At 43.7% G+C, this 44179-nt stretch carries 39 protein-coding genes, 3 pseudogenes and 2 riboswitches; of the genes and pseudogenes, 6 read left to right on the top strand and 36 right to left on the bottom strand.

Translation table 11 applies throughout. The annotated features are described in order from the left end of the window. From RDW05_RS07790 to RDW05_RS07755, 8 genes are all read right to left on the bottom strand, one after another. The coding region (locus tag RDW05_RS07790) for a TonB-dependent receptor plug domain-containing protein (RefSeq protein ID WP_307978552.1) at positions 1–999 on the bottom strand (999 nt) is incomplete at its 3' end. After that, the gene (locus tag RDW05_RS07785; RefSeq protein WP_307978551.1) at positions 980–1153 is read right to left on the bottom strand and encodes a hypothetical protein; all 174 of its coding nucleotides are present in this window, start codon (positions 1151–1153) and stop codon (positions 980–982) included. The genes RDW05_RS07790 and RDW05_RS07785, both read right to left, overlap by 20 nt. A 190-nt stretch (positions 1154–1343) precedes the next feature. Further along, positions 1344–1516: riboswitch (cobalamin riboswitch) on the bottom strand. Positions 1517–1729: 213 nt separating this feature from the next. Further along, a complete protein-coding gene (locus tag RDW05_RS07780; RefSeq protein WP_307978550.1) occupies positions 1730–2503 on the bottom strand; it encodes an ABC transporter ATP-binding protein in 774 nt (257 codons plus the stop codon). Between the two features lie 7 nt (positions 2504–2510). Further along, positions 2511–3569 (bottom strand): iron ABC transporter permease, encoded by a 1059-nt coding sequence (locus tag RDW05_RS07775; RefSeq protein ID WP_293722980.1) that lies wholly within the window; start codon positions 3567–3569, stop codon positions 2511–2513. Between the two features lies 1 nt (position 3570). Then, on the bottom strand, positions 3571–4656 hold the full coding sequence (locus RDW05_RS07770; protein ID WP_307978549.1) for an ABC transporter substrate-binding protein: 1086 nt from the start codon (positions 4654–4656) through the stop codon (positions 3571–3573). A 62-nt stretch (positions 4657–4718) separates the two neighbouring features. Beyond that, on the bottom strand, positions 4719–6698 hold the full coding sequence (locus tag RDW05_RS07765; protein WP_307978548.1) for a TonB-dependent receptor domain-containing protein: 1980 nt from the start codon (positions 6696–6698) through the stop codon (positions 4719–4721). Next, positions 6688–6852, bottom strand: a complete 165-nt coding sequence (locus tag RDW05_RS07760; protein ID WP_307978547.1) for a hypothetical protein — start codon at positions 6850–6852, stop codon at positions 6688–6690. Before RDW05_RS07760 ends, RDW05_RS07765 begins: the two co-directional genes overlap by 11 nt. 189 nt (positions 6853–7041) lie before the next feature. Beyond that, positions 7042–7206: riboswitch (cobalamin riboswitch) on the bottom strand. A 280-nt stretch (positions 7207–7486) separates the two neighbouring features. Further along, complete coding sequence (locus RDW05_RS07755; protein ID WP_307978546.1) at positions 7487–7768, bottom strand: DUF234 domain-containing protein; 282 nt, start codon at positions 7766–7768, stop codon at positions 7487–7489. Between the two features lie 395 nt (positions 7769–8163). On the opposite strand from RDW05_RS07755, the gene RDW05_RS07750 reads away from it, so the two are divergent. The 3 genes from RDW05_RS07750 to RDW05_RS07740 are packed head-to-tail and all read left to right on the top strand — an operon-like array spanning position 8164 to position 9931. Next, positions 8164–8781: a MotA/TolQ/ExbB proton channel family protein gene (locus RDW05_RS07750; protein ID WP_040564600.1), complete on the top strand. Its 618-nt coding sequence runs from the start codon at positions 8164–8166 to the stop codon at positions 8779–8781. Then, positions 8781–9191 carry a biopolymer transporter ExbD gene (locus RDW05_RS07745; protein WP_307978545.1) on the top strand — a complete coding sequence of 137 codons (411 nt, stop codon included), beginning with the start codon at positions 8781–8783 and terminating at the stop codon, positions 9189–9191. The genes RDW05_RS07750 and RDW05_RS07745 overlap by 1 nt, the downstream gene beginning before the upstream one ends. Next, positions 9191–9931 carry a TonB family protein gene (locus RDW05_RS07740; protein WP_307978543.1) on the top strand — a complete coding sequence of 247 codons (741 nt, stop codon included), beginning with the start codon at positions 9191–9193 and terminating at the stop codon, positions 9929–9931. Before RDW05_RS07745 ends, RDW05_RS07740 begins: the two co-directional genes overlap by 1 nt. A 60-nt stretch (positions 9932–9991) precedes the next feature. On the opposite strand, the gene RDW05_RS07735 is transcribed toward RDW05_RS07740, so the two are convergent. The 20 genes and pseudogenes from RDW05_RS07735 to RDW05_RS07650 form a co-directional block, all read right to left on the bottom strand. Continuing rightward, on the bottom strand, positions 9992–10918 hold the full coding sequence (locus RDW05_RS07735; RefSeq protein WP_307978542.1) for a S1-like domain-containing RNA-binding protein: 927 nt from the start codon (positions 10916–10918) through the stop codon (positions 9992–9994). Then, positions 10911–11267 carry a ribosome silencing factor gene (gene rsfS, locus RDW05_RS07730; RefSeq protein ID WP_293722965.1) on the bottom strand — a complete coding sequence of 119 codons (357 nt, stop codon included), beginning with the start codon at positions 11265–11267 and terminating at the stop codon, positions 10911–10913. Before rsfS ends, RDW05_RS07735 begins: the two co-directional genes overlap by 8 nt. 12 nt (positions 11268–11279) lie before the next feature. Further along, positions 11280–12368 carry an LCP family protein gene (locus tag RDW05_RS07725; RefSeq protein WP_307978540.1) on the bottom strand — a complete coding sequence of 363 codons (1089 nt, stop codon included), beginning with the start codon at positions 12366–12368 and terminating at the stop codon, positions 11280–11282. A gap of 11 nt (positions 12369–12379) precedes the next feature. Beyond that, complete coding sequence (gene yqeK, locus RDW05_RS07720; RefSeq protein ID WP_307978538.1) at positions 12380–13000, bottom strand: bis(5'-nucleosyl)-tetraphosphatase (symmetrical) YqeK; 621 nt, start codon at positions 12998–13000, stop codon at positions 12380–12382. After that, positions 12969–13589, bottom strand: a complete 621-nt coding sequence (nadD, locus tag RDW05_RS07715) for a nicotinate-nucleotide adenylyltransferase (RefSeq protein ID WP_374111023.1) — start codon at positions 13587–13589, stop codon at positions 12969–12971. Before nadD ends, yqeK begins: the two co-directional genes overlap by 32 nt. Positions 13590–13625: 36 nt before the next feature. Continuing rightward, on the bottom strand, positions 13626–13799 hold the full coding sequence (locus RDW05_RS07710) for a hypothetical protein (protein ID WP_293829384.1): 174 nt from the start codon (positions 13797–13799) through the stop codon (positions 13626–13628). A 59-nt stretch (positions 13800–13858) separates the two neighbouring features. Beyond that, positions 13859–15073 carry an ABC transporter permease gene (locus RDW05_RS07705; protein ID WP_307978536.1) on the bottom strand — a complete coding sequence of 405 codons (1215 nt, stop codon included), beginning with the start codon at positions 15071–15073 and terminating at the stop codon, positions 13859–13861. Between the two features lie 19 nt (positions 15074–15092). After that, positions 15093–15833 carry an ABC transporter ATP-binding protein gene (locus RDW05_RS07700; protein ID WP_374111025.1) on the bottom strand — a complete coding sequence of 247 codons (741 nt, stop codon included), beginning with the start codon at positions 15831–15833 and terminating at the stop codon, positions 15093–15095. Between the two features lie 174 nt (positions 15834–16007). Then, positions 16008–17207 (bottom strand): transposase, encoded by a 1200-nt coding sequence (locus RDW05_RS07695; RefSeq protein ID WP_307978533.1) that lies wholly within the window; start codon positions 17205–17207, stop codon positions 16008–16010. Next, a pseudogene (locus RDW05_RS07690) lies at positions 17170–17768 on the bottom strand (IS607 family transposase). The gene RDW05_RS07695 and the pseudogene RDW05_RS07690 overlap by 38 nt, the downstream one beginning before the upstream one ends. 123 nt (positions 17769–17891) lie before the next feature. After that, positions 17892–18965 (bottom strand): efflux RND transporter periplasmic adaptor subunit, encoded by a 1074-nt coding sequence (locus RDW05_RS07685; protein ID WP_307978532.1) that lies wholly within the window; start codon positions 18963–18965, stop codon positions 17892–17894. 427 nt (positions 18966–19392) lie between these two features. Then, on the bottom strand, positions 19393–20667 hold the full coding sequence (locus tag RDW05_RS07680; RefSeq protein ID WP_304276038.1) for an SLC13 family permease: 1275 nt from the start codon (positions 20665–20667) through the stop codon (positions 19393–19395). Between the two features lie 508 nt (positions 20668–21175). Further along, complete coding sequence (locus tag RDW05_RS07675) at positions 21176–22450, bottom strand: SLC13 family permease (RefSeq protein ID WP_293810275.1); 1275 nt, start codon at positions 22448–22450, stop codon at positions 21176–21178. A 651-nt stretch (positions 22451–23101) separates the two neighbouring features. Continuing rightward, positions 23102–24235 carry a sodium ion-translocating decarboxylase subunit beta gene (locus tag RDW05_RS07670; protein WP_307978530.1) on the bottom strand — a complete coding sequence of 378 codons (1134 nt, stop codon included), beginning with the start codon at positions 24233–24235 and terminating at the stop codon, positions 23102–23104. Positions 24236–24460: 225 nt separating this feature from the next. Continuing rightward, positions 24461–24586: pseudogene (locus RDW05_RS11690) on the bottom strand (sodium pump decarboxylase); the annotation flags it as partial. Positions 24587–25080: 494 nt separating this feature from the next. Beyond that, entirely contained in the window at positions 25081–26214 is a 1134-nt protein-coding gene (locus tag RDW05_RS07665) for a sodium ion-translocating decarboxylase subunit beta (RefSeq protein WP_307978529.1), read from the bottom strand. Positions 26215–26303: 89 nt separating this feature from the next. Continuing rightward, positions 26304–26429, bottom strand: a pseudogene (locus tag RDW05_RS11685) (sodium pump decarboxylase); the annotation flags it as partial. A gap of 417 nt (positions 26430–26846) precedes the next feature. Further along, the gene (locus RDW05_RS07660) at positions 26847–29978 is read right to left on the bottom strand and encodes an efflux RND transporter permease subunit (RefSeq protein WP_304242253.1); all 3132 of its coding nucleotides are present in this window, start codon (positions 29976–29978) and stop codon (positions 26847–26849) included. 13 nt (positions 29979–29991) lie between these two features. Then, positions 29992–31179 (bottom strand): efflux RND transporter periplasmic adaptor subunit, encoded by a 1188-nt coding sequence (locus RDW05_RS07655; protein ID WP_293810282.1) that lies wholly within the window; start codon positions 31177–31179, stop codon positions 29992–29994. A gap of 232 nt (positions 31180–31411) precedes the next feature. Then, positions 31412–32695 carry a hypothetical protein gene (locus tag RDW05_RS07650; protein ID WP_307978528.1) on the bottom strand — a complete coding sequence of 428 codons (1284 nt, stop codon included), beginning with the start codon at positions 32693–32695 and terminating at the stop codon, positions 31412–31414. Between the two features lie 228 nt (positions 32696–32923). On the opposite strand from RDW05_RS07650, the gene RDW05_RS07645 reads away from it, so the two are divergent. The 3 genes from RDW05_RS07645 to RDW05_RS07635 all read left to right on the top strand — a co-directional run bounded on the left by RDW05_RS07645 (position 32924) and on the right by RDW05_RS07635 (position 35664). Beyond that, entirely contained in the window at positions 32924–33943 is a 1020-nt protein-coding gene (locus tag RDW05_RS07645; RefSeq protein WP_293390604.1) for an ABC transporter substrate-binding protein, read from the top strand. A 121-nt stretch (positions 33944–34064) separates the two neighbouring features. Further along, positions 34065–34853 (top strand): ABC transporter ATP-binding protein, encoded by a 789-nt coding sequence (locus RDW05_RS07640; protein WP_293810288.1) that lies wholly within the window; start codon positions 34065–34067, stop codon positions 34851–34853. Continuing rightward, a complete protein-coding gene (locus RDW05_RS07635; RefSeq protein WP_307978526.1) occupies positions 34846–35664 on the top strand; it encodes an ABC transporter permease in 819 nt (272 codons plus the stop codon). Before RDW05_RS07640 ends, RDW05_RS07635 begins: the two co-directional genes overlap by 8 nt. 144 nt (positions 35665–35808) lie before the next feature. Here RDW05_RS07635 and RDW05_RS07630 read toward each other — a convergent pair whose 3' ends face one another. The 8 genes from RDW05_RS07630 to RDW05_RS07595 form a co-directional block, all read right to left on the bottom strand. Beyond that, positions 35809–36420, bottom strand: a complete 612-nt coding sequence (locus RDW05_RS07630) for an N-acetyltransferase family protein (RefSeq protein ID WP_307978524.1) — start codon at positions 36418–36420, stop codon at positions 35809–35811. A 1-nt stretch (position 36421) separates the two neighbouring features. Continuing rightward, the gene (locus tag RDW05_RS07625; RefSeq protein ID WP_307978522.1) at positions 36422–37933 is read right to left on the bottom strand and encodes a DUF4127 family protein; all 1512 of its coding nucleotides are present in this window, start codon (positions 37931–37933) and stop codon (positions 36422–36424) included. Positions 37934–38177: 244 nt separating this feature from the next. Next, positions 38178–38921, bottom strand: a complete 744-nt coding sequence (locus RDW05_RS07620) for an amino acid ABC transporter ATP-binding protein (RefSeq protein ID WP_374111024.1) — start codon at positions 38919–38921, stop codon at positions 38178–38180. A 9-nt stretch (positions 38922–38930) separates the two neighbouring features. After that, the gene (locus RDW05_RS07615; protein ID WP_307978520.1) at positions 38931–39725 is read right to left on the bottom strand and encodes an amino acid ABC transporter permease; all 795 of its coding nucleotides are present in this window, start codon (positions 39723–39725) and stop codon (positions 38931–38933) included. Between the two features lie 103 nt (positions 39726–39828). Further along, a complete protein-coding gene (locus RDW05_RS07610; RefSeq protein ID WP_246869313.1) occupies positions 39829–40677 on the bottom strand; it encodes a transporter substrate-binding domain-containing protein in 849 nt (282 codons plus the stop codon). A gap of 169 nt (positions 40678–40846) precedes the next feature. Beyond that, the gene (locus tag RDW05_RS07605) at positions 40847–42049 is read right to left on the bottom strand and encodes an LL-diaminopimelate aminotransferase (RefSeq protein WP_307978519.1); all 1203 of its coding nucleotides are present in this window, start codon (positions 42047–42049) and stop codon (positions 40847–40849) included. Positions 42050–42155: 106 nt separating this feature from the next. Next, complete coding sequence (gene dapF, locus RDW05_RS07600) at positions 42156–43043, bottom strand: diaminopimelate epimerase (RefSeq protein ID WP_044484008.1); 888 nt, start codon at positions 43041–43043, stop codon at positions 42156–42158. 213 nt (positions 43044–43256) lie between these two features. Beyond that, on the bottom strand, positions 43257–44179 hold a 923-nt coding region (locus RDW05_RS07595; protein ID WP_307978518.1), incomplete at its 5' end, for an MATE family efflux transporter.

Here is a 44179-nt window from a genome sequence, read left to right as displayed (position 1 = left end):
TACTTCACCAGTTTCAAATTTACCCTTTATACCAATTTGAGTATAAACATTCTTCGCAATCTCATTCATCTGAGAATAAACATTTTTTACAAATTCTCCACCATTTTTAAATTTAATGGACGCACTTTGATTATCTTTATTACCAAAACGATTAGATTGACCATAATTAGCAAACCAAGACCAATTATCATCCATTTTTTGGTCATGATTCAAAGCCATAATCCAACCATACATTCTCTTAGTTGTACCATCAAAGTCATAATTATTTTTAGAATCAGGAGCATCAGGCAATACACTATTATTATAAGTCTTATCTAAAGAAAACCATCTTTGTGCACCATTAATACGTCTATCATAATGCCCTGCAAATAAATTGGTTTCACTCTTTTCGCCACGATGATCAAAGTTAATGAAAATATTCTTTTCATTATTCTCTGCACCAGGCAGTGAAAGTTTGCCATCCATGTATTCTGCATTCACGCGCAATCCCCACTCATTATCCTTACCAAAACGACGTCCAACTTCAATAGTTTCACTAGTGTTGCCTCTTCCGCTATAAGTCTGTGTATAACGGGTAACAGGAGTATCAGTTGCTCGTTTCGTAACAATATTAATAGTGCCGGGCGCAGGAGTTGCACCACTATTTGTACCATTGTTAGACATACTTACACCATTCACACCAGCATTAGGGCCAGATGTAATATCAATTCTATCAATTACATGGGAAGGCGGTGTAGTGAACTGAGAGTATAAGCTAGGCACACCATTTAACATCATATGGTTACCGTTCATGTTAATACCGCGCATACTAAAATCACTATACATCGGAGAACTAGTGCTACTACGAATAGAAGGATTAGCAGTTAAAATATTTGCCAATGGTTGACTAGGATCATCAAAAAGAGCTACAGCTTTTTCCGTCATACTCATTTCAGAATAAGGAATATCCAAAACACTTTTATCGCCCAAGATACCCAATTTAGCAGTTTTTCTTACCATCCCCCCCCGGGAGAACATCTGCTCTTCCTTCAACAACAACCTCATCCAGATTGCCATGCATAGCTTGCTCTGCAGCACTTGCAGACATTACAAAGCCTACGCTGGCAACAGCGCACAGCACTGACATAACCAGCGCTTTTTTGTTTTTCAACATACTCATACACCTCATAAAAAATTTATTTTTTAACCATCGCCGCCGAGCTGTCCGAGTTTCGCGTGCGGCTCTGGTTAAAAGCATATTTTATCAAGGGCGTTCCATATTCCGGCAAGAAAAAACGCCCTTCTGCACCATGACAGAAGGACGAACTTGTCCTTTACCATTCTCCTGTCACTCGCAGCATGCTTTGGTCTTTACTTTCTCAGGCAATTCTTCTGGCTCAGTTTCCTCGCAAGCCTTGCCTTCCCGCTTACCCAGTGACTTTGTTAAGGCTTGCTCCACTTTACAGCTGCGTGACAGCGCAGGCTTCGCACCTGCTTACTTATTAAGTCTTTCGACACCTGATATGTTTAATCTATTCAAATATATGTACTCATGATATATATTTCTATTTTTACACGCAAATTATAACATAAGCTTATCGTGACGTCAAGTATGACAATTCACTCACTGTTTCATATAGTATTTCTTGTGCAAACAAATACGTAGACAACTAAGAATTCTCATAATTTACACTTTCAGTTATAAACCATAGTAAATTTTATAAATACCATATAAGCGGTACATCCATACTTAAAATTTTTCACGAACTAATCTTATATGCTTACAACCATCCGCTATACTGATGGCTGTTTGCACATTATAGACAGCCTTAATATTATCTTCAGTTAAAACATCTTCTGATTTACCATAAGCAAAAACCCTGCCACATTTTAGCATAAGCAGTTTATCACAAAACATGCTAGCCAAATTTAAATCATGCATTGTCATAAGAACAGCTAAGTTTTGTTTTTTCCCCATTTCCTTTATTATCTCAAGAATAAATAGTTGATTATATAAATCAAGACTACTTGTAGGTTCATCCAAAATAATTATTTGGGGATTCTGCGCCATCGCCCTAGCTATCAAAACCCTCTGCCTTTCGCCTCCGCTTAACTCATTTACTTTTCTAAACGCATAATTCTCTAAATCAAATTGTTGCAAGACATCAAGCACAATCTGTTTATCATGCTGTGAAAAAGAAAAGCCTGCATGTGGTATGCGTCCTTGCATTACAAAATCTATAACAGTTACAGGTGAAAGATTGTTGGCGTATTGAGGAACATAAGCAATTATTTTAGCAATTTCATTTTGTTTACGTTTCGCTATATCTTCTTTGCCAAAACAAATCCCTCCAGCAAGCGGTCTTAAAATATTATTTATGCATTTGAGCAATGTTGTCTTACCTGTGCCGTTAGTTCCTAAAACACCTAAAATTTCACCTTGCTCTACAGCAAAGGAAATATTCTTTAAAATAGTCTTTTCTTGGCTATAGGAAAAGCTCAAATTATCAATCTTCAACTCCATAATGCACCTACTCTAAACTACGTCGTTTCATTAATATCAAATGGATAAATAACGGTACACCTAAAAAGGATATTACTATACCAACAGGTATATTCACCGGATACAAAATAAATTTTCCTATCATATCAGAGAAAAGTAATAAAACTCCACCAAGAACCGAAGCAAATGGCAGATAATAGAAATGGTTATCGCCAATCAAAACTCTTGCTATATGCGGTGCAATCAATCCAACAAAACCAATTACACCAGTAAAGCTGATTATTGTAGCTGTGAGTAATATGGACGTCATTCCACAAATGACTCTTGCTTTATTAATGTTTATACCTAAGCTTTTGGCCATTTCATCATTATTCGTTGCCATAACATTCAACTTAAGACTATATAACATTAATACAACAAATCCTAAACAAATAACACCTGCTGTAATCAAAACGCTATCCCATGTTGCTCTATTAAAAGAACCAAACGTCCATTGCACTACAGCCTCTAACTTATGCTCCTTTGCAAAGAATTCTATGGTTGCTGTCATTGCACTAAAAAGATAATTAAGTGATATACCAACAAGAACGATGGAACTAGGATTTAAACCAATGTAACGTGATATTCCATAAACTATACAACCACAAATGCACGAAGCCATAAACGCACAACTAATCATTCCCACTTCACTTTGGAAGAATAAACCAACACCAAATACTATGCTCATCGACGCACCAAAAGCAGCTGCTGAGGAGATTCCTAATGTAAACGGACTTACAAGATAATTTCTCGTTAACGATTGCATTACTGCGCCAGATACAGCCAAGCCAATACCTGCTAACATCGCTAAAGCAATACGTGGCAATCTCAAAAGCATAATCATCTTGTTGCTTGCTGCATCAGCGCCATTATCCAGTGTTCCGCAAAAAGCTTTACTTATAGCAACAAACGTCTGCATTGCACTAATATTTTTCATTCCTAATGTTGTAAAAACATAGGCAGATACAAGCATAATAATTATTGCTGATGCAATCATCAATAATTTTTTCTTGTTTGTATTCTCATATTCCTTTTCTAAATCTTTCATATCACTCATCCAATTTAAACGCAGGATAAGTATGTCCCGCAACATAATCTAAATGCTGATATTTTGTCAGCCAATCCTTAAAAACATTTTCTGGATGCAAATCTGGTAAATGTTCCGGATACAAAAACTTAGCAATATACATAGTACCAACTAACTTAGAAGCACCACCATGCACATAATGCGATAATAATAAGATTTTTTTATTCTTTACCGCATCAATTTGATCCCAACCAGGTCGAGAGGCAATTTCCTCATAAATCTGTTTATGCTCAGTTTCTTTAGGAGGTACATAAGAAGAATAAACATTAGTATCTGATACCTTAACTATATACTGCGGATTCTTCTCAACAACAGCTTCTATATCTACAGTATTAGTTTTAGCTCCACTAAACACATTATCAGCATGCGCAAGTTTTACCATCTCATAAAAATAATCCCCAGGTACAGTAGTTCTCCCTGCTGTTCTGTATTCATAATAAACGCTTCGTTTAGGTACATTTTGTAGTTGTTTATTTATATAAGCCAGCTTAGACAAAAAGTAATCAGCAAACTCCTTAGCATTTTTTTCTTTACCAAAAATCTGTCCCAAAAGCTTGACATTTTCTGCAAATTTATCTGTATAGTAAGCGTCAACGTTAATAACCTCTATACCAAACGGTTTGAGCTTTTTTTCAGCATCCTGCCAGTTGTAATTACTCGTCATAATAACTGCTTCTGGTTTTAACTCGATAATTTTCTCATAGTTAAGGTCGCTTCCCTTACTTTGACCAATTAGCATCTCCTTAGTAAAACGATGTTTAAACCCTTCCTGATCCTGGTAAATATAGTAATCTACACCAACCACTTGATCCATAGCACCAATTGCATTAATAAGCTCTGCATTATAAGCATTCATGATAACTGCTCTGCTTATAGGTTTTTTGAAGCTAATTTTTCTGCCAACACTATCAGTAACTGTAAGATTTCCTTTTGTAGAGTCTGTTGTTGAAGCCTTATCATTTTTACCACAACCAATTATGATGCAGGCTAAAATTATTACTAAACTTAATAATAACAAGGGAAATTTTCTAAGCATATATTCCTCCATCTATGGAAATATGGCTGCCACTAAACAGCAGCAGCCATATTTAAAAAGTTTAAATTGTTGACTTAAATATCAAATTGTGCAGACAAGAACAAAGTTCTCGGATTACCAAGGATACCATAATTATAGGTAGGACGAGCCAGCCAATAATCTTTGTTGAAAGCATTAAACAAAGTTGCACTAAAGGTAACCGGAGTGCTATTTACTTTTGTCTTATAGGTTGCACCAAAGTCAAATGTAGTAAAGCTCGGAACAGTAAGTTCTTTGTTAGCGTTAGTATACAACGGCGCAGAACCAGTGTAAATCATACGAGCCCAAATCGACATATCATCCTGCGGAGCATAAGCGATATTAGCAACACCACTAAATTTAGCAGTACCTTTAATTTGTTTGCCATTAAGGTAATTATCATTAGTTTTGCTATATTCACTATCCAAATACATCAAGCCACCCATTGCAGACCATTTATCAGCAATTTTACCACTGTAAGACAATTCAATACCCCGGAAAGAGTTTTCGCCATTTAAGGTCAAATATCTTTTACCGTCAATATTGGATTCCATTTTAGAAGCTTGTTTCATATCAAAGTAGGATAATGAAGCAACGGAACTACCATTAGTATACTTTACACCAACTTCATTCGATTTAGTCTTTGTCGGATCAAGAATAGCATTTCGATTTTCGTAGCCAGTTCCTACAACAGAACCTTGTTGGAAGCTTTCTGTATGATTAGCAAAAATTGCGAAGTTATTGTCAGGACGATAAACTACGCCATATAACGGAGATGTAGCGCTTGATTGAGTATTTTTGCCAGCAGCAGTAGTATCGCTGGCAGTATGTCTATGTAAGCCCAAGGTTACAGAAGCCTTGCCAATTTCTGATGTATTAACAGCGGTCCAACCATAATATTGTTGAGTGCTACCAGGCAATGCTTTTCCTTTATTAGTACTGATAAAATCAAAAGTACTACCAGTATACAAATTACCAGTTACAGTACCGCGAGGCTCATTAGTATTGCCCCACTGACCTCTATACCAGTTTTTATCCCAAGATAAAGCAAATTCATTCTTTACATTACCAACAGTCCAGTTTTGTTTTACGCCTAATTGGAAATAACCATTTTTTACACAATAAGGTTCATTCTGAATTTTACTAGAATAATTGCCTGCATTATCCAAAACATCAAATCTAGAAGACTTAGTTACAAGATAATCATAACCATTATTATAGCCATAGCCACCGTTTAAGAACACCTTTGTATCTTCGCCTAATTTCTGCTCATGATTCAAAGTAAAGAAAGTTGTTTCCATACCTAAATTAGAGCCTTTGAATGCATAGTTATTAGATGCTTTCGGTGCACTAGGTAATTTAGTAATAGCGCCGTTGCTAAAATCAAAATAACGCAGGGAATTTTCAACCTTTGTATCACGATAGCCTAAAAGCAAGTTGGTATCTGAAACTTTAGTATGTGCATCAAAGTTGATAGCAAAAGTTTTTTGCTTTACATTTTCATCATCAATAGCAGTTTCACCATTAACATGGGAAGCATTGATACGTAAACCGAATTGCTTGTCATTACCAAAACGACGGGATACATCTAAATAATTACCCCAAGAGCTTGCACCTGCAAAGGTGGTTGTATAACGAGTAATATCTTGTTCACCAGCACGTTTAGATTTTAAGTTAATGCTACCGCCCGCAGATTCCTTTGCAGCAGTACCGTAAACACCAACAGAAGCACCAGAAATAACTTCTACTCCTTCAAACATATTCATTGGCAAATTATTTTGGGAAAATAAACCGGGAATGCCATTTACACGCATTTGATAAGCGTTAGCAGCCTGTCCACGAATAGAAAAATCGTTATAAATAGTACTGCTACTTGTTCTTATAGAAGGAACGTTTACTAATATTGAAGTAGACGCTTGGCTAGGATCTGCACCAAAGCGTTCAACAGCTTCTTCAGTAACGTTAACTTGTTGGAACGGTACATCCATAACATCCTTATCGCCGATAATACCAACACTACCAGTTTTACTTACCATCCCCCCCCGGAAGAACATCTGCTCTCCCTTCAACAACAACCTCATCCAGATTACCATGCATAGCTTGCTCTGCAGCACTTGCAGACATTACAAAGCCTACGCTGGCAACAGCGCACAGCACTGACATAACCAGCGCTTTTTTGTTTTTCATCATACTCATACACCTCATAAAAAATTTATTTTTTAACCATTGCCACCGAGCTGTCCGAGTTTCGCGTGCGGCTCCGGCTAAAAGCATATTTATAAAGGGCGTCCAGTATTCCGGCAAGAAAAAACGCCCTTCTGCACCATGACAGAAGGACGCACTTGTCCTTTACCATTCACCTGTCACTCGCAGCATACTTTGGTCTTTACTTTCTCAGGCAATTCTTCTGGCTCAGTTTCATCACAAATCCAGCTTTCCCAGTGGCATTGTTTGGATTTGCTCCACTTTACAGCTGCGTGACAGCGCAGGCTTCGCACCTGCTTACTTATTAAGTCTTTCGACACCCGATAGGTCTATATTATTCATTTGTTCATTATTGCAATCTACTTTTTCACGCAGAATTATAGCATAACGCACATACTACGTCAAGTAACATGAAATTGCATTAGCAATCAACAACAACTGATATATATCTCTATTATGTTAGAACAGTTTACATATTATCATTACCTATAATATTAGTTTAATTAGTTTGCCAAAGTAAGTATATAGAATATTTTACTACTCTAAAAATAAAAAACTCTGAGAAGTCAAAGTAAAACTTCGGTTTCTCAGAGTTTCTATGATTTTTCTATCCTAAAATCTACACCAACTCATCCAAGCAAACTAACTTTATCCCCTTTTCTGCCGCATAAGCAACCGCCTGCTCTGTATAACCGGCTTTAGAGAAGAAATAATAATGCAAGCTCTTATCCTGCGCTACTTTTTTGCCTAAAAAGTGCTTCAAGTCTTTTACATCTACCAGTCTATGCTTATATTTACACTCACCCAAAAGTATTTGTGTTTGCCTGTAATCAACTGCCATAATATCTATCTCATCAGTCTTATTCCACCAGCGGCCAATCTTGGTAAAATAAAACGGCAAGTCATGTTTTCCGTTCTGCTATCTAATCATGATTTGTATAATCTGGATTAGATAAATTATATACCATTATAAGGAAGGCTGCAAGAGATAGGCGGATGAATGAGAAAAACTCTGGAAAAACTAAAGATATACTTTGAATTACCAAATCATTTTATTTCTTTTCCATTAATTTCTACATAAAGAAATACCTCGATTTTATTTCTCTGCTACCTTAAGTCAACACTGTTACATTCTAAACACTTTTAGCTAATTATCTTTTCTAACCTCTTGCTTTTTGCATATTGATAATATATACTATAAATTAACCTTATTCAGCTTATAACATTTTTCAAAACAGGCTGAGGCAGTTGCTGCTGCCAAAAAAATTTTTTATGAGTATTTTTAGGAGGCAATTCATGGAAGCAATTCAACAAACAATCATGTATTTTCACAAAGGCGGTCTCGTTATGTGGCCGCTGCTTTTCTGTTCAATCGCAGTAATAGCTATTGCTATTGAGCGTTTTCTGTTCTACAAGGCAGAAGACAGTGGTCAGGTCTTTGCCGCTAAGTATTGTGAACTTTTGCGAGCTGATGAAAAAGAAGAAGCTCTTCAATTAGCAGAAGCAGCTAACGGCGAATGCGCTAAAATCGTTGCTGATGCAGCTAAAATCACCGATGGCAGAGAACAACAAAAAGCATTTTTGGAAAGCCAGGCAGGTATTTTTATTGCTAAACTGAAAAATAAACTGGACTACCTTGCTATTATCGTTACTATGTCCCCGCTGCTGGGCCTGCTCGGTACCATCGTTGGTATGATCGGCGCCTTCAGTATCTTCAATCTGGAATCCGGCGCTCCTATCGCTATTACCGGCGGTATCGGCGAAGCACTTATCGCTACTGCTACCGGTCTTTGCGTAGCTATTCTTTCCTTGTGCGCACACTCTTATTTTGCCCATCGTATGGATAATATGATTACCGACATGGAGCAATGCTTCAGTGCTCTTCTCGAAGCAGAAACAAGGAGTGGTAAATAATGCAGCTGCGCAATGTACGTGATAGAAAAACACCGGAGCTTATTATTATCCCTATGATCGATATCATGTTCTTCCTGCTGGTATTCTTCATGCTCAGCACCATGTACATGATCGACCTGAAAACCATTCCCGTAAAGCTGCCGCAGGCAGCACATGCTGCTACTGATACAACGACAACTTTTGCTGTATCCTTGAAAAATGACGGCAATCTTTATCTTGGCGATGCGCCGACAGATATCCAGTCCTTAATAACCCAGGCCTCTATTGAGCAAAAAAATAATCCTCGTTTTGCTATTGTTATCAGAGCAGACAAGGATGTTGATTACGGTCGTGTTATTGAACTTATTGATAAACTTAAAGGCGCAGGTATTACCCGCTTTGGTTTGGCAACGGATGGAGCTGGTAAATAATGAATTCTGGTCAACGCAGTAGAATCGGTTTTATCGGTTCTATCGTAACACATATTTTTATCTTACTTTTCGTAAGCTTCGTCGGACTGTTTAATTTATCGCATCCGCCTGCTAACGATATCGTTGAGGTATCACTGTTCGGCGGCGGCGGCGGTGGCGGCAATGATGCCGACATTGAAGACAGTAATGCAAACGACGAAGAAAACTCTACTGAAGAGGATGTACAGGAAGAGCCTACACCGGATCCGGAGGCTATCTGGAAAAACGATGACAACAAGCCTCAACCTGTACATAAAAAATCTGCTGTGAAAAAGGTGGCCCGTAAGGGCAGCGGCACCGGTCAGGGAAGCGGCCACGGCAGCGGTGTCGGTCCCGGTACTGGCTCCGGCAGCGGCGGCGGTAACGGCAGCGGCCACGGCACAGGCAATGGCAGCGGTTACGGTTCCGGCAACGGTACCGGTGCTGTAGCTGTTATGCCGCGTATTATCCGCAAGATTGATCCTGTATACCCTGCTGCAGAACGCAATGCAGGCATCACCGGTTCAGGCGTTGTACGTCTTCTGGTCAACACCAACGGTACTGTTGATGAGGTTACCCTCGTAAGCTCCAGCGGTAACGCTAACCTCGACCAGGCAGGTATCAATGCCGCTTATAAATGGCGCTTCACCAGCGCTGTCGGTACTAACGGCCAAAAGGTTCGCTGCTATTTGCGCTTACCTTTCACCTTCAGACTGAGATAATTAAAACCTGTTAGCTGAAAAATTCAGCTAACAGGTTTTTTTGTGCTTCAAATATTAAATTTACTTTTCTTGCTGACCTTCCGTCAAATAGGTCCAGCCGTTCTCCTGACGTACCTTGCCCTCTTTCATCAGATGGCCCAACGCACGCTTGAAAGCAGCCTTGCTGATACCAAACTTCTGCTTGATAATCTCCAGCGGCGTAGAATCGCAGTAAGGCATGCTGCCATTGCGCTTCACCAGGAAATCATAGATATCCTGAGCATCCGCAACAAGTGCATTCTCCTTCTGCAGACGCATAGAAACGTTAATACGTCCATCCTCGCGCAGATAGGTTACACGGCAGGTAACCTCCTGACCGAAGTCAAGTCTGCCACCGGGCACTTCACTGCGATGCAGGAAGGCAATAAAACGTTGGTTGGTAAAGAGGAAGAAGCCTTCCGGCAGAATGTTGTAAATCGTACCGGTAACCTTATCACCGATTTTCAAGCCTTCTGCAGGCTTGGACGCTTTCACCATATCCTCTTCTACACGCATCGTCACAGCCTGACGACCGCTCTTATCGCGATACAGTCTTACCCACACGAGCTGACCGGGGTTTACATGGCCGCGCATCTGGCTATAGGGCAGGAAAACGCCACGCTCTGCACCGATATCAACGAAGCCGCCGTCACGGGTAACGCTCAGCACACGTACATAACCTAATTGGCCTTCACGCATCTTCGGCAGCTTCATGCTGGCAGTCAGACGCTTGCTGGGATCAAGATAAAGATATACCTTTACCTCGTCACCAATGTTAACCTCAGCGGTCTGCTGCAGCTTATGCAGCATGATATCGTCAGAGGTATTACCGGTGCCTGCGTCAAGGAATGCGGCATTGTCATTCGCACGCACAACCTTCAAACTGACTACATCACCGGGACGGTATTTCGTATTGTTCGTAACAACAGGAGCCTTTTTAGCTCTGCTGAATTTTTTATTATCAATCATCCGTATTCTCCACAAAGCTTTCCGAGGGAGCATCTGCCCACAGCTGCTCTAAGTTATAAAAATCGCGTTCTTCCTCCAGGAAAACGTGAGCAACAACATCACCATAATCCAACAGTACCCAACGTGCGTCGGCATAGCCTTCCTTGTGAGTAGGATGCACGCCTGCTTCTGCCAGCTTATCTTCAATATTGTCAGCAATTGCCTTAACCAAGGTGCTGTTGCCGGCGCTGCATACAACATAAAAATCTGTAACCGGAGACAAGCCCTCCATATTTAATAAAAGTATATCCTTTGCTTTTTTGTCATTGGCCGCAGCCGCAATTTTTTGTGCAATTTCTTTAGTTTCCATTAAGCATCCTCCTTAATTATTACCTACTTTTCCAGCAATCTTTGCTTCTTTTTCTAATTCATCTCTGTCCTTAGGCTGCAGGTGCTCCTTCGGCTCTTCTTCAACCTCCGGCTTTTCCTCTTCCTTCTCTTTCAGATAAGGAATTCCCAGCTCATCCAAGGACTTGTTTACATCAGCCTGATCAGCCCGCCAATAGCTCACACCGGTGCTATCGTCAAATTTGCCATAAAGCATACAACTGCGCAGCTTATCATCACCAAACAGCTTAAAGCTGTTGGCTGCCTTAAGCATTGTCAAGGTATTAAGATCTGTTTCCACATATTTGTCCAGCGTTGCCAGCAAACTGCTTACCTTGGTTACATTCTGTACAGAAAACATCTGCTCCGCTGCAGCCTTCAGGAATTTTTGCTGTCTTTGCACGCGTCCGATATCACCAAGCTCATCCTTGCGGAAGCGCACATATTTACCGGCAGTTTCGCCATCCATATGCTGATAGCCATGCTTAATATCAATAACCAGATCAGCATAAGGATCCTCGTAATACATATCCTTTTCTACGTAGATATCTACGCCGCCAATTAAATTTACCACATCAATAAAGCCACGCCAGTTTGCCAGCGCATAATAATGGATAGGCACACGCAGCAGATTAGCTACTGTCTGCTTTGCCATAACAACGCCACCATAAGCAAAGGCAGCATTGATTTTTTCCGGATCCTTATGACCGGGAAGGACTACCATCGTATCACGCGGAATAGATAAAACCGCAACCTTATTATTCTGCGGATCAAAGCTCAGCAGGATAATCGCATCTGTGCGTTTAGGCTCACTTTCCGCTGCTTCGCTGTCGCCATCATCAATGCCCAATAGCAGGACGTTAATGCGTTCATTAAGCTTCTGGTCATCGCGTATTTTATTGTCTGCTGCAGTCACGCCAACATGCGGCGGATTGATAAATTTATTATATATCCAGAAAGTTCCATGGTAAAGTGCTGTTCCCAGAAGTCCCACAAAAATAAGCAGGAAAAGCAATCTTCCCCAACGAATCTTGCACCTTCTACGGCGTCTTAACGGCGGTTGTTGATTATTATTTTCTTCCATACTCGCCCCGCCTATTTATTATCTGCTTTCTGCGCCAGCATCAGCTCATTGTAGCCATCAATACAATGCGGATGAATTAATTGTCCGCCGGCAAGCAAATATTCTATAGTATTGCTATAGGCTTTAAGCATTGCTTTATCAAGGCTTTTACGTGCCAGCTTGCGCAAATCGTCAACGCCCGGGAAATCTCTGCCAGGCTCAATCATATCGGCTAAAAATACAACCTTCGCCAAATCCGTCATGTGGGCAGCACCTGTCGTATGTTGCGCAATACCTGCCAGAATTTCCTTATCATTTACGCCATACTTAGTTTGTGCATAGTACACGCCTAATTTGGCATGCAGCAAAATCGGCTGGTTGCGTTCTACATCATCAATAGCAATTCCCAGTGCATCTGCCTTCGCCGCACTTTCTTTGCTGGCAACCTCACGGCCGCAATCATGCAGCAACGCACAAATCGCAATTTTTTCTTTCGGCAGCTTATGTGCCTCAGCCAGCTCCAAAGCTGTTTCGTAAACATGTACGGAATGTTTATAGCGCTTCGGCGGCAAGGAAGCCTGCAAAAGCTGTTTCATTTCGTCTATTGTCATCATTTCTGCTTCATCCCTGCCTTTGATATAATTGATGAGCATTAATATACTGCTCCACAGTCCGCGGCACTAAGCCCGCCAGGCTTGCTCCTTCGTGCAGCCTTGTCCTTATTTCGGTAGATGAAATGTCATATTCAGGTGTATGCAGCAGCATAATTCTTTCCGCAGCCGCAGCACCCAGATGCTGCACCACCTCTTCCATCACACCATCGTAGCCCGGCCTGCCGGCAGCCACAAAGGTTGCCAGCTGCAGCATTTCCTCAATAGAATTCCAGGTATGCAGCTGAGCTACCGAATCGGCACCAATAATAAAATAAAGCTCCTTATCCGGATACATCTGTCGCAACTCACGCAGTGTATCTACCGTATAGGATACGCCGCTACGTTGAAGCTCCATATCTGACACAGTAAAATGCGGATATGGCTTTACTGCCAGCTCAGTCATCGCATAGCGATGCTCCGCCGGCGCATAATCCTGTCCTACCTTATGCGGTGGTACAAAAGCTGGGATAAAAATAATTTGTTCCAGTGCAATACGTTCGTAAACAGCTTCAGCAATACGCAGATGCCCTATATGAATAGGATCAAAGGTCCCGCCTAAAATACCAAGTCCCTTTCCCGTCACAGTCATCCTCCTTGCTCAACACTTTTCTATTATTTTATTATATCAATCACTCAGCATTTGCACAACCTTCTGCAGCAGAATTATTATCGCAATAAGCAATAAAATTCCCTTTGTACGGTCTTTGAAATCAAAAACAGTTTTAGGCCTTCTCAGATAATCTGAAAAGGCCTGCAAATAATCTTTAAATGTAGGGGGATTAGGTTCTCTTTTTTTCATTTCTTCTCCAAGTTTAAAGATAAAGTGAAGAGAGACTCCCTTCACTTTATCATATTATTTTATTCGTATCTCAAAGCATCAATCGGATCAAGCAGTGCTGCCTTACGCGCCGGGTAAATGCCAAAGAACAAGCCAATACCGACTGAAAAGATTACAGCAATAACAATAGCCCAGATGGAAATAACTGTATTCCAGCCTGCCATACTGCTGATGATACTGGAAGCACCGATACCAAGCATTACGCCCAAAGTACCGCCGATAATACCTATAACCATAGATTCAACAAGAAATTGCAGCAAGATATTATTATAGGTAGCGCCTAACGCCTTACGGATACCAATCTCACGCGTACGCTCTGTTACGGACACCAGCATAATGTTCATAATACCGATACCGCCTACCAAAAGGCTGATAGCAGCAATGCAGCCAAGAAGTATTGTAATATTATTGGCTGTTTCCATCATAGTTTCCATAATCTGCGCCATATTTCCTACGGTGAAATCATCGTTATCTCCCTCTTTAATCTTGTGGCGGGTACGCAGCACCTGTTCTACATCAGCCTGCACGTCATTGATAATATTTTCATTTTCAGCCTGCACCGTTATGCGCTGTACATTCGTAATACCCATCATACGGTTCTGTGCCGTTGTCAGAGGAACATAAACCACGTCGTCCTGGTCCATACCCATGCTGCCCTGTCCCTTGCTCTTCAAAACACCGATAACCTGAAACGGCGCTTTGTTAATACGCATAATCTTGCCAATAGGACTTCCCTCCGGGAACAGACTGTCAGCAACAGTCTTGCCGATAACTGCCACTCTGCCGCGGCTTACGAGGTCACGCTCGTTCAAAACGCGTCCGTCCTCAACCTCCAGACTGGAAATGGTAAAGTTGCTCGGAGTTGTACCCTCAACACGGCTGGTCCAGTTCTGATTGCCGGCAACCATCTGATAGCTTCTGTTGACACTGGCTGAAATATTGGCAATACCATCAACCTGCTTCTCAATAGCCTGCATATCATCATACGTCAGCTTAACGCCTTCACCGGCCGCCAGACGCGCGCCGCTCGCTGTACGGCCACCTGAGGTAATAATCAGCAGGTTACTGCCCAATTTAGAGATATTGTTCTTGACATTCTCCTTAAGACCAAATCCAAGGCTGACCATTGCAATAACGGCACCGACACCGATAATAATACCAAGAAGCGTCAGGAAGGTGCGCAGCTTATTGGAGACCATGCCCTGCAAAGCCATTTTAATGCTTTCATTCAACATAAATATCTACCTTCCTTTATCAGCTCTGCGTACCATCACGCATCTGCTGCAGCTCTATAGCAGCATAATTAGTCTTACCGCCGCTGCATTCATCACTTACCAGCTGTCCGTCGCGCATTACCAGAATACGCTTCGTCTGTTCGGCAATATCCGGCTCATGGGTAACCATAACCACCGTCTTGCCGCTCTCATTCATTTTCTTAAAGATATCCATAATCTCGTAACTGGATTTGGTATCAAGATTGCCTGTAGGCTCATCGGCCATAATAATCGCCGGGTTATTGATTAAGGCTCTGGCAATGGCCACACGCTGACGCTGACCACCGCTCATCTCCATCGGCTTATGCTCCAGCCTATCGCCCAGGCCAACAGCCTCCAGTGCCTTCTTAGCGCGCTCCATGCGTTCTTCCTCGTCTACACCGGCATATACCAACGGCAAGGCTACATTCTCCTGCGCAGTCAGCTTAGCCAGCAGATTGAAGTTTTGGAAGACAAAGCCTATCTTCGCATTACGCGTATGCGCCAGCTCATCGTCATCATAACCGGCAATCTCCTTGCCATCAAGAAAATACTCGCCGGAGGTCGGTCTGTCCAGACAGCCGAGAATATTCATCATCGTAGATTTACCGCTGCCGGAAGGCCCCATAATAGAAGTAAATTCCCCCGGCTCAATCTTCAGGTTAACGTGATAAAGCGCGTGTACCACGCTGTCACCCATCTGATAGGTTTTCATAATATCTTTTAATTCGATAACAGACATAAAGCTAACGCCTGCTACTAAAAACATAGACAAAAGTGTTTATGCCTTAGAAATATTCCTTGTTCATCGTACTCGCTCTCGCTGTCACGAAAGATAAGCTACTAGCGTTTGTATAGCACTCCGAAGGCGTAAATTCCCGACTAGCCATCGGTACATATATCGGGCCTTTTGTTATTAAGCTATCCGATATTTTTTGGCATCCCGCAAATTTAGAGAAGCATTGAAATCCCTATCTTGTGTATAGCCACATTCAGGACAAATATATACACGGTCTTTGAGTTTCAGACCTTTATGGATATGCCCACAAAAATGACAAGTTTTGGAACTCGGATAAAATCTGTCAACAACACGCATTTCTATGCCAATGATTTCTGCTTTGCGTTTCAGCTTAGTCAGCAGATAATTAAATCTTTGTGCTCCCACAGCTTTTGCCAGATGCCTGTTCTTCATCATGCCTTTGAGATTCAAGTTCTCCACAGTAATAAAGCTTGGTTTTTGCTTTACAATTTCATGGATGACTTTGTTTTCATAATCTTCACGGATTTCATTAATGCGATGATGAAGTTTTTGTACCTTTAACTTTTGCTTTTCTATGTTTGCAGAGGCAGCAGCAGTTTTACCACCTTTCTTTTTTCTAAACTCATATTTACGGCTGAGCTGCCTCTGCAAATGCTTCAACCGTTTCTCAAGTTTCTTGACTTTTAAACTTTTGTTGATATTTTTAAATATTTTGCCATTGCTTGAAATAGCCAAATTTTTGATGCCTAAATCTATACCAATGCCTTTGGTTGTTGTATGATATGAAGTTTCCAAGTCCTTGTTGTACTTGGAGTTTTCATCAATATCTATCACGACAGAAATATAGAACCTACCAGCCTCATAAGATACTGTGCCGTTAGTTACGTTAGCACCTACCGGTAAGTAGCCAAATTCTTTTAGCTTAACCTGTTTTAACGTAGGTATCATTAGCTTATGCCGCCATATCGTCCAATCACCTTTATTATTTTTAGGAAAATATAGCTTTACATCTTGCTTAGATTTCTTCTTGAACCTTGGGAAGCCGGCTTCGCCCTTGAAAAACTTCTTGAACGCTGCTTCGGCATTGACTTGCGCTTTCTTTCGTGCTTTAGAACCACATTCGTCAATCCACGGCAATTTTAACTTCAGATTATGGTTTACATATTTATCAAAGTCATTAGCAGATATAAAATGTTTCTGATTTATGTCTAATAAACCTCGCTGATACATTTTATATAACTTTTTATTATAAGCAATGTATTGGTTATATAAAAATCTTGCTATACCGATTGAGCGTATTATCTTTTGTTTCTGCTCTCTAGTTGGTGCTATTTCTGTCTTGAATGCCTTTAGCAATGGTCTCCTCCCCTTCTATTTGTTTTTTGTATTTACGTAGTCCATACAGCCTGCATGAAAAAACATGGAGTATACTTACTATGTCCTGAACTAATTCCTCATGCGGTGATAGTTTATCGTTTTTTACAACCACTATTTCAACATTGAATTTGTTGCAGAATTTTTCAAACCAGTCAAAACCGAATCTGACGAACCTGTCTTTGTGAGATACAAATATCATTTTTACTTTGTTTTCCATGACTTCACAAGCAGCTGATTCCATTTCTTTCGATTATAGTTCAATCTGCTTCCATAATCACGGATAACTTCATCAACAATTAAGCCTTTGGCGTTCACATAGTTTTGTAAAAAATCAACCTGGTTCTCCAAATCGTCAGTTTGATTTCTGGACGATACCCTTGTATAGATGACAATCTTACGGGAATCTGCGTCTCTGCCTATTCCCTTGAACTGTAAATACTGGTCATAAGTATAGTATCTTCGATTAGTCGGGGCTCTGTTTGCTACAAGAGTTTTTTCTCTGTCCCAGCGTTGCAGTGTTTTTACTGTTACGTTGAGCAGTTCGGCAAACTATTTTGGCTTGTAATTAGTGATATTTGATATATTCATGGCTTAAGTCCTCCATAAACACATTACATCACTAATATATACTTTTATCTATATAATTAGTTACTTAATATTTCCTTAGTGCATCGGCGGTGGGCCCATTCTGTTACTGCTCTGCTTGCTGACAGCCTTCTTCACCAGCAGCTTGTCACCAATGCTGAGACCGGTTGCCGTAACTGCTACTTCGCTGTCACTCGTCAGGCCAAGCTTTACATCTACATCACGTGTTTCCTTAGTCTTTTCGTTGTATACCTTGACGTAGCGACGGCTGCCCTCACTATAAATGCAGTTTAAAGGCACAATCGTTACGTCGTTTGCTTCATCGATAATAATCTCGGTTCTTGCTGTCATAGTCGGCAGCAGCTTGCCCTTAGCATCATCAACGGTAACATAAACCTTATAATAGATAACGTTGTTTTCCGTAGTTGCACTACGGGAAATCAAGCGTACCTTACCGGTAAAGGTTTCGTTGGGATAAGCATCAACAGTAAACTTTACCTTTTGCCCGTCCTTAACCTGACCGATATCGGATTCATCGACAAGTGCTTCAATCTCCATATTATCAAGCGTTGCCACAGACATAATAACCTGCGGTGTGCTGATACCGGAGCTGATAGTCTGCCCAACTGGTGTAGGCTTACCGATAATGTAACCGGAAATCGGTGTGGTAATAACAGTATCATTAACATCAGAAGCAGCCTTTTCATAGTTGCTCTTGGCTACAAGATAATCTGCTTCCACGCTGTCAAATGTTGATTGGCTGATAGCACCGCGGTTCAGCAGGTTCAGATTACGCTCATAGTTAGCCTGAGCATTATGCAGCTTGGCCTGCATCTGTGCCAACGTTGCGTTCAAGGACGTTGCATCAAGACGCACCAGTACATCACCGGCGTTGACATGCTGGTTTTCCTTAACCAACACCTCAACAATGCGGCCGGTAATCTTGGAGCTGATATCAACATTATCCTGTGCGCTCAAGGCGCCGGTAGCTGAAACAGTTTCTACAATATTACCTTTTTTTACTTCGCCCATCTTAACAACAGCAGTTGTAACCTGCGTGCTTTGATAATATTTATAGCCACCATAGCTTCCTGCGAGCAAAATCGCAGCCGCTACGAGGATATATTTATTCTTTTTCACGAAACTCATCATTTTGCATCCCTCATTATTAAATATATTCCTTTACTATTATAACCTCTACTCTTTTTGAGGTCAAAGCAAGTATAGCAAAAAGATGTGTTTTTTTTATGGCACCATTAACAAAATTCAACACATATAACAAAAACCCCCGTCACTTTCGTGACAGGGGTTGATTTGCATTTTGACTGTCAAAGCATTTGTTGCTTTATCATTTTGAATCACCAGGCTGGCGAGAAAGTGCCAGAGGCGAAGAGCAGATGCCGCCGGCGTACTTCTGGTACGTCAAGGCATTTGCGATGAAGCATATGGTGCTTTATCATTTTCAATCACCAGGCTGGCGAGAAAGTGCCAGAGGCGAGGAACAGATGCCGCCGGCGTACTTCTAGTACGTCAAGGCATTTGTGACGAAGCATATGGTGCTTTATTCGTCAGACTGGCATTATTTGCCAGGGAAGAACGGCCATACCATCGGAATAACGATCAGGGATACGATGAAGCATACGATTACGAGACCGCAACCAGCTTTCAGGTAGTCCATGAATCTGTATCCGCCAGGGCCGAGTACCAGAGTGTTCGGAGGAGTACCTACCGGAGTTGCGAATGCGCAAGATGCTGCAACAGCGATAGCCATCAGAACTGCTTTCGGGTCAGCGCCCAGGTTTTTGGAGATTGCAATACCGATCGGGCACAGCAGAGCTGCGGATGCGGTGTTGGACATGAACTGAGTAAGACCGCAGGACAGGATGAACAGTACACCGGTTACAACCAGCGGAGAAGGAGCGCCGCCCATCAGGCCAACAGTCCATTCAGCGATGAGCTTACCAGCGCCGGTTTTATCCATAGCGGAGGATACAGGCATCATGCCAGCAAACAGGAAAATGGTTACCCAGTCGATGGAAGCATAAGCTTGTTTTTCAGTCAGGCAGCCGGTCAGTACGCACAGCAGAGCGCCGATGATAGCAGCCATTTCCAGGGATACGCCCGGGATACCAACAGCCATTACCAGGATTACGCCCAGCAGGATAACGCCGGAAACCATTTGTTTAGATCTGGAAATTTCGTTAGCTTCTACTTCTTGCTCGATTTCTTGGTCAGCATCGAGTTGTTTGTTCGGAAGCAGATATTTGCCCAGGAACATCATGTAGAGCATACCAGCGATAGAGATAGGAACACCGATCCAAGCGAATTCGAAGAAACCGAACGGCTCGATACCAGCAGCATTCATTGCACCTACTGCAATGATGTTCGGCGGGGTACCTACCATGGTGATGATACCGCCCCAACCGCAAGCGAATGCCAAAGGCATTAACTGACGGGAAGCAGGAATTTTAGCTGCAGAGCAGATGCCCAGTGCAACCGGCAGCATGCAAGCTGCGGTACCGGTGTTGGACAGAACTGCGGACATTACAGTACCAACGATCATCAGACCGAACATCAGGCTGTTTTCGCTGGTGCCGCACATTTTAACTACGGTGTTACCAATTTCTTGAGCCAGGCCGGTGTAGAACATGGAAGCGCCTACAACGAACATACCTGCAAAAAGTACTACAGTGGAGTTGGACAGACCGCTGAATACTTGCTTAGCAGGGATCAGGCCTAACAGGCCGCATGCCACAGAGGCACCAATAGCAGTAACTGCGAGAGGAATAAGTTCAGTTACGAAGAATAATGCAACTACTGCCAAAAGAATGAGACATTTGATAGCTGGGGACATTGTTTTCCTCCTTAAAATAATAAAAATGTTTTGTTGTCTGTGTGTCACTATACACACTGAAGGTCATCAATAAAATAATTCAACAAGTTATCAGTAAGTTCTATCATTAAAAATTTATAGTACTTACATTTCCGACAACTCCTATGCTATCGAAGACTTAAAACAGCCTTCACTTACATAACTTACTTTATCGGCTTTTTCACTTACTTTAATTACTTAATTGTCAACAGTGTTAAGTTTAACACACTTCTGACAAATTTGCAAGCCTTTTTCATTTATTTTATTCCTGTACTTTACATGTTTTTCTACTCAGCTTATTGCATATTTATACATCATTTTGTTTGTTTATTATTCCGTTCTCTTGTACACTTTTTTATAAAAAATATGTCTGTATGCTCACCCTTAACATTACATATTTCTGCCGGTATGTTCCCTACTTTGAACAACAAAAATCCCCGCCACCTAAGTGACGGGGATTGATTTGCTTGTAAGCGTCTAACCTAACAAATTATTTGCCAGGGAAGAACGGCCATACCATCGGGATAACAACCAGGGATACTACGAAAGCTACCAGAACCAGGCCGGTACCAGCTTTTACATAGTCCATGAATTTGTATCCGCCAGGGCCAAGTACCAGAGTGTTCGGAGGAGTACCTACCGGAGTTGCGAATGCGCAGGATGCTGCAACAGCGATAGCCATCAGAACTGCTTTCGGGTCAGCGCCCAGGTTTTTGGAGATTGCAATACCGATCGGGCACAGCAGAGCTGCGGATGCGGTGTTGGACATGAACTGAGTCAGGCCGCAGGACAGGACGAACAGTACACCAGTTACAACCAGCGGAGAAGGAGAGCCGCCCATCAGGCTAACAGTCCATTCAGCGATGAGTTTACCAGCGCCGGTTTTATCCATAGCAGAGGATACAGGCATCATGCCAGCGAACAGGAAGATGGTTACCCAGTCGATGGATGCATAAGCTTGTTTTTCAGTCAAGCAACCGGTCAGTACGCAAACCAGAGCACCGATGATTGCTGCCATTTCCAAAGTGATACCTTTAATGCCAAGAGCCATTACCAGAACAACTGCCAGCAGGATAACGCCGGAAACGATTTGTTTGGATTTGGAGGTTTCATTTGCTTCGATTTCTTGCTCAATTTCTTGGTCAGCATCGAGTTGTTTGTTCGGGAGCAAATATTTACCTACAAACATCATGTACAGCATACCAGCTACGGAAACCGGGATACCAATCCAAGCGAATTCGAAGAAACCGAAAGGCTCAAGACCAGCAGCGGTCATAGCACCGGTAGCGATGATGTTAGGAGGAGTACCTACCATGGTGATGATACCGCCCCAACCGCAAGCGAATGCCAACGGCATTAACTGACGGGAAGCAGGAATCTTAGCTGCGGAGCAGATACCGAGTGCTACAGGAAGTAAGCAAGCTGCGGTACCGGTGTTGGACAATACTGCGGACAGTACGGTACCAACGAGCATCAGGCCGAACATCAGGCTGTTTTCGCCTGTGCCGCACATTTTAACTACGGTATTACCGATTGCTTGTGCAAGGCCGGTGTAGAACATGGAAGCGCCGACTACGAACATGCCTGCGAACAGAACAACGGTGGAGTTAGACAGACCGCTGAATACTTGTTTTGCAGGAATCAAGCCTAAGAGGCCGCATGCGATAGCTGCGCCGGTAGCAGTAACTGCGAGAGGGATAAGTTCGGTTACAAAGAATAATGCAACTACTGCCAACAAAATAAGACATTTGATTGCTGGGGACATTTTATGTTCCTCCTTTTAAAATTAATTTATATACAATGCCGAGGGAGGCATTCTATATCAGCTATTAATATGTAGTTTTCAAAGAGCTTATGGAATTTGCTTATGTATTTTCTTGCATTTCCATGTACCTATTATAACACTATAAGCGTAAAATAAAAAGTTATTTTATTGAAAAATTTACATTATTAACGTAAATAGTGTTTTTCTGTTGCGTACTTCTATATTGTGTTTTATGTACACTGTTATCATGGTGTTTTATTTTTATACTTTTATATGCTTTTCCGGAATTAAGTTAAACTTTAAGTAAATGATTTTTGAAATGCATATGACCATTTTATCTGAAAATTATCTTAATTCTCTTTATAAAATCAGCTCTGATAATTTACAGCTTTCTGCTCCAAAGCCCATTGTATCAAGGGTTTGCGATTCACGCAATTTTTTTAGTACCTCCTATAAGTTATTTTTAACAGCTGGTGCTAATTTTACTTTTCGAATTAAATGTAATCCCACAGCGCATGTCCACTGATTGAGGACACAAAATCGCCATCTTTTTTGTTCATAATGTGACAGTTTATTATTCCAGAACACTTTCTAGGCAAAAATTAAGAGGACGCGCCTTGCAGCGCGTCCTCAGGGGAGTTTCAGTATAAATTATTTACCAACAGGACCGATCATAGCCAGCATGGTACCTGCAGCAACTGCAGTACCGATAACGCCTGCTACGTTAGGACCCATAGCATGCATCAACAGGAAGTTGGACGGATTTGCTTTTTGGCCAACAACTTGAGATACACGAGCAGCCATAGGAACTGCGGATACACCAGCGGAACCAATCAACGGGTTGGTCTTGCCACCGTCTACCATGCACATCAGCTTACCGAAGATAACGCCGGCAGCAGTACCACCGATGAAAGCAACCAGACCAAGGATGATAATCAGGATGGTCTGATAGTTCAGGAATGCATCAGCACTCATGGTCAGACCAGTACCGGTAGCCAGCATAATGGTTACGGTATTCATCAGAGCATTTTGTGCGGTGTCGGACAGACGATCAAGACAGCCAGCTTCTTTGAACAGGTTACCAAGCATCAGCATACCAATCAGAGCGGTTACGGAAGGTAACAGCAGGGAGATAACGATGGTGCACATGATCGGGAATGCAACTTTTTCGAAGTGGGAAACCGGACGGAGCTGTTCCATAACGATTTTACGGTCAGCTTCAGTGGTGAACAGTTTCATGATAGGAGGCTGAATCAACGGAACCAGAGACATGTAGGAGTAAGCAGCAACTGCGATTGCACCTAACAGCTGAGGAGCCATTTTAGCAGCCAAGTAGATGGAAGTCGGGCCGTCAGCACCACCGATGATGCCGATAGCAGCAGCTTCTTGTACGGTGAAGCCAAGCAGCATAGCGCCCAGCAGAGCTACGAATACACCGCCCTGTGCAGCAGCGCCCAGGAGCAGGGTTTTCGGGTTAGCCAGCAGAGGACCAAAGTCGGTCATAGCGCCTACGCCCAAGAAGATCAACGGCGGGAATACTTCGTGGTGAATACCGTACATAATAACGGACATAACACCAGGTTCTTCGAAACCGTTTTTAGGAATGTTAGCCAAAATACAACCGAAAGCAATCGGGGACAGCAGCAAAGGCTCGAAACCTTTAGCAATAGCCAGATAAAGCAGAACCAGACCAACGCAGATCATGATTACATGACCGCCAGTCAGTGCAGAGAAGCCGGAGTCTGCCCATACAGAAGACAAAGCAACAAAAAATGCCTCAAACATGTGAATTTTTCCTCCTTGTTTCCCTTAATTGGGATGTTATAAGTGCAAATAAGCTCCACAATAATGCTACAACACTTTCATTTTAACTGTATCACCACAGCCTCCCCTAGTCTACCTGTGGTCTGCTTTGCAACGCAAGCAGAACATCAGAAAATGTCATTTCTTCTTATGAAGCTGCTTAAAGCAGCAGCACTGCTTTGAAACCTTTTTTACAGCTAAATCTTATTTAGCCTTGGTAGGATCAACTACCTGGATTAAACTCATCAACATGCCTAATCCGATTAGAACTCCAAAGACAATGGTCATGTTGATTATGGCAATCAGCCATGGATTTGTTGTTACAGGACCCACTGTTTATCACCTCTTCCTAAGATAATTAAAGGGGAACTAAGTTCTATAAGCAAGATGCTTATCTTACTTTAATAAGTATAAAGTTATATTTTTTTATCTTCTGTTGCACAGGCCACACTGTTTTCCGTCAAACAGTTACTTTATTTACATAATCATTTCACTTTAACTTCTATACTATTTCAAAAGTTCATTAATCGTTTTTGTTGCCTGTGCAACAGATTGTCATTTTGAGTTTGCTAAAATAAATACTGCAAAGCAACAATTTAATATCCTCTCAGTTTTCAATTTGTCTTTAGAGAGATTGGGAGAATGCTGAAACGACTGCGAATTTAGTTTTGGCAATAAAAAATAACCAGCTGCGAACTGGTTATTTTTTTTCTTTCAAACAGCCACAGCCTAATGACTGTACGTATATTTAAAGCTAAACAAAAGCAAAACCCATCCAGTAACCCGGATGGGTTTTGCTTTTTAGGGAGAGTTATCACAATAACTGTTTATTTAGCAACAGGGCCAATCATAGCCAGCATAGTACCTGCAGCAACTGCAGTACCGATAACGCCTGCTACGTTAGGACCCATAGCATGCATTAATAAGAAGTTTGCCGGGTTAGCCTTTTGACCGACAATCTGAGATACACGGGCAGCCATAGGAACTGCGGATACACCGGCACTGCCGATAAGCGGATTAGTTTTGCCGCCATCAACCATGCACATAATCTTACCGAATATTACACCGCCCCAGGTGCCTGCAGCAAAAGCAACCAAACCTAAGCAGATAATCAGGATAGTCTGATAGTTCAGGAAGGCATCAGCACTCATGGTAAGACCGGTACCGGTAGCCAACATGATGGTTACAGTGTTCATCAAAGCATTTTGTGCAGTATCGGACAGACGGTCCAGACAGCCTGCTTCTTTAAACAGGTTACCAAGCATCAGCATGCCTATCAAAGCTGTTACCGGCGGCAGCAGCAGAGAAATAACGATGGTGCACATAATCGGGAAAACGACCTTTTCAAATTTACTTACCGGACGCAGCTGCTCCATAACAATCTTACGTTCTCTTTCGGTAGTAAACAGCTTCATTACAGGCGGCTGAATCAGCGGTACCAGGGACATGTAGGAATAAGCTGCAACGGCAATAGCACCCAAAAGATGCGGAGCCATTTTAGCTGCCAGATAAATAGCTGTCGGTCCGTCAGCACCGCCGATAATACCGATAGCGGATGCTTCCTGTACAGTAAATCCCAAAGCCATAGCGCCCATCAAAGATACAAATACGCCAATCTGAGCAGCAGCACCTAAAAGCAAGGTCTTAGGATTAGCAATCAGCGGACCGAAGTCGGTCATTGCGCCAACGCCCAGGAAAATCAACGGCGGGAATACTTCATGGTGAATACCGTACATAATAACGGACATAACACCCGGCTGTTCGAAACCGTTTTTAGGAATGTTAGCCAGAATACAACCAAAAGCAATTGGTGACAACAGCAAAGGTTCGAAACCTTTGCCTATAGCCATATAAAGCAGAACCAGACCAACGCCAATCATAATTACGTTGCCACTTGTCAGAGCAGAAAAACCTGAGTCTGCCCAAACAGAAGCCAAAGCGACGATAAATGCCTCAAACATAGAATAATCCTCCTCTTGGCCCATATCGGGAAAATAAGTGCATTTTTTAATAGATCAGACAGGGAAAAAGTGCATCATTTGCTTCGATGCTTATTTCTAGTAGGGTCAACCAACTGAATCATACTCATGAGTACACCTAAAGCAATGAGCACACCAAAAACGATTGTCATGTTGATAATAGAAATCAGCCACGGATTAGTTGTTACGGAACCCATATAAATCACCCCTTCCAAATAAATTTAAATATAATATTTACCGCAATATGCTTCCGGATATTTGACTTCAAACACCCCTTTTTGCCTTGCTGAATTAAGTATAAAAATAATTCTGCTGTTATTCCGTTGCTTATGTCACACATAATAAACGGACGGTCTTAGTTTACTTACAGATTATATTCGTTTTAAAATTGTTATTGTTATTAAAATTTAAAAAGCATTTTTGTTATTGAAAAGGATTAGTTTACTTATGTAACTTAAAAAAGCAAGCTCTTTGAGCTTGCTTTTCAAATCATAATGACCATTAACTTCTATGCTATTATTTATGTATAAAGTTAAAAATATGTATTTTACTGCCTAACACCAGCTATTGAAAATTAAAAACGCCGCTCAAACGAGCGGCGTTTTTTAGCAGCATTACAGCTGTTCGGTTACATTGTCTTCGGGAGTCCCCTTCTTTTTGCGGCTGAAGAAGCGTTCAACAACTACAAAGAGTACAGGAATCAGGAAGATACCAAAGAGTGTAGCGATAGTCATACCGCCTACTACGGCATTACCCATAGATACACGCGCACCGGCGCCCGGGCCGGTAGCAATAGCCAAAGGCAGACAGCCTAAGATAAACGCGAAGGATGTCATCAGGATAGGACGCAGACGGACATGAGCAGCCTCAACAGCCGCATGTACAACATCCATGCCCTGCTCCATATTCATCTTAGCATATTCGACAATCAGAATAGCGTTCTTTGCTGCCAGACCAATCAGTGTAATCAGACCAATCTGCATATAAACGTCATTCTGCAGGCCACGTGCATACTGTACCAGGAAGCAGCCGAAAACTGCGGAAGGTACAGACAGCAGTACTGCCAGAGGAATTGTCCAGCTTTCATACAGAGCTGCCAGACAAAGGAATACGAAAATCAGAGAGATAATGAAAATCTGAGTGGAACGGCTGCCGGCTTCAATCTCATCAAGGCTCTGACCGGTCCATTCGTAGGTATAGGTATTAGGCAGAACCTGCTTAGCAACCTCTTCAATAGCAGCCATAGCCTGACCGGAGGAATAACCGCTGGCAGGGTCGCCGGAAATCTTAATCGCACTGGCACCGTTAAAGCGTGTCATAACAACAGAGCTGTTCTTAGGAGTAGGCTTTACAAGTGTATTCAGCGGAATAGACTTGCCGTCATTGCTGCGTACAAAGAAGTAACGCATATCCTCTACACCGGTACGATATTTTTCATCAGCCTGCATAACAACCTTCCAAGTACGGCCGAAGTTATTGATATCGTTGATTTCGTTACCGCCTAAGAACGCCTGCAATGCGGAATAAACAGTAGATACAGGAACGTTCAGGGATTGTGCCTTATCACGGTCAACCTCAAACTGATACATAGGAGTATTGGTGTTCAAGGTAGTGTACAGCATACCGATTTCCGGACGCTTGCGGCAAGCAGCCAAAAATTCGTTAGCACGCTCACCCATAGTGTTAACGTCCTCACCGCCAAGGTTCATGAGATAAAGACTCAGAGTACCGGTACTTGAAGCACCTGGCAGAGAAGGCGGCTGGAAGGCCATAACAGTTGCATCAGGAATCTGTGCGCCCATGCCGAAAATCATCGGAATAACATCCTGTACGCTGTTGCTGCGCTTGCTGTAGTCCTCCATAGTAACTACTGCCAGGCCGGCGTTAGCCTTCTGGCCCATGGACAGGATATCAATACCGCTAACCTCCATAACGTTTTTAACGCCGGGGAGCTTTCTCATATTTTGTGCAAGGCCTGCCATAATCTGCTGCGTACGGTTACTGGAAGCACCCTCAGGCAAAGCGATGGATACAGCAGTCATGCCCTGGTCCTCGTTCGGTACAAAGCCTGTCGGCGTTGCCTTTGCCAGGAAACCGATGCAGATAACAACAACAACAAGACAGGTCAGAATCAGTTTAGATTTACGGATGCAGCCTTCAACGTTTTTCACGTATTTAGCCAACGTTCTTGCAAACCAATCGTCAAATGCTTTTACAGCCTTGCCGATAAATCCCTTCGGCGCCTCCTCCTTCTTGACCAGAATCAGGGAGCAGAGTGCAGGAGTCAGGGACAAAGCTACGATAGCAGAAAGCATCATGGATACAGAAATCGTAATCGCAAACTGCTTGTACAATTCACCGACAGTACCGCCGGTGAAGGCTACAGGAATAAATACCGCAGACAGTACGAAGGCAATAGCCACAACAGGGCCGGAAACCTCGTTCATAGCACGGTAGGTTGCCTCCTTAGGAGACATACCATTTTCCTGAATATGATGTTCAACCGCTTCTACTACAACGATAGCGTCGTCGACAACAAGGCCGATAGCCAGAATCATTGCAAAAGCAGTCAAAGTGTTGATGGTAAAACCTAAAATTACAAAGGAAGCAAAGGTACCAACCAAGGATACCGGTACAGCCAGAATAGGAATCAAGGTTGCACGCCAGCTGCCAAGGAACATAAATACTACCAGAATAACCAGAATCAAGGCTTCAACAAATGTATGAGCAACCTTCTCCAGAGATTCGGTAATAAACTGGGTGTTATCCTGAATAACGACCAGCTTCATATCATCAGGGAAACGGCTTTCTGCGTCCTTTAATACCTCGCGGATATTCTTAACAGTTTCGATAGCATTCGCATCGGAGGTCAAGGATACAGGGAATACAACGGAATCACCGCCGTTCAGCTTGCTGACGATAAGGTCATTACGCGGACCTTCTTTAATAGTTGCGATATCCTTCAGCTTCAGGTTATCGCCATTATTGGAACGGATAATAACGTTACCGAATTCCTCTGGCGTATTCAGACGACCTTGAGCACTTGCAGAATAGGTACGCTCCTGCTTGTCAACGGTAGGCCGGTTACCGATAGAACCAACCGCAGCCTGTACGTTCTGTGTTTTGATAGCGTTGGAAACATCTGTTACCGTTACGCCCAGCTGCGCCATTTTTTCAGGGTTCAGCCAGATACGGACTGCATATTCCGGACCATATTCACCAACGGTAGATACGCCCTTAACACGCTTTACGGCATCAAGGAAGTTAGCATCAGCGTAGGTTCTCAGGAACATAGCATCATAAGTATTTTTCGGAGAATAAAGACCAAAATACATAATGGTCTCGGCAGATTCCTTAGCAGTGGTTACACCGTAGCCGGAAACCTCGCTCGGCAGAGAGCTGGTTGCCTGAGATACACGGTTCTGCACCTCTACAGAAGCGATATCTGCGTTTTTCTCCAGGTTGAATTCAACATTGAGCTTGTATTCACCACTGGAGGTACTTACAGAGGACATGTTCAGCATATTTTCTACGCCGCTGACCTTCTGCTCAATGGTCTGTGCTACAGCCTTTTCAACGATATCGGCACTTGCACCGACATAGTTGGTGTTTACGCTGATACGCGGTTTGGTAATGTTAGGATATTGGGCGATAGGCAGGCTGAAGCCGGCAATCGTACCCAATAAGGTAATAATAATCGCCAGTACTATCGCAAATACAGGGCGATCAATAAAGAAACGAGCCATCTAGCCAACCTCCTTATTGCTTCTTGCCGGTGGTAGCACTGTTGTCAACAGTAGTATCCAGATCAGCCTCAGTCATCGGCTGTGGGTTAACCTGAGCACCCTGTCTGATCTTGCCGGTGCCTTCGACTACGATTGTTTCATCGCCGGTCAGACCGCTTTCAACCATGTAGAAACGGCCAACAGAAGGACCAAGAGTTACTTCCTTCATGGTAACCTTGTTATCGCTGCCAACAACATAAACAAATTTCTTATACATCAATTCAACAACTGCACGCTGCGGAATCAACAGAGCATCCTTTTTGGTGCCTGCGGTTGCCTGTACGTGAGCAAACATGCCCGGCAGCAGACGATGTGCAGGGTTTCTGAACAAAGCCTTAACAGTCATAGTACCGGTGTTATCATTGATACCACGGTTAACCTCTGCTACAGTGCCTTTTAAATCGTAGGTACTGCCATCGCTCAAAACAACAGTCAGGTTGTCAAGAGAAGCAGCGCCGCTGTTATCATGAGCACCGGAAAGCTTCAGATATTCCGGCTCAGCAATGCTGAACTGTACAAATACAGGGTCAGTGTTGCTGATTTTGGCCAATGTAGTCTGGCCTGCGGTTACATAATTGCCAACCTCCAGCGCGGTAGTATCAATACGGCCGCTGAACGGAGCGGAAACGCTGGTATCGGTCATATTAATCTGCGCATTTTCCAGAATTGCTTCCTGCGCATTTACAGAAGCCTGTGCCTGGTCACGCTGCATAATAGCGTTATCCAGAACCTGCTTGGAAATTGCATTCTGTGCATACAGAGTGCTGTAACGCTCTGCATTCAGAGCTGCGTTAGCCAGAGCTGCACGGGCATTAGCCAGACCTGCCTGCGCGTTAAGCACGTTAGCCTGATATGTACGCTGGTCAATAGCATACAAGGTCTGGCCTGCACTTACATTGTCACCGCCCTTGAAATACTTGGCTGTAATCTGACCGCTTACCTGAGCCTTCAGCTCCATTTCCTGCTGAGCCTGTACAAAGCCTGTATAATCATATACCAGAGGGGTGTCACGCTTAATAACCTTCATGGTTTTAACCAAAGCTGCCTTATTGCCGCCCTGCTGCTGTTTTTGACCACAGCCTGCAACGCTCAGTACAAAGGTTGCCGCCAGCGCCGCAGCCATTGCTTTTCTAGCACGGCCGGAGCGAATAAAACTTAACATAAAAAAACCTCCTTCACCTTCACTCTGAAACTACTCAATATATATAATGACAAATGATACTGCTATATTGTCGATAGCACCTTTACCTGAAAATATTCCTGCTCCAGTTTCAGAATACTACTATTATAATGGACATTTTTCAGAAATGCAAACTTCATTTAAACAAATTTCGCCGCTTTTTCTTGCATTTTCTTCAGTTAGCTTCGTCTCACAAATTTTGCTGACTGACCAGTCAGCTTTTGCTGTTCAACAGCTCTTTTTTCAGCAAAAATTTATGCAGATTGCCCAAAGCAAAACCCGATACCTGGTCTACGCCATCAATACGCTGCATCAAAAACAGATTATCTCCTTCAATATACCATTCATCCGGCAGTCTGTCCTTATATACAACCTTCTTATTGGTATTCAGCAGATTAAGCAGCAGCAGCAAATCCTTATCCTTGACATTAAGCACTTCATCCAGTCTGATTTTTTCGGCAGTCTTTGGATTTACGTTCAGCTGATGATGGATAAAGCTGTTTTTACCGCTGATCAGCTGCAGGCTCAGAATCTGTTCATCGGCACGCATCACCTTAAATGCCATATCTGCCTCGCCCTTATAAAAATGCTCAAGATATTCTTTGCACTCATCCTGCAGCAGCTTATTCATTTTATTTTGCAGCTCTACATCCTTACCGGCAAAAACCGGGAAGGTTGCTTCACCGCCAGGAACTACCATCTTGCGTACCAATATAGTTCCGACAGCAAAATCCTTGCCGTCATTTACGGTATTATCCTTAGGTGTAGGCGCAAGCGTCATAATGGTCAGGGAAAACTGTTTCCATTCCTTAGTTTTCTTGTCCTGCTTCCAGATAGCGCCCACATCTGCCAGAGGCTGCTTTTTCTGCACCAGCTGTTGACAGCCAAACAATTCATCTGCACCGTCATTATCTACATCGTGTGCTACGAGAGAATGCAAGCCGCCATACTCCAGCTTGCCGTCTTCGACCACGCAGCCTGCTGCCGGGGTTAAATCAGATTTGTTCCCGTCAATTAAGGATACATGCATTTTGCCGTCCTTGGCAAAGGCTTGCGTTACCAGTCCCATGCTTTCGGCAGCTCCAAAGACCTCACGCACATTTCTCTTATTGGCAAAGGAAAGCACACGGTATTCACTTGGCGCATGCCAATCTCCTTGAGCAGCACTCACCAGCAGCTGCTGTCTGGCGCTTTTGCCCGCCCACAGCTTAATAGGCTGCAGTTGGCAATTATACCCGCCATTAATAGAAGGTGCATGAGCCGTCAAAAGCTTCTTGTCCTTATCCTTAATCATAACAAGCAGATCATTGGCGTAGCCGTTAGGCAACCTATCACCCCAAAGCTCGGCAGTAACAGTCTGCTCTGCAGTCAGCTGCAGCGGCACCTGCGCCAGCAGTGTGTCTGCAGCAGCGGCCATAGTGCTGCAGAAAATTACGCTGCTGCAGGCCAGGCCTTGCACCATCCATTTTATCTTCACGTCTTCACGTCCTTTCTTCAAACGTACTATTATATTATAGCATTTTTTTGTTATAAGTAGCTGTTAAAACACAGATTTTTTACATAAAGGTACCACAAACATCGTCAAATTCTGTTGCATTTCGTACAAAAAGGCTTTTTCTTATTTCTCAAAACGATTTTTTCATTAATATTACTGCTTTTTATTGTTAAATAGTGTAGAATAAAAGCGGTATTTTATGATTTTTTGGGAGAAGGGAAGGATTTATTAATGAAGAAAATTGTTGCTCTTCTGCTCAGCCTTTGCCTATTAGTATTAGCTGCAGGCTGTGGCGGTAACGATTCAAAAAAAGACACACCCAAAGAAAAGACTAAGGTAAGCCTTGGCATGCTGCGCCTGACAAGCAGCGCTCCTTTATTTATCGCTATGGATAAGGGCTTCTTTGCTGAAGAAGGTATTGAAATCGAACCACAATGGTTTGATGCCGCTCATCCGATTGCCGTATCCACTGCTTCCTCTAAGGTTGATGTCGGCGCTACCGGCATTACGGCCAGCCTCTATAACATGGCAGCCAACGGACAAAAGCTGGGCATTGTTGCAGATAAAGGACGTGAACAAAAAGGCTATTCCTCTTCTGCACTGCTTGTGACCACCGACAACTACAACGCCGGCGTAAAAAGCCTGAAGGATTTGAAGGGCAAGCGTATCGGTATTACACAAAAGGGCTCTACCTTCCATTATATGCTTGGCAGAATGCTGGAAACCCAGGGCATGAGCCTCAATGATGTGGAAATTGTTCCCCTGAGCAAGCTCAGCGCTGTTATGGCTGCTTTGGAAAGCAAGCAGATTGACGGCTGTATCTTAAACGAGCCTAACATCACCAAGGTGCAAAAAGCAGGCTATGGCAAATTGGTCGTACAGGTTGGCGACGTTATTCCTTACCAGACCTCTGCTATCTTCTACTCACCTGACTTTATGAAGAATAAGGATGCGGCAGTACGCTTCATGCGTGCTTACAACAAGGCCTGCAACTATTACTACGAAGCTGCAGTAGAAAAGAAGGATGCCAAGAAGCTGGAAGAGGTTGTTAATATTGTAGCCAAATACGTTAAGGCTCCGGCTGAAGACATTAAAGCAGGCCTGCCCTATATTGACAAGGACGGCAAGCTGCTTGTCAGCGATATTGCAACCCAGATTAAATGGTACACCGACAACAAGATGATTTCCGGCACACTGGATGCGAAGGATGTTGCCAACACCAGCTTTCTGGATGAAGCAATGAAGAAATAAACTATTGTATTAAAGCAAGACTGGCGTAAATGTAACAGCTGTAAAATGCGTTGACGATGCTTTAGCACCAAAACGCTGCGACTGATATATTAGCGCCAGTCTTTTTGGAGGATGGTAGAAAATGAAATTAGAAATCGCAAATATCTGCAAGGATTTCACCACCACCAGCGGTAAGCTGCTTCCTGTTTTACAGGATATTAACCTCAGCATTAATAAGGAAGAATTTGTAGCATTGGTAGGACCGTCCGGCTGTGGTAAATCAACCTTGCTCAATATAACCGCCGGACTTTTGGAACCCACAAGCGGTAACGTAAAATTTACTGATGTCGCCGCTGGCTATGAGCCTCGCATGAGCATCGTCTTTCAGGAAACAGGCCTCTTCCCCTGGCGTAATGTGCATGATAATATTGCCTTCGGTTTGGAAACAGCAGGCATGAAAGCAGACGAAAAGGAAGCACGCATTAAGCATTACATTGAGCTTGTAGGCTTAAAGGGCTTTGAAAAATCCTTCCCGCACCAATTAAGCGGCGGTATGCGTCAACGCGTTGGCATTGCCCGTGCTTTAGCTATCGAGCCTGACCTGCTGCTGATGGATGAGCCGTTTTCTGCCTTGGATGCGCAAACACGCACCATCATGCAGGAGGAGCTGGTAACGCTGTGGGAAAAGACGCGTCTGACCACGCTATATGTTACACATAATATTCAGGAGGCAGTAATGCTTGCTGACAGAGTTGTACTGCTTTCGCGTCGCCCCGGAAAGGTAAGCAAAATACTGCAGATTACCATTCCGCGTGCCGACCGTGCTAAGACGAAGCACACAGACGAAATTGCGGAATTTGTCCGTATCATCTGGGAGCATATCAGCAAGGATGCGCGTGCTGCCTTAATGGAGGTGGAAGACAATGCCTGAAAAGAAAACTGCTGCGAGCGCAACTAACGAATATATCGTACGCAACCGTATGACGCATTGGCAAAAGACCTATCCGCATTGGGTAAGCGTTGCTTCCATCATCGTCCTGCTGCTCTTTTGGGAGGCTATCTGCCGCTGCGGCCTGGTTTCTTCTCTGTTTTTGCCGGCACCGAGCCAGATTATCAGCGCCCTGCTTACCATGCTTGCTGACGGCGAAATCGGCGTTAGCCTGGCAGCCAGCATGTACCGTATCTTAATCGGTTTTGCTGTCGGCAGCCTTATCGGCCTTGCAGTCGGTCTTGTTACCGGTACCTCGGCACTGGCAGATAAAATCGGTAATCCTGTTGTCAACGCTCTTTATCCTATCCCTAAAATCGCTTTGCTGCCGTTGTTCATTCTTTGGCTGGGAATCGGCGAGCTGTCGAAGGTAACGATTATTGCGCTCGGCGTTTTCTTTCCGGTAGCAATGAATACCTACAGCGGAGTCAAAAATGTTGATACACTGCTTATCAAGGTTGCCGTCAGCTTTAACGCCAGCTGGTGGAAAACGATGAAAAGTGTTGTTCTGCCTAACGCCTTACCTATGATTTTCGCAGGTCTGCGCCTTGCCGCCGGCACATCTCTGCTGCTGCTGGTAGCAGCAGAGATGATTGCTGCCCAGGTCGGCATCGGCGCCCTCATCCTGCATTACGGCGATTTGATGATTACCGACCGCTTGATGGCCGGAGTTATTGTATTGTCGTTGCTCGGCCTGCTCTTTAACCTGTTCCTGCAATGGTTGGAGAGAAAGGCTATCCCCTGGAAGAACTGATAAAAGCACAAAAGCACTGTCTGCTCACTGATATTCTTATACCAGATAGAGCTGACAGTGCTTTTTCTTTTTCTGCTAAAATCTTACAACAGCTTTTTAAAATACTGTTACGCTAATACTCAAAAACTGCTTTATGCTAAGCTATTACTGCAGCCTTGCCGAAGCCTCTTTTAAAACTGCTGTCACTGTTTCCGGCGGCAGCTCGCCTATCTTCTTGATCAGCTCAGGATGCTTGGGATATTCGGCAATAACCTTCTCCATCCACACCATGTCCAGCCAATGGCCGTGCTTGAAGCCGGTATTATTAAATGTACCGACAATTTTGTAGCCGCAAGCCTCATGCATTTTGACGCTATGCTCATTGCTGGCGGTAATGCAAGCATAGGTCACAACTACACCCTGCAGACGCAATAAATTTTCCAGCGCCGTGTACATCACCTTGCCTAAGCCGCGTCTCTGCCCCTCGGGTGCCAGATAAATCGTTACCGCGGCACCCCACTGATAGGCAGCACGCTGAATATAAGGATGAGCATAAACATAACCAAGCAGTCTGCCTTCGTGCTCACAGACTATATAAGGATAGTCCGCAGAAATATTTTTGATTCGCTCTGTAAATTCTTCTACCGACGGTACCTCATATTCAAATGATACATCACTGAGCGTCCTATCGCTGCTGATAACAAAGGGCGCGTAAATTTCCAGCAGCTTTTCGGCATCGTCAGGCTTCGCAAGGCGAAGCGTATACTTCATCGACATTTTATCGCTCCACCTTTACTTCAAACATTCTGCTCCAAGGCAGCGTAAATTTATATTCTTCGGCAGTATTGCCCATATACTGCTTGCTTACCTTATTGATTTCCCGGGTAATAAACTCTTCCGCCGCAGTACGCTGTTCTTCATTCAGTCCGCTGTTGGGCCAATAGTTAGGCCAGATAAGCTGCTGATAAGTTTGCATGCGCACATTCGCCTGATATGCCCAATCATCAAGATAACGCACATTAAGCAGATCTTCTCTTGCTTCCGGCGTTAACTGCTTATACAACAGTCCCTGCGCCAGAGCAAAACCCAGGCTGTTGCCTGCAGTATTCCAACCGCCGTAGGATGCCAGACGATACGCAAGCTGTTTTTCAAACAAGGTCTTTACCAAAGCATTGTCCGCACCATTGCCAAAACGGATGTCTGCCACAGTCACAGGATGATTATGCTCAAGAATGCGCTCAACCTTATTAACGAAATTTACGGTAGCAGGCAATGCCTTATAACTATTGCTTGCATCAGACGCCTCATGCGTCACACCATCGGCAGGAGTGTTGACAGCCAAAACCAAATCCGCATTTTTGCGCGAATATACCGGGAAGGCACCTGCCGCATAGATATGCTGCTTGGCACTAACGGCCACAGTATCATCCTCGTAGGTAGGCACTGTTTTACCGCCCATGCCGGCAGCATAGGTTACATTTACCAAAGGCAGCTCATACTGCAGACGGTTGGCAGCACGGCTCAAAAGCAGCAGGCCAAGCTGATCTGCGCCGGCGAAGAAACGGATTTTCTCCTTCGGCAGCTCATTTACCAGAATATCCATCTCGCGTGCTTCCCTATGTGCCTGAGAATAGGCAGCGGTATCGTCACGCCCGATAAGCATATAATCAAAATCGCCGCTTTCCACACCATGCAGCAAAAGCTCTGTGGCGCGGATATTGTTGCTGCGGCGTGTAAACATATCAGTCAGTATTTCCCGGGGAATGCTGCTGCGCAGCTCTGCCAGCTCCTTGACCTCTTTACGCTTAATCTGCTTAAGCTCCAGCTTGTCCTCCAGCTCTCCCAAGCGGAAAATCTTAGGGCCCCATTCCTTATAATATGCAGGCTCTGTCGGCGCACTGCTGGCCTTAGGCGAGCGCATAATAGTAGTAAATACATAAACCTTCTGTCCGCCGTGTTGCCTTTTCAGCTCTACCAAGCGTTCGGCACGCTGCTGCAGAAGCTCCGGCGAAATTTCATGTGTGCGCGATGCTACCAGCCCGCCATAAAGCAAAGCATCGGAAGAAGCAACAATGGCTACAGATTCACCGGCCTTAGCCTCCAGCCAGTTAAAAAGCTTTTCCGGCTGCCCTGCTGACTGAGCACCGGCAATATATTCGGCCGGCGGCAGCTGTACATCCCAGCCTGCAGCCTGCATCGTCTGCACTGTGTAATCAAGGCACACCGGTCTGTTGTCCATGGGTATATATAACAGAGTGCCCTTAGCGGCAAATGCTGTATGAGTAGTCAACAGTAAAGCGCAAAGCAAAACACTTCGCAAAACCTTCATCATTTTTATCACTACCTTTAACTCTTTCTAAGCAGAGATATTCCTCGCCTTAATAGAATTTCTACAGCAATCAATAAAATTCCTGCGTTGACTTATAATTTCTTCTTGCATCTCTCGGTTATGATAAAAGCTCATCGCAAAACAAAAGCTCCCTGCTTCAAGGTATACCTTGAAACAGAGAGCAAAGCTACGTTATAAAATTAGCTTAAGCATTAGCAAATCTGCTTAAGAAATCCTGGGTACGTTTATTCTTCGGATGCGTAAACAGCTCCTGCGGCTCGCCTTCCTCAGCAATTACGCCTTGGTCGATAAAGATAACACGGTTAGAAACGTCACGGGCAAAAGCCATCTCATGCGTTACGATAACCATCGTCAGGCCTTCCTTAGCCAGGTCGCGGATAACGCGCAGAACCTCGCCAACCATTTCCGGATCCAGTGCACTAGTCGGCTCGTCCATTAAAAGAACCTCCGGCTCCAGCGCCAACGCACGCGCAATGGCCACACGCTGCTTTTGGCCGCCACTCAGCTGGTGCGGTTTAGCATTTACGTAGCTGTCCATACCAACGTGCTTCAGATATTTCAGTGCAGTAGCGCGTGCTTCTTCCTTGCTTTTGCCAAGAACCTTAACCTGACCAACCATGCAGTTTTCCAAAACAGTCATATTATTAAACAGGTTGAAGGATTGGAATACCATGCCTACCTTAGTACGATACATGGTCAGCTTTTTGAAAGCTTCGTTTACATCCGTACCACGGTAATCAATAGTGCCGGCAGTCGGATGCTCCAAATAGTTCACGCAGCGGATGAGCGTAGACTTGCCGCTGCCGGAAGGGCCGATGATGCAGACAACATCGCCACGATGTACATCAAAGCTGATGCCCTTTAAAATTTCACGCTCGCCAAAGCTTTTCTTTAAATCATGGACTGATAACAAAAGTTCCTTTTCCATTTCCATAGCTTAGTACCGTCCTTTCGGCTTCTTAGTAGGCAGAGGGATATCACCGCAGGGATCCATCATCGGGTCATAGGTAACCAGCTGATAATCCTTCGGGCCATCCATCTTGCTTTCCAACCAGCGCAGCAGGCGGGAAGCGGTAAAGGTCATAATAAAGTAAATTACGCAGGTAATGAAGAAAATTTCAAAGTATTTGTAATAAACACCTGCAGCAGATTTAGAAGCAAAATACAGCTCCGTTACGGAAATAACGTTCAATACAGAGGTATCCTTGATATTGATAATCAGGTTGTTGCCCAGCTGCGGCATAACGTTGCGCAGAGCCTGCGGCAGAATAACGCAGCGCATGGTCTGGATATGGTCCATACCGATAGCGATTGCTGCTTCCTTTTGTCCCGGATCAACAGATTCAATACCGCCACGCACAGTTTCTGCCATGTAAGCACCGGTATTGATAGAAACAACCAAAAAGCCTGCAAACAGCGGCGACATATCGATATCGAACAGGCTCATTGCACCATAATAAACAACCATTGCCTGTACAATCATAGGCGTACCGCGGAACACCTCTACATAAGCATCCAACAAACGCTGTACACAGCGCACCAAAGTTCTCTTAACCTTGCTGTCGTTATCCTCTAAAGGAATTGTTTGAATAACACCAACAATAAGGCCGATAATACAGCCAACAAATGTGCCTACTATTGCCAACAGCAGAGTAACGACCGCGCCCTTCAGCAGGACAGAGCCATATTGCTGCAGCAGGTAGACTACCCAGCCAAAAAATGTTTCCGGCATTATATACACCACCTTAATTTAATACAAAAAGGGGCGACAACTGCCGCCCCTTGCAAATGGCGTAACTCGTTATTGCAACGCAGCTATTCCATTCTTATACAGCTTATTTTGCCAAAGGCTGTTTCTTAATAGCTTCATCCATAATCTTATTGAAGTCAGCCTCGGTCATACCGCTCAGAACCTTGTTCATAGCGTCTGCCAGTTCCTTGTTGCCTTTTTTAATAGCAATGCCGATTTCAACATCTTCTTTAGAGGTTTTGAAGCCTTGACCTTCAGGGAAGGTTACCATGGTAAGTTCAGGGTTAGCAAAAGCAGCAGCCTTAGCAGTCGGGATATCGGTTACGATCAGGTTGCATTTGCCGGATTTCAGCGCAACAATCATGCCGGGAACGTTGTCGATAGCAGGCAGCTTTTTAACGTCCGGAACCTGGTCAATCTGGTCATACCAGATGGTATTCAGCTGAGAGGTAGCAATAGAGCCTTTGAGGTCGGCAACGCTCTTAGCCTGAGCTTGCGGAGAATCCTTTTTAACCAGTGCTACTACAGTTGCATAGTAGTAAGGTTTGGTGAAGTCAACGGACTCTTTACGTTTGGAGGTAATGGACATGCCGGCGATAGCAGCATCAATCTTGCCGCTTACTACTGCAGGAGCCAGGCCATCCCATTCGATTTTATGGATTTCCAGGTCAGCGCCCATGGAATCAGCTAATTTTTTAGCAATCATAACGTCATAGCCGTAAGCATATTCGTTAGAGCCGGCGATTTTTACAGCGCCGCCGTCAGCAGACGGTTGGGACCAGTTGTACGGAGCGTATGCGCATTCCATACCAACCTTCAATACCTTCTTGCCGCTGTCAGCTTTTTTATCGCCACCGCCGCAGCCAGCGGTAACAGCCATTGCTACAACCATAGCACTGCACAGGGCAGCTTTCAAAAATTTCTTCAAGTTCATCAAAAACACACCTTTCATTGTGAAATAATCTACTAAGTTACGTAATACTTTACTATATTACTGTCAAAAAAGCAAGCGTTCCGGCACAGATATAATGTATACATGAGTATAACTGCATAAAAGCCGTACTATCTCCCGCAAGAAACAGTACGGCTTGAAATGCTTAAGCTTATTTTTTCAGTCCGTTGACAATGCGGTCCATAGCTTCAATAGTGTTTTCACGGCTGCCAAAGGCGGTCAGACGGAAGTAGCCTTCACCCATAGTACCGAAGCCGGCACCTGGAGTACCTACAACCTGCAGTTTTTCCAGCAGAAAATCGAAGAACTCCCAGGAAGTCATACCATTCGGGCATTGCAACCAGATGTACGGAGAATGTACGCCGCCATAATATTTAATGCCAACCTTATCAAAGCCAGCCATCATGATACGTGCGTTTTCCTGATAGTAAGCAATGTTTTCACGGCATTGTTTGATGCCCTCTTCGCTGAATACAGCCTCAGCACCGCGTTGGATAATGTAAGGAACACCGTTGAATTTAGTGGTCTGACGACGCAGCCACATTTTGTTCAGCTCCATTTCCTTGCCGCCTTCAGTTTTGCGTACCAATGCGTGCGGTACAACAGTATAACCACAGCGTGTACCGGTAAAGCCAGCAGTTTTGGACAGAGAGCACAGCTCAATAGCACATTTTTTAGCGTCTTCGATAACAAAAATGCTGCGCGGAATTGCCGGATCAGTTACGAATGCTTCATAAGCAGCATCATAAAGGATTACTGCATCATTTTTCAGTGCGTAAGCAACCCACTCTTCCAGCTGTTCTTTAGTATAAACAGCACCGGTCGGGTTATTCGGAGAGCACAGATAAATTACGTCAGCCTTCACATTTTCGTCCGGCATCGGCAGGAAATCGTTTTCCGGTTTGCCTTCCATATAAATAATGTTGCGACCGCACATTACGTTGGTATCCAGATATACAGGATATACCGGATCAGGAATCAGAATTGTATTGGCATTACTGAAAATATCGGTAATATTACCGCAGTCGCTCTTAGCACCATCGCTGATGAAAATTTCATCGCTTGCCAGAGTAACGCCAAAGGATGCATAGTATTTAACTAATGCTTCGTGCAGGAAATCATAGCCCTGCTCCGGACCATAGCCACGGAAGGTAGCTTGTACGCCCATTTCAGCAACAGCCTTTTCCATTGCCTCAACAACACATTTTGCCAGCGGCAGGGTAACATCACCAATGCCCAGGCGAATAATCTTTTTATCTGGATGTGCCTCAGCATAAGCGTTAACCTTATGTGCAATGTCAGCAAAAAGATAGCTTTCTTTTAAGTTACAATAGTTTTCGTTTACAAATGCCATTGAAAAACCCCCATTATTAAAATCATTTTAAATTTATAGCAAACGCCTGAAAAATTACTAGCTGCAAGCATTGCGATACCTGCAGCCAGTAGTTCAAGCAATTTGTTTACTCGTTAATAACACTCTCAGGAATATCAATTACGCCGTCAAATACTGCGACTGCGTTACCCTCCAAGGTAACATGGTCGTTCAGCTCATGCGTAACCTTGAGCAGGCCGCCTTTGCAATGTACATTGAGCGGTTCGCCCTTCTTGCCTGCTTTGTTCAGCATGATGCAGGCTACAGTAACAGCGCTCGCACCAGTGCCACAAGCCCAGGTTTCGCCACTGCCACGCTCCCAAACGCGGAACTTGACAGTATTCTTGTCCAGAACCTGTACAAACTCAGTATTCACACCTTCCGGGAACAGCTTATGATGTTCAAATTGCGGTCCCAGCTCCTCCAGGTTCAGGCTGTCCACATCATCCACAAAGGTAACAAAGTGCGGATTGCCCATAGAAATTGCCGTACCGTTATAGAAAACCTTTTCTTTTGTTACATCATCATGATTATCATTCAGAACAATTGCCTGATCAACGAAAATATAATGATCGCAGTTCATCGGAATCTCGGTAGCACGGAAAACAGGTTTGCCCATATCTACCTTAGCACCTACTACCTCGCCGTTTTCGACAACCATTTCAATTTCCTTTACACCGGAAAGTGTTTCCAGCGTAATAGTAGTTTTATCGGTCAGACCTTTGTCATGCACAAATTTAGCTACGCAGCGTACGCCATTACCGCACATCTTGCCTTCGCTGCGGTCAGCGTTGAACATACGCATTTTGAAATCAGCAACGTCAGATTTGCACACGCAGATAAGACCGTCACTGCCAATACCAAAGCGTCTATGGCTTACATATTCAGAAATAGCGCCCGGGTTCGGCAGCATCTCCTTGGTGCAGTCTACATAGACATAATCATTACCAGCACCATGCATTTTTGTAAATTCTATTTTCATGGCCCTTCCTCCTTTGAATCCTCTTTACTCATTATAACAAAAATATACTGAAATTCCAACCGGATAAACAATAAAGTTAGCTTTAGCGCACAAAAAAGCCGGTACATTTCCGTACCGGCGAAATATAACGGACATGATTGCTTTTTTTATCCGCAAAGATTTCACGTAGAATGTTTTTCTGCAGTAAAAAACAGCTTCTGAAAGTATTTATGCAAATCTCCTGGACGGCCTGCACCACATCAGCGCAGCAAAAATCAGCACCGCAGTTACGCCCATGCTTACAGGATAAACATACATTAAGGTACGGAAATCATGATACACCGGGAAAACAAAGGCAACCCACAAGAAGCGTACACCGCAGACACCTAAAATCGTAAGCAGTGACGGTAAAAACGATATGCCGAAGCCACGCAGATAACCGGACATAACATCATACGAAAGGCTGAAAATGTAGGCACAGAATACAATAGAAGCCCTGATATAACCAAGCCTGATAACCTCGCTGTCATCATTAATGAGTGCAATAAGCCGGTCACCAAAGAGGAACACTATAAGCATGCAAATACCGGTGCAGATAACATCCTCCAGCAGGCACAAGCGTAAAATCTTGCGACAACGTGCCAGCTGTCTGGCGCCATAATTCTGCCCGACAAAGGTTGTGCACGCCTGTGTAAAGGAGCTGAAAATACTGAACGCTACCATCTCCAGAATCAGTGAAGCGCTGGAGGCTGCAATGACCTCTGTGCCCAAGCTGTTGATAGCCCCCTGAATAACAACATTCGCCAAGCTGAAAACTGCGCCTTGGATGCCTGCAGGCAAGCCGATGCTTACAATTTCTTTCAGCGTAGGCATATCAAGGTGCAGCTTACTCCATTCCAACTTAATTATAGAATCTGTTCTCAGCAATAAGCGAAGCAGAATCAAAGCAGAAACCGCGTTAGCCAACACTGTAGCAATCGCTACACCGGTAACATCCAGCTTGCATACGCAGACAAAGAATAAATCCAGCACAATATTAACCAGGCTGGCTGCAATAAGCGCCATCAACGGTTTTTGCGTTTCACCGATACTGCGGAAAAACCTGCTAACAAAAGTCAAGTCTTTTTTTATTTTCCCCTGTAAAATTTTAT

This window comes from uncultured Phascolarctobacterium sp., assembly GCF_902463975.1.
Taxonomy (GTDB): Bacteria; Bacillota; Negativicutes; order Acidaminococcales; family Acidaminococcaceae; genus Phascolarctobacterium_A.
The sequence above is the reverse complement of the archived record's forward strand: the minus strand, read 5'-3'. Positions and strand labels throughout refer to the sequence as shown.

Bases quoted from the DNA above. Each gene is read 5' to 3' on its own strand.
- RDW05_RS07785 (WP_307978551.1), bottom strand. From the start codon at position 1,153: ATGTTGAAAAACAAAAAAGCGCTGGTTATGTCAGTGCTGTGCGCTGTT.
- RDW05_RS07780 (WP_307978550.1), bottom strand. From the start codon at position 2,503: ATGGAGTTGAAGATTGATAATTTGAGCTTTTCCTATAGCCAAGAAAAG.
- RDW05_RS07775 (WP_293722980.1), bottom strand. From the start codon at position 3,569: ATGAAAGATTTAGAAAAGGAATATGAGAATACAAACAAGAAAAAATTA.
- RDW05_RS07770 (WP_307978549.1), bottom strand. From the start codon at position 4,656: ATGGAGGAATATATGCTTAGAAAATTTCCCTTGTTATTATTAAGTTTA.
- RDW05_RS07765 (WP_307978548.1), bottom strand. From the start codon at position 6,698: ATGGTAAGTAAAACTGGTAGTGTTGGTATTATCGGCGATAAGGATGTT.
- RDW05_RS07760 (WP_307978547.1), bottom strand. From the start codon at position 6,852: ATGATGAAAAACAAAAAAGCGCTGGTTATGTCAGTGCTGTGCGCTGTT.
- RDW05_RS07750 (WP_040564600.1), top strand. From the start codon at position 8,164: ATGGAAGCAATTCAACAAACAATCATGTATTTTCACAAAGGCGGTCTC.
- RDW05_RS07745 (WP_307978545.1), top strand. From the start codon at position 8,781: ATGCAGCTGCGCAATGTACGTGATAGAAAAACACCGGAGCTTATTATT.
- RDW05_RS07740 (WP_307978543.1), top strand. From the start codon at position 9,191: ATGAATTCTGGTCAACGCAGTAGAATCGGTTTTATCGGTTCTATCGTA.
- RDW05_RS07735 (WP_307978542.1), bottom strand. From the start codon at position 10,918: ATGATTGATAATAAAAAATTCAGCAGAGCTAAAAAGGCTCCTGTTGTT.
- rsfS (WP_293722965.1), bottom strand. From the start codon at position 11,267: ATGGAAACTAAAGAAATTGCACAAAAAATTGCGGCTGCGGCCAATGAC.
- RDW05_RS07725 (WP_307978540.1), bottom strand. From the start codon at position 12,368: ATGGAAGAAAATAATAATCAACAACCGCCGTTAAGACGCCGTAGAAGG.
- yqeK (WP_307978538.1), bottom strand. From the start codon at position 13,000: ATGCTCATCAATTATATCAAAGGCAGGGATGAAGCAGAAATGATGACA.
- nadD (WP_374111023.1), bottom strand. From the start codon at position 13,589: ATGACTGTGACGGGAAAGGGACTTGGTATTTTAGGCGGGACCTTTGAT.
- RDW05_RS07710 (WP_293829384.1), bottom strand. From the start codon at position 13,799: ATGAAAAAAAGAGAACCTAATCCCCCTACATTTAAAGATTATTTGCAG.
- RDW05_RS07705 (WP_307978536.1), bottom strand. From the start codon at position 15,073: ATGTTGAATGAAAGCATTAAAATGGCTTTGCAGGGCATGGTCTCCAAT.
- RDW05_RS07700 (WP_374111025.1), bottom strand. From the start codon at position 15,833: ATGTCTGTTATCGAATTAAAAGATATTATGAAAACCTATCAGATGGGT.
- RDW05_RS07685 (WP_307978532.1), bottom strand. From the start codon at position 18,965: ATGATGAGTTTCGTGAAAAAGAATAAATATATCCTCGTAGCGGCTGCG.
- RDW05_RS07680 (WP_304276038.1), bottom strand. From the start codon at position 20,667: ATGTCCCCAGCTATCAAATGTCTCATTCTTTTGGCAGTAGTTGCATTA.
- RDW05_RS07675 (WP_293810275.1), bottom strand. From the start codon at position 22,450: ATGTCCCCAGCAATCAAATGTCTTATTTTGTTGGCAGTAGTTGCATTA.
- RDW05_RS07670 (WP_307978530.1), bottom strand. From the start codon at position 24,235: ATGTTTGAGGCATTTTTTGTTGCTTTGTCTTCTGTATGGGCAGACTCC.
- RDW05_RS07665 (WP_307978529.1), bottom strand. From the start codon at position 26,214: ATGTTTGAGGCATTTATCGTCGCTTTGGCTTCTGTTTGGGCAGACTCA.
- RDW05_RS07660 (WP_304242253.1), bottom strand. From the start codon at position 29,978: ATGGCTCGTTTCTTTATTGATCGCCCTGTATTTGCGATAGTACTGGCG.
- RDW05_RS07655 (WP_293810282.1), bottom strand. From the start codon at position 31,179: ATGTTAAGTTTTATTCGCTCCGGCCGTGCTAGAAAAGCAATGGCTGCG.
- RDW05_RS07645 (WP_293390604.1), top strand. From the start codon at position 32,924: ATGAAGAAAATTGTTGCTCTTCTGCTCAGCCTTTGCCTATTAGTATTA.
- RDW05_RS07640 (WP_293810288.1), top strand. From the start codon at position 34,065: ATGAAATTAGAAATCGCAAATATCTGCAAGGATTTCACCACCACCAGC.
- RDW05_RS07635 (WP_307978526.1), top strand. From the start codon at position 34,846: ATGCCTGAAAAGAAAACTGCTGCGAGCGCAACTAACGAATATATCGTA.
- RDW05_RS07630 (WP_307978524.1), bottom strand. From the start codon at position 36,420: ATGTCGATGAAGTATACGCTTCGCCTTGCGAAGCCTGACGATGCCGAA.
- RDW05_RS07620 (WP_374111024.1), bottom strand. From the start codon at position 38,921: ATGGAAAAGGAACTTTTGTTATCAGTCCATGATTTAAAGAAAAGCTTT.
- RDW05_RS07615 (WP_307978520.1), bottom strand. From the start codon at position 39,725: ATGCCGGAAACATTTTTTGGCTGGGTAGTCTACCTGCTGCAGCAATAT.
- RDW05_RS07610 (WP_246869313.1), bottom strand. From the start codon at position 40,677: ATGAACTTGAAGAAATTTTTGAAAGCTGCCCTGTGCAGTGCTATGGTT.
- RDW05_RS07605 (WP_307978519.1), bottom strand. From the start codon at position 42,049: ATGGCATTTGTAAACGAAAACTATTGTAACTTAAAAGAAAGCTATCTT.